Annotated in this window: 43 protein-coding genes and 4 pseudogenes; 29 read left to right on the forward strand and 18 right to left on the reverse strand. The window is 59.8% G+C overall.

Annotated features, from left to right (window positions below):
- Positions 1–318, forward strand: a 318-nt coding sequence (locus NKI08_RS30625; RefSeq protein ID WP_352774741.1) for a hypothetical protein, incomplete at its 5' end; no start/stop codon positions are given.
- A 1-nt stretch (position 319) separates the two neighbouring features.
- On the opposite strand, the gene NKI08_RS30630 is transcribed toward NKI08_RS30625, so the two are convergent.
- Genes NKI08_RS30630 through NKI08_RS30640 form a run of 3 tightly spaced genes read right to left on the reverse strand, consistent with a single transcriptional unit; the run spans position 320 to position 3216 of the window.
- Positions 320–1063, reverse strand: coding sequence for a 2OG-Fe dioxygenase family protein (locus tag NKI08_RS30630; RefSeq protein WP_352509679.1), 744 nt, complete (start codon positions 1061–1063; stop codon positions 320–322).
- On the reverse strand, positions 1060–2301 hold the full coding sequence (locus NKI08_RS30635) for an argininosuccinate synthase-related protein (RefSeq protein ID WP_352774743.1): 1242 nt from the start codon (positions 2299–2301) through the stop codon (positions 1060–1062). The genes NKI08_RS30630 and NKI08_RS30635 overlap by 4 nt, the downstream gene beginning before the upstream one ends.
- 3 nt (positions 2302–2304) lie before the next feature.
- On the reverse strand, positions 2305–3216 hold the full coding sequence (locus NKI08_RS30640; protein WP_352509681.1) for a DMT family transporter: 912 nt from the start codon (positions 3214–3216) through the stop codon (positions 2305–2307).
- A 914-nt stretch (positions 3217–4130) separates the two neighbouring features.
- Between NKI08_RS30640 and NKI08_RS30650 the strand changes: the two are divergent.
- The 5 genes and pseudogenes from NKI08_RS30650 to NKI08_RS30670 form a co-directional block, all read left to right on the forward strand.
- Positions 4131–4283: pseudogene (locus NKI08_RS30650) on the forward strand (IS110 family transposase); the annotation flags it as partial.
- Between the two features lie 687 nt (positions 4284–4970).
- Positions 4971–5273: a DUF982 domain-containing protein gene (locus tag NKI08_RS30655; RefSeq protein WP_352509682.1), complete on the forward strand. Its 303-nt coding sequence runs from the start codon at positions 4971–4973 to the stop codon at positions 5271–5273.
- Between the two features lie 286 nt (positions 5274–5559).
- Complete coding sequence (locus tag NKI08_RS30660) at positions 5560–5778, forward strand: DUF982 domain-containing protein (RefSeq protein ID WP_352774784.1); 219 nt, start codon at positions 5560–5562, stop codon at positions 5776–5778.
- 401 nt (positions 5779–6179) lie between these two features.
- Positions 6180–6416 carry a DUF2442 domain-containing protein gene (locus NKI08_RS30665; protein ID WP_352774745.1) on the forward strand — a complete coding sequence of 79 codons (237 nt, stop codon included), beginning with the start codon at positions 6180–6182 and terminating at the stop codon, positions 6414–6416.
- Positions 6417–6520: 104 nt separating this feature from the next.
- Positions 6521–7162, forward strand: a complete 642-nt coding sequence (locus NKI08_RS30670) for a hypothetical protein (protein ID WP_352509686.1) — start codon at positions 6521–6523, stop codon at positions 7160–7162.
- Positions 7163–8174: 1012 nt separating this feature from the next.
- Here the strand turns inward: NKI08_RS30670 and NKI08_RS30675 are convergent.
- Positions 8175–8465 carry a hypothetical protein gene (locus NKI08_RS30675; protein WP_352707951.1) on the reverse strand — a complete coding sequence of 97 codons (291 nt, stop codon included), beginning with the start codon at positions 8463–8465 and terminating at the stop codon, positions 8175–8177.
- A 243-nt stretch (positions 8466–8708) separates the two neighbouring features.
- Here NKI08_RS30675 and NKI08_RS30680 point away from each other — a divergent pair, with 243 nt between their 5' ends.
- From NKI08_RS30680 to NKI08_RS30690, 3 genes are all read left to right on the forward strand, one after another.
- Complete coding sequence (locus NKI08_RS30680) at positions 8709–9062, forward strand: hypothetical protein (RefSeq protein WP_352707952.1); 354 nt, start codon at positions 8709–8711, stop codon at positions 9060–9062.
- Positions 9063–9546: 484 nt separating this feature from the next.
- Positions 9547–10098, forward strand: coding sequence for a hypothetical protein (locus tag NKI08_RS30685; protein ID WP_352774748.1), 552 nt, complete (start codon positions 9547–9549; stop codon positions 10096–10098).
- Positions 10095–10379 (forward strand): SGNH/GDSL hydrolase family protein, encoded by a 285-nt coding sequence (locus NKI08_RS30690; RefSeq protein ID WP_352774750.1) that lies wholly within the window; start codon positions 10095–10097, stop codon positions 10377–10379. Before NKI08_RS30685 ends, NKI08_RS30690 begins: the two co-directional genes overlap by 4 nt.
- 7 nt (positions 10380–10386) lie before the next feature.
- Here NKI08_RS30690 and NKI08_RS30695 read toward each other — a convergent pair whose 3' ends face one another.
- Positions 10387–10575: a hypothetical protein gene (locus NKI08_RS30695; protein WP_023722438.1), complete on the reverse strand. Its 189-nt coding sequence runs from the start codon at positions 10573–10575 to the stop codon at positions 10387–10389.
- Between the two features lie 179 nt (positions 10576–10754).
- On the reverse strand, positions 10755–10892 hold the full coding sequence (locus NKI08_RS30700; protein ID WP_352774752.1) for a hypothetical protein: 138 nt from the start codon (positions 10890–10892) through the stop codon (positions 10755–10757).
- 457 nt (positions 10893–11349) lie between these two features.
- Here NKI08_RS30700 and NKI08_RS30705 point away from each other — a divergent pair, with 457 nt between their 5' ends.
- Entirely contained in the window at positions 11350–11628 is a 279-nt protein-coding gene (locus NKI08_RS30705; RefSeq protein WP_023722441.1) for a hypothetical protein, read from the forward strand.
- Here the strand turns inward: NKI08_RS30705 and NKI08_RS30710 are convergent.
- The 9 genes and pseudogenes from NKI08_RS30710 to NKI08_RS30750 all read right to left on the reverse strand — a co-directional run bounded on the left by NKI08_RS30710 (position 11622) and on the right by NKI08_RS30750 (position 20841).
- Positions 11622–11975: a hypothetical protein gene (locus NKI08_RS30710; RefSeq protein WP_352451783.1), complete on the reverse strand. Its 354-nt coding sequence runs from the start codon at positions 11973–11975 to the stop codon at positions 11622–11624. The genes NKI08_RS30705 and NKI08_RS30710 overlap by 7 nt on opposite strands.
- Positions 11976–13115: 1140 nt before the next feature.
- Positions 13116–13262: pseudogene (locus NKI08_RS30715) on the reverse strand (IS5/IS1182 family transposase); the annotation flags it as partial.
- A 433-nt stretch (positions 13263–13695) separates the two neighbouring features.
- Entirely contained in the window at positions 13696–14718 is a 1023-nt protein-coding gene (locus NKI08_RS30720) for a transketolase family protein (protein ID WP_502899686.1), read from the reverse strand.
- Positions 14715–15554 carry a transketolase gene (locus NKI08_RS30725; RefSeq protein ID WP_352774788.1) on the reverse strand — a complete coding sequence of 280 codons (840 nt, stop codon included), beginning with the start codon at positions 15552–15554 and terminating at the stop codon, positions 14715–14717. Before NKI08_RS30725 ends, NKI08_RS30720 begins: the two co-directional genes overlap by 4 nt.
- A 19-nt stretch (positions 15555–15573) precedes the next feature.
- On the reverse strand, positions 15574–16326 hold the full coding sequence (locus NKI08_RS30730) for an SDR family NAD(P)-dependent oxidoreductase (protein ID WP_352774754.1): 753 nt from the start codon (positions 16324–16326) through the stop codon (positions 15574–15576).
- A 35-nt stretch (positions 16327–16361) separates the two neighbouring features.
- Positions 16362–17255 carry an amidohydrolase family protein gene (locus NKI08_RS30735; protein ID WP_352691957.1) on the reverse strand — a complete coding sequence of 298 codons (894 nt, stop codon included), beginning with the start codon at positions 17253–17255 and terminating at the stop codon, positions 16362–16364.
- Positions 17256–17319: 64 nt separating this feature from the next.
- Positions 17320–18285 carry a substrate-binding domain-containing protein gene (locus NKI08_RS30740; protein ID WP_352774756.1) on the reverse strand — a complete coding sequence of 322 codons (966 nt, stop codon included), beginning with the start codon at positions 18283–18285 and terminating at the stop codon, positions 17320–17322.
- A gap of 22 nt (positions 18286–18307) precedes the next feature.
- On the reverse strand, positions 18308–19312 hold the full coding sequence (locus NKI08_RS30745) for an ABC transporter permease (RefSeq protein ID WP_352774757.1): 1005 nt from the start codon (positions 19310–19312) through the stop codon (positions 18308–18310).
- Positions 19309–20841, reverse strand: a complete 1533-nt coding sequence (locus NKI08_RS30750; protein WP_502899687.1) for an ATP-binding cassette domain-containing protein — start codon at positions 20839–20841, stop codon at positions 19309–19311. The genes NKI08_RS30745 and NKI08_RS30750 overlap by 4 nt, the downstream gene beginning before the upstream one ends.
- 103 nt (positions 20842–20944) lie before the next feature.
- Here NKI08_RS30750 and NKI08_RS30755 point away from each other — a divergent pair, with 103 nt between their 5' ends.
- The gene (locus tag NKI08_RS30755; protein ID WP_352774759.1) at positions 20945–21940 is read left to right on the forward strand and encodes a LysR substrate-binding domain-containing protein; all 996 of its coding nucleotides are present in this window, start codon (positions 20945–20947) and stop codon (positions 21938–21940) included.
- 1389 nt (positions 21941–23329) lie between these two features.
- Here NKI08_RS30755 and NKI08_RS30760 read toward each other — a convergent pair.
- Both NKI08_RS30760 and NKI08_RS30765 read right to left on the reverse strand, forming a co-directional pair.
- The gene (locus NKI08_RS30760; protein WP_352774761.1) at positions 23330–23554 is read right to left on the reverse strand and encodes a hypothetical protein; all 225 of its coding nucleotides are present in this window, start codon (positions 23552–23554) and stop codon (positions 23330–23332) included.
- A gap of 176 nt (positions 23555–23730) precedes the next feature.
- A complete protein-coding gene (locus tag NKI08_RS30765) occupies positions 23731–24450 on the reverse strand; it encodes a winged helix-turn-helix domain-containing protein (protein WP_352451776.1) in 720 nt (239 codons plus the stop codon).
- A gap of 569 nt (positions 24451–25019) precedes the next feature.
- Between NKI08_RS30765 and NKI08_RS30770 the strand changes: the two genes are divergently transcribed.
- The 16 genes from NKI08_RS30770 to NKI08_RS30850 all read left to right on the forward strand — a co-directional run bounded on the left by NKI08_RS30770 (position 25020) and on the right by NKI08_RS30850 (position 39162).
- Positions 25020–26399 carry an alpha,alpha-trehalose-phosphate synthase (UDP-forming) gene (locus tag NKI08_RS30770; RefSeq protein WP_352706706.1) on the forward strand — a complete coding sequence of 460 codons (1380 nt, stop codon included), beginning with the start codon at positions 25020–25022 and terminating at the stop codon, positions 26397–26399.
- 235 nt (positions 26400–26634) lie between these two features.
- On the forward strand, positions 26635–27594 hold the full coding sequence (locus NKI08_RS30775; protein WP_352774792.1) for a LysR family transcriptional regulator: 960 nt from the start codon (positions 26635–26637) through the stop codon (positions 27592–27594).
- A gap of 265 nt (positions 27595–27859) precedes the next feature.
- Positions 27860–28555: a helix-turn-helix domain-containing protein gene (locus tag NKI08_RS30780; protein ID WP_352451774.1), complete on the forward strand. Its 696-nt coding sequence runs from the start codon at positions 27860–27862 to the stop codon at positions 28553–28555.
- A gap of 138 nt (positions 28556–28693) precedes the next feature.
- The gene (locus tag NKI08_RS30785) at positions 28694–29569 is read left to right on the forward strand and encodes an Evf family palmitoylated virulence factor (protein WP_352496684.1); all 876 of its coding nucleotides are present in this window, start codon (positions 28694–28696) and stop codon (positions 29567–29569) included.
- A 175-nt stretch (positions 29570–29744) separates the two neighbouring features.
- Complete coding sequence (locus NKI08_RS30790) at positions 29745–30359, forward strand: glutamate acetyltransferase (protein WP_352774764.1); 615 nt, start codon at positions 29745–29747, stop codon at positions 30357–30359.
- 160 nt (positions 30360–30519) lie between these two features.
- The gene (locus NKI08_RS30795) at positions 30520–31227 is read left to right on the forward strand and encodes a DUF1906 domain-containing protein (protein WP_352774766.1); all 708 of its coding nucleotides are present in this window, start codon (positions 30520–30522) and stop codon (positions 31225–31227) included.
- A 350-nt stretch (positions 31228–31577) separates the two neighbouring features.
- A complete protein-coding gene (locus NKI08_RS34785) occupies positions 31578–31715 on the forward strand; it encodes a hypothetical protein (RefSeq protein WP_502899688.1) in 138 nt (45 codons plus the stop codon).
- Positions 31716–31948: 233 nt separating this feature from the next.
- On the forward strand, positions 31949–33112 hold the full coding sequence (locus NKI08_RS30805; RefSeq protein WP_352774767.1) for a hypothetical protein: 1164 nt from the start codon (positions 31949–31951) through the stop codon (positions 33110–33112).
- Between the two features lie 1179 nt (positions 33113–34291).
- Positions 34292–34489, forward strand: a complete 198-nt coding sequence (locus NKI08_RS30815; protein ID WP_352774769.1) for a hypothetical protein — start codon at positions 34292–34294, stop codon at positions 34487–34489.
- Complete coding sequence (locus tag NKI08_RS30820; RefSeq protein ID WP_352774770.1) at positions 34486–35409, forward strand: hypothetical protein; 924 nt, start codon at positions 34486–34488, stop codon at positions 35407–35409. Before NKI08_RS30815 ends, NKI08_RS30820 begins: the two co-directional genes overlap by 4 nt.
- Complete coding sequence (locus NKI08_RS30825; RefSeq protein ID WP_352774772.1) at positions 35409–35576, forward strand: hypothetical protein; 168 nt, start codon at positions 35409–35411, stop codon at positions 35574–35576. The genes NKI08_RS30820 and NKI08_RS30825 overlap by 1 nt, the downstream gene beginning before the upstream one ends.
- Positions 35573–36730: a hypothetical protein gene (locus tag NKI08_RS30830; protein WP_352774774.1), complete on the forward strand. Its 1158-nt coding sequence runs from the start codon at positions 35573–35575 to the stop codon at positions 36728–36730. Before NKI08_RS30825 ends, NKI08_RS30830 begins: the two co-directional genes overlap by 4 nt.
- Positions 36730–37230: a hypothetical protein gene (locus NKI08_RS30835; protein ID WP_352774776.1), complete on the forward strand. Its 501-nt coding sequence runs from the start codon at positions 36730–36732 to the stop codon at positions 37228–37230. The genes NKI08_RS30830 and NKI08_RS30835 overlap by 1 nt, the downstream gene beginning before the upstream one ends.
- On the forward strand, positions 37230–37568 hold the full coding sequence (locus NKI08_RS30840) for a hypothetical protein (RefSeq protein WP_352774778.1): 339 nt from the start codon (positions 37230–37232) through the stop codon (positions 37566–37568). Before NKI08_RS30835 ends, NKI08_RS30840 begins: the two co-directional genes overlap by 1 nt.
- The gene (locus NKI08_RS30845) at positions 37565–37939 is read left to right on the forward strand and encodes a hypothetical protein (protein WP_352509597.1); all 375 of its coding nucleotides are present in this window, start codon (positions 37565–37567) and stop codon (positions 37937–37939) included. The genes NKI08_RS30840 and NKI08_RS30845 overlap by 4 nt, the downstream gene beginning before the upstream one ends.
- A gap of 290 nt (positions 37940–38229) precedes the next feature.
- Positions 38230–39162 (forward strand): ArdC family protein, encoded by a 933-nt coding sequence (locus NKI08_RS30850; protein ID WP_352774780.1) that lies wholly within the window; start codon positions 38230–38232, stop codon positions 39160–39162.
- A gap of 465 nt (positions 39163–39627) precedes the next feature.
- On the opposite strand, the gene NKI08_RS30855 is transcribed toward NKI08_RS30850, so the two are convergent.
- Positions 39628–39975, reverse strand: coding sequence for a response regulator (locus NKI08_RS30855; protein ID WP_352774782.1), 348 nt, complete (start codon positions 39973–39975; stop codon positions 39628–39630).
- A gap of 461 nt (positions 39976–40436) precedes the next feature.
- Between NKI08_RS30855 and NKI08_RS30860 the strand changes: the two are divergent.
- Positions 40437–41059 (forward strand): annotated as a pseudogene (locus tag NKI08_RS30860) (carbonic anhydrase); the annotation flags it as partial.
- A 304-nt stretch (positions 41060–41363) separates the two neighbouring features.
- Positions 41364–42010: pseudogene (locus NKI08_RS30865) on the forward strand (DUF932 domain-containing protein); the annotation flags it as partial.

The raw sequence follows: 42010 nt of genomic DNA on the forward strand, positions 1-42010 counted from the left end.
TCCGGGCGGCTATATCGCCTAAGACAGCATGACGAAGCGTTCCAACTTCCTGTTCGGCGAGCCCGTGTGCAGTTCCTGACTCGGACAGTGGACGAGAATTCTCATGGCGGTGATGCGCCAGAAGGCATTCGCGTCCAACGGAATCAAGCCTCGACTATCAGTCCCAAACTACACATCACAAGAGCGATCTTCCACCCATTTGCAGATTATCCGACTGATCAGGCGGCGTCCGATATGTCCGACTCTGCCTCAAGAATTCCCACAGGTATGGACAGCGATCTCGCTATTGGTCGCAACGTGCTTAGGTTCAAGACTTGATTCATAGTTTCTCGAAGGCGATGACAAGGACGTCACGATATGCGAACGGCATTTTCGGATTTTCGGTCACGATCGGTGATACATCATGAAACGTCTTGCGATCGTTGCAAATCACAAAATCAGTTGGAAGGTTCATTTCGACATCGCCGAGGAACCGCTTTGAGGCATCAGTAATCGTGCTCATACCGCCGGTCACGTTAACCCGCCCGATCATGTAAGAAACGATGAAATCCACCCCGTCCTGATGAAGGCCCTCGGGTGCTGGTTTGCCGTTTACACCGTCGCGTGCAACAATCCGGTAGGGATGGAGCTTAATATCCCAACGATCATGTCCAGCGGTTTGACATAGAATTCTGCAGAAACCTGTCAGAATCTTGTTTAAGACAGGATGATCTATAAACGATTGTTCAAAGGGCTCGAAGTAGCGCTTGAAGCCGCCATTCAAGTGGTTGATGGCTTTCGATTGCTCGTAAGGGGCATGGGGCAGGAGCCGAAAAATTCCGTCAACTGCGTCATATTCAAACGCACCATAGCGCCGGTAGCGATAGGTCCCGCCGTCACGCATGTATTCATCGAGAAGCAATCGATTCCAGTGGTCAGCAAAGTTCTTCCAGCCAGCATCAATTTCGATGCCGAAGCCGGCTTCGGTGCGCTTACCTCTGGAAAACCACCATCCATTCGTGACCAGATGATCAGTGCATTCTTGACTGAGGCTGCATAGCGCCTGGGGTGCGACCTTTTTCATGGGTGTCTCCCGTCTTGGTAATTTGGCGAGGGGGAAGTTTTAAAGGACGCTTGGTGGCTCGCGGCTTGGTGTTCCCAAAGGTGGCGGTCCGTAATGTATTTCGGCGTGCTGGCTATGATGGACCGAGGTAAAAAGCGCGTATTATCGACTATGTAGCTGACGCTCCCGCTGACGCCCTCGAGCGCGGACGCTATGGCCCGTTCGCACATCTTGTGAATAGTACTGCCCCATTCACCTGAAACCGCCTCCTGGGACCAGGCTTGCTCAAGCCCTTCCTTCAACACGATTGATCCGACGCCAAGGGAAGCGGTTTCGAGGTGCCGCAGCGCGTCCATGATGATGGCCGCTGCGGGGGCCTCGCGGACTTCGAGAACCTTTTCACCGGTTGAGATGTGTTCGAGCCCGACAAAGCGGCCGTGTCCGAATTTGCCAACTGTTTTATTCAGGAGCGGGATTGTGTCGATCAGTGCAACATCACGGTCATCAATTGACACGAGATTTCCGTCGATAAACCCGAGTTTGATCTCTACCGGCTGCTCTGCGGCAGTGTTGCGCGTCCAATCAAATGCCTCTTCCGGGATAGAAAAGTTCTCGGGATCATCCAAAGGTCCAGACTCGAATTCCCGGCACCAGAGGTTTTCGTCTCCGCTCCAGGTGCGGTCCGTCACAAAAGTCAGTCCGAACTTAGAGAGGGCGGCGGCCTTCTGCTGCCGGGAAATCACCGAGCATTCATACGGACTGCCGAAGTTGCCGGAAAATCCCGAGCGCTTGATGCTATTGTTAAGGCGCGGAAGACTATTCTGCGAAAGACTTGCTGTATGAAGAAGCAGCCGTGAGCCGATTGATGTTGCATGATCAACAATCAACGAGGCGATTACGGGACGGCTCAAGGAACTGCTTAACGGATAGTTACCAAGGTACTTGGCGTGGGCCCGAATGGCGGGTTTCACGCCTTGTTCGACAAAAGCTTCCCGCCCTTCGAGACAGACAAAGCGCGCGCCGAACCTGGCTGCCGTCTGTTCCAGCAAAGGCTTATCGATGGAAGTTCCGACATCCACCGCGACAGCTTCAATATTCGAAAAGCCAAGGCTTTGCAGCTTGTAGAGAAGGTAGGTGCTGTCGAGACCGCCGCTGAACATGGTTGCAACTGGTGCGTTTCGGTCCGGAAAAGCCTCCAGATCTTCGAAACTCAAAATGCCGCCGGTAGATGGTTTGATCGAAGTTGAGACGGGGTTCATTTGTCAGGTCCTGCTCTCAAAAAAGATGCCGGAAAAGGTTCCGGCGAGGATGAGGCCGGCACCTATCAAGCCCGTTGCGGTCAAAGATTCTGTCAGGAGAAGGTGCGCGAGGACGAAACCAAAAAAGGGTTCTGTTCCCATCAGCAAGCCAACCCGTGTCGGCGTGGATTTTCTGACCGCGGCGTTTTGAATGTAGAATGCAGCGATCGTGCAGAAGAGTGAAAGGAAGGCGACGGCGCCCCAAAACTGAAGGGGGGCCTTCACAATAAGGCCGTAGATTCCGAATTGACCCACGGCTAAAACGAAAGTGAGTGTTGCCACCGCCGATCCCTGGATGGCCGTCAGTGCCGCAGACGAAATCTGCCGGCCGGCCAGAAGGCGTTTGGTGGAAACGACCATAATTGCTCGCAGAATCGCAGCCCCCAGCACAAGCGCGTCACCCGGACTGAACTTGCCGATCCCGCCAGTGAGAAGGCCGACACCGATGCAGGATATGGCGGCACTTGCCAATATGCCCGGAGGTGGAAGTCGCCCCGATAGCCCATAGTCAATGATCGGCGTGAAAATTACACAAAGCGAAATGATCAAGGCCGTATTCATTGCGCTTGTTGATGCAACACCGTAAGTTTCAGCAATAAAAATTGAAAAAAGTATTGTCCCCAATACGAGGCCACGGATGCAATCGCCCCAAGAGATCGACGCGATCTCATGTCTTGCCACCACTGCCATAAAGATCGTGGTAATCAGGAAACGATAAAGAATGAGGATCAAAACCGGCGCATAGAATAGTGCGCTTTTCGCGACCGGATAGCTCGCGCCCCAAACGAATGCGGCACCCAGTACGGCCAGGTCGGCCGAGAAGGATGAGGTCAGTGACCTCCTCGCAGGTATTGAAGCACGTTCGAAAACGTCCACGTTCAAGTATCCTTTGTGCTAGCCACCCATCCTACTGTGCAGAACGAGTCAAAACAGATTAGGCCGTCCCTATAACGTTGGTATCGCGGAACTGTCCGGCCTTCCGCGAGGCGCTCATCGATGTCCCACCACTGGACTTCATTAAGCGGCGGGACGATCGAGCGGCTTTTTGTCCAGTCGTGGCCCGCGTCGCGAGATTTTGGCGTCCCCACATGCAGTAGGGGGAGTGTTTGGTTACAAGCTCGGCCCATTCCGATTGCAACCGGAGGGCGGATTCGCATGCACAGATCTTGCTGTAGCGACTGCCTGAGGCTGTTCATGGAGGAACTCCTGCAGGTTCGTGCCGTAGGTATTTGTGATTCAGTAAAGCAAATGCCGTGCCAATCCAGAAAACCATTTTTAGACAACACGATCGCTTTGATAGTGCAGTGTTTCATACCCAACATTGTCAGAAGGCCGACAATGAGTCCGACTGCCGGGCATGCAACCGAACGCTGTGATCCTGTTATCCTGACAGGTTTCCCGCTGCAGCCCGGCTTGGCAATTCATCAGGGCCTGTCGCAAATGAAAAGTCGAAGGGCGAGGCGGCTTCCGGCTCGCAGAGCGGCCCGAACGACCTCGGCGCGGTCTCTAAGCCTCGCCCCGATGCAGCTTGGCCTACATACCGACGATCTCGTTGACTACGCGCGCAAGGAAACGCGGCACGAGCACCTTGCCGTAGTTGCGGACGCTGTACAGCTTCGTACTTTCTCCGGGCGGTGCGCGCGAACTGAAGGAATGGCTGTTTCGGGAAGCCGACTTGGCAGTGTCGAACGAGGATATTGCCCGTCGCTTCGTGGCCGACTGCCGTCGCACCCGCACGGGTCGGGAGTTCCCCGCCTGGCTCGGGCCGACACCTTCGCAAAACTCGAGGGGCGGCAGCGGATCCTCGGCTTGTCGCGTTGCTCGCCAGGAAACCCGTGCGCTTGGCGAGTGTGGCCATGGCGAACAAGATGGCCCGTGTGGTCTGGGCGATCATGGTACGCGCGAGACCTCAAGCTCGTCATGCCGCGAACCTTGCGGTGTAAGGTTGCGAAGAAGATAAATTTTAGGACAGAGAACAGGCGGGCCGATCGATCGGCTACCAGTAGGTTGTGAGAGCGACGCGATGTGATGGCGAGACTGGTCAGGCCGGGAACAGGGACAACCCGTCGAATGTCCGAGCACCATAGCCTGATAGGCAGATTGAGATCCAGTTCGCCGGTCCCATCAGGGCCAGCAGTCTCGGATGGCTGCATCAACAGGCCGGACAGAAGACTGCACCCGCCCAACGCGCCGTAACGTCCAATTACCTCTTGCATCGCGGGAGCCATCCACAGAGGACGTTTCTCGGAGAAGGCGACGGCGCTGCATGCGGAGTACCACCGACCGGCGGTCTGCCGACCGCCCGCGCTCGTGTCGGTAATGTCGAGGCTTCCTTCAGCGAATAGCGACCAACAGGAGAACTTTGACCGATCGCGGGTGCGAAGCCGCATTGGCATGTGAGCCCAAGCCACGCTCGAGTCAGCGTGCAGATCTTTGCCCAATGGCCCGAGGTGATGGGCTGCCAAACCGTGACTCTCAAGCTCCCCTCCGAAGACTGCACCAGAGGACTACGACCCGCTGCCTTCCTCTTAAACCGTCATCGCTCTGACAACACATTCTGCAATGCTCGGCGGATGTCGATGAGGCGGCTCATCACGCAAAGTAGGTATTCAGCAGGTCGGGAGGAACGAATGAACCCTGATGCTTTCCGCAGCCCAGTTTTCGTTAAGCGTGCAACGTACATCGTGCAAGAGATTGCCAGCCTGGCCGACGCCATCGATTTCCTCAACGAGTGGCCAGGAAACCGCAGAGACTTGATCCACGAAGCCGCCCTCAAGGCGTGCTATGATGCATACGACGAGCGAATACCTGTAAGCGCAGCGCGCAATGCCTTTTTCGGCTTTGCGAAACGGGCCGCTATATTGGAAGATGCAACCTCCGCGATGCAGTGGCTCGCTGCCTGCAAGTCGGGCAGTGGAAAAGTGAAAGTGTAGGCATACGCGAAATGTGCGAGGCTGGCGCGGGTAGCACGCCAAGGAGGGCACTGTGTCGAGATTTCACAGTTCGCCGAAAGCAAAAGCTTCTCAAAATCAACAGCAAAACGGCAGATCTCGCGCAACCCCCATCATAACCAGACCCACTGCACTCGGTCGCTAGGCTAGTGCCAAGTCCAGCGACGAAGATGCAGCGGAACCATTCGGCTGGCAAAGAAGTGCGACCGAGGCCTGTTGCCGTAGAGGAGGCGGAGAGATGATCGGCTTGAGCAGATTTGAGCGGCCAATGGTTGCTAAGGTTAGCCGTCACAGATCGGAGCGTATCGTGTTCGACGTCAATGACGCGGCCGCTATCTTGCTCCGTGATCTTAGTCGTCGGACCGAGAAACGGAAGATACCGATGGACGCCTGTCGGCAAGTATTGCGTGGCGAGGCTCATCCATCAGCTGCACGAAGAGCTTTCGTCGCAGCCGCGCTCGAAGCAAAAATCCTGCGCAGTGACTAAAAAATGAAGCCGCGCGATATCGGTTGGCTATGCCCAGGTTCGAGCACGCCGTTCGGCTTTAGCGTCGAGCAGCCGTTCGCCGCGAAGAGCGGCACGGCGATATATTGACGGAAAGGAGAAGGGAGTTCGCGCGGCTTGTGCCCCGGAGCGGGTCTCCACACAGACGGCGCAGCAACTGGCTTCGCAGGATCGGCCTCGGATGATAGGCAGGCCGCTGGTCGCTTCCAGCACGACCCGGCAAAGCCGACGGCGCCGAGGTCGAGTTCTCGATGAAGACTTCGATGAGTCGGACCGGATTGTCCTGCATCACCTAAACGTCTAGGCACTCGGGAAAGAGTGTCGCTTGCCGGCGATCCTCGCCCTCGACAAACCGATTCATCCCATGTCGGCTCTTCTGAGCCTTGTCCACCGAGAGCGGGATTAGCCCGACCGGCCTTGGCCTGCACTGGCCGCAGCTCGATGCCGATGTGGATGTGCCGGCGCTGCTGCAAGGTGTGTTCGGCTCCAAGCGTTGCCAACGTGCCAAGAGAATCGCGGGCTCCCGCTGTTGGCCGGCCTCGTGCCAAAGTTCCTCGATGACATGGGCATGGTCGCAACCAATGCCTCCGCTCGCGCGCGAACACATCCGTGAAAGTTGATGCAATCAGTCAACAAACGTGATAGCGGCGTCCCCGCCTGCACTGATGGGTGCAATAAGCCTTTCAGATTGACGGAGATCAGGGGAATGGGGTTAACCCGACGCTTGGACGAACACGGCGATCGTCCGGCGCTGATCTTTCCCGGCCGCACGCCGATCACCTACCGCGATCTTGCGCTACGTGTCACAGCGGTGGCAGCCGAGTTCGGACCGGAGAAAAAGCTGGTCGCGGTAGCAGCCGAGCCGACGGAACACGCGGTCATCTCCTATCTGGCAGCCATGCACGGCAGGCACGCCGTCGCATTGATCCCGCCCTGCAACGCATCGGCTCTGGACGACTTCGTCGCCGACTATTCGCCCGAAATCATCTGCAGACGCGTAGACGCCCGCTGGCGCTGCCGCGCGGAAGCCGGGAAGTCCTGCATCCCGATCTCGCGGTGCTGCTCGGTACCTCCGGCAGCACCGGCAAGAGCCGGTATGAACAGTTTGCGCGCGGATCTTTCGACAAGTCATTGCTCCACGAGCCGAAACGCTTGTGGAAAAGAAGCGCGGCGCTCGGGAGGACGAATGAAGCGATATTACAAGGTCGTTCGTCCTATTGGCCATCTTGGGCTGGCTGACGTGGCGGCTCTGTGGTCGCATGACAGCAGCCGGCCACTTGGGTGTGTTGGCCGCCGCGACAGCAAATATCGCAGCGGCCGGTCCACCCGCCGAGCAAGTCATATTCTTCCACCATGTAGCTCTTGATCTTCAGCCAACTGCCGTGCCGCCAACCGGCTTCCATGGATGCAGGTCAATTCACGATTTGCTGAAACGCGCTGTTTCCGCCCGGGTGGAGCTAGCCTGTCAGTTTAGTGAAGTCGTGGCGCCGCGCGCGAACATGTGCCAGCAAATTCGTTTCGTTTACGACCCCTGATTGAAAGAGATTCAGCGTGGTCGAGGCCAGAATCTGACCGTCTATCGAAGTGCTGTACCATTTAGCGTCGGCGGTTATCTGGTCGACAACCCGCTGGCAAATCGCCCGATCTTTAGGTCTAAGGAACTGACTTTTCAGCGCTCGTAGCATCTCGATGCCTTTAAAGGGGAGTCACTTGTCTCCCAAGCGACACCCATGCGTGGGTCTCCCGAGAATGGATACTAAACGCATCCAGGCCATTCGTTTGAGTGGTACGATGCGGGGCGTTGGCATCGGTGACGTGGTCGCGATCACGGCCGCGGTACGGAGGCGGTCACCGACGACCGTATCAGTGATACAACGCACTTCCTTAGCGGGCGGCCCAGCAGCTTGGGTTAGGGGGCGGCCGCTGGGCCTGACCAGCGAGCGTTCGGGAATGCTCGACTGGCTGGTTGGTATTTTAGATAAATCTAATATAATCGAACCATGCGAACGAAGTACGCGGCGGTAAGAAAGTGGCTGGCGTCCGATTCACTTAGCGGCGCTTTTGCCTTGGGTTCTGGCGAGCTTTCGGACGGGTTTGCAGCCAATTTTGCAGATCGCCGATCTGTTACCCACAGGGACTTTTTCCTCGTCAACAAATCGTCACGATCGCCCTCAGCGGTCGCTCGGCTATGCATCGCAGCTATGGCGTAGTCGGCTCTGTTGGTTCGATAGTCTTCTTTTTGGACAGTCATCGTTTGCTCCCAGTTTCATAGCCCCTCTTTTGCCCTGGCGGGGAGATTAACTGCCGGTGCATTACGCGAGTCAATCGATGAAACGACCACTCCGCAGTCGCGAGGGCGGGGAGCAACCCGACAATTTTTAACGTTGGAACGGCTTACAGACTGCAACACAGCCGCCCTTTCGTCGGGCTGCGTTGATCGCGTTCATGTTGCCCTTCAGCTCGCCGGTCTTGGCTTCACGTACCTTGATGTCGTGTTGTCGCATCATGCTGCCAACCGGCAAGCCAAGCCAAAACACGCCGTCCACGTCACGGCGGGCGGTTCTGTCTTGTACGGCCATTATCGGCGCGAGGTCGGAACTCGTTCGGTAAAGTTCGGCTTCCAACTGGCTGCAGGACTTGCCCGCGTATACGCTGGACGAAACCAGCATGGGCTTGATGTCGGCTGGGCGAGTAGCGCAGCCCGACAAAACGCTGATGGCTACAAACGCACGTAACTTGATTCATGCTTCCCCCCAAAATGCCCGCGGCGAGCAGGCGCTGAGGGCAGGACGAAGTCTATGTGCTTGACGGCATGCGGAATATATTCCTATTCTGCGGGATGCCGCACCCTCGCCGACACGAAGCCGTTTCCGAATATCACCTCGCCAAAATTGAACGACAGGCGTGGCGCCTTGTCTCTGTCGGTCGGGGCGACGCTTTTGGACCTCAAAGTGTCCGCTGCCGACCTCGGCCTGCGGGTTGGTGAACCCGTTGAAATCATCGTTGATCTGATCGCCGCACAAAGCCTTCAGATCATCGGCAGCATCACGGTGTCATCCGGGGTGGCGCACAACGAGAGCAACACGGTCAACCCGGCAGTGGCGGGCGGGCTGGGCTACATGAGCGTTGGGCTGACCGTCACGCCGACCCAGAACGATGTCACGTTTGGCACGAGCCTGCTGGTTCGGCTCAACATCGCTGCCGGCGTCGGTGCGAATGCCTGTTCGTGCTCGGCTGGGCTGTCCAGAAGGCCAAGTCACGCCTGACCTACATCGGCGGGGCTCTCCAATCTGCGGCCATGGTGGCGGAGGATGCGCACCCGAAGCTTAACATCGACCCGTTCTTCCGCATTGCGGCCAGCGGCGTCACCAACGACTATGCTGGCAACCCCCTGATCGGAGCATCGGCTGGCGGGTTTCCTCCTGTTCTGGTCAACGCGCCGGCAGGCTCGCCCTTCGGCACCAGGCCATCAAGCTGCCGGCCGGCCACGCTGCACGACATCAAGACGCCCGTAGCCGAAGCAGGGTTGACGGTGGGAGAAACTGTCTGGTGTATCTTCGCCTTCATGGCGGGGAGTGCCCAGTCCATCCAGTTCATCCACTACATTCCGGTGTCGTCCGGGGTGACCCAGACCGTTCAGATAACCAAAACGGTCAATGGCCTGACGTATATTTCGCTGCCCATGTGGTCACCCAGAACGACGTTACCTACGGCCTTAATCACCAGCTCCGCATCCTTCCGACAGGGGCCTTGGCCGCGGATGCCTACCTTCCCGGCTGGGCCATCCAGAAGGCACCGGGCCGGCTGATCGATAACCATGGCCGGTTTGACAAACTGGCCAAGGACGTTGCCTCCGTGCCGGCCTCGCAGTTCGCCGGCAAGATCGGTGCGCACTTCGGCGATAGCATCATCGAAAGTGTCATCTGGCCGGGCATCACGCCGACCGCCAAGATTGCCCAGCGCACCGGCATGACGATCACCAACTGCGGCGGCGGCGGTACCCGCATGGCCAACCATGCTGCGAACTATGACAAGTTCTCGTTTTACCGGCTGGCCGATGCCATTGCCTCCGGTGATTTTTCCCAACGGATAGCCGCAGCAACGGTCATCGGAGGCACCTTTCCAGCGATTGCAGCGCGCATGGCATCGGTGGATTACAGCCTGCTGGATTACCTGATCCCCTCGTTCGGCACCAACGACTTCACCGGCGCCGGCCCGACGTGCCCCATCGGCACCAATGCGGACATAACCGGGGCGACCTTCAAGGGAGCCATCAACTACGGCATCCAGACGATGTCATGACCGCCCGGCCGAACCTGAAGCTCATCTTCACGACGCCGATATGGCGGACGCTGGACGGCACTGCGGGAGGAGCCGGAAGCCAGCTGATCGACTACGCCAACGCCATGCTTGAGGTCTGCGCCCTAAACAGGGTGCCAGTGGTCGATCTGTACCGCCGCTTCATCATCAACCAGTTCAACTACGTTCATTGGATGGGTCCTGGAGACGGAACTCACCCCAACAATCTTGGACAGGACCTGATCGGCGGCATGATGGCGGCGGGGCTGTTCGACAACTTCTAAGTTGCGCCTAGACAATCTCGGCGCGGACGAAATGCCATGACGCCGTGTTAATGATCGTGTCCGGGGTGTAGGGATTGGTGAGTTTCACTAGCGTCCCATCAACTTCCGCGACCGTCCAGACGCCAGTTTCGTCGCTCCAGTCGCCCGGAACGGCTACAATCATGGTGATGCGGTAATCTCTTCCGATTTCGAACATTCGGCCCTCCCCAGTTTTTGGTTCGGGGCAGAATGCGCGCGTGCTTGGGCCGGCGCAAGCGTCACCGACCTCGCAGGCGCGGATGGCGTCGACCAGCGCGACAACCGCGCCACGGGCCAGGTGGATGCCATCCTCGACGTGATCTCGAGCAACCTTTTCACGGCGATGGCAAATCTACCCTAGTGGAAGTCAATCTTTTTCGACGGCTGCGCGGTGTGGCTTTTGAGACTGATGAGCGCAGGCGTGTCGATCTTCGACGCTATCCGCCGGGCCAGTTCCCGCAATTCGAAAAAGCCGTCAATACTCATCAGGCTCAACGGTGTGCCTGACGAAGTATCCCACCGCAAAGGTACTTTGTCTTGCCTGTACGAAGATCCGTTCATCTAGCAAATGGCGTCGTAAATCGCCTGTGCGATCGACATTTCGGCCCGGATACGCTCTGCGTCTTTTTGGCTGTTCATAAGAATTTTTCCCCAAACCACGGTCCCCCTTAGCCGCTTTAATTAGGTGTCGCTAGATCACGCGGATGTGACACGTCGGATAAAATCGATTGATATGGCCGAGGGAGCGCACGCGGTTTTCTTTGGTCTTCGCCGTGTTGAGCGCCATGCAAGACTCGTGCCGCGTCCATCTTGATCGCAGCGTTGAATGGGCACTATTCGCAATGTATATTGCGCCCATGAGCACTGCAGCTGACAACAATTTTTTGCTGCCGCCTCCGGCTCCAGCGTATCTGCCGGCGCGCGTCATCGGCGACCCGAAGAAGGCGGCGTAGTGGTCAGCCCGCTTCCGGATCCCGAGGTCGCAGACGAAGCGCCAAGCGAGCCCTACCTCACCCCATACGACAATAAACGCGTCGCCATGTATATGTGGCTGCTGGACGCCGCCTATGACGACGAGGATTGGCGCGTGGTTGCCAGGACTGTGCTGCATATTGATCCCGAGAAGGAACCGAAGCGGGCGCACCGAGCCTGGGAAACTCATCTCGCCCGCGCTCGGTGGATTCTCAAGGAAGGGTACAAGTTCCTGTTCCCGAGCCCCACGACTCACTGACGAGTCTGTCCGTTAGGGCCGAAATTGGGGCCGCAAGAAGATACCGACAAAAGGTTTAATGAAATCAAGGGCATCTGGCGGAGGGAGTGACCGTCCGGCTGTTTTTTCGCGCCGACGTCATGCCTTTTCTTCGCACCGGTTAAAGGTTTTGGTTCCCTGGACCAGGAAACATCGATGGGGCTCGCGGTCACCCAGGTGAAGCCACCGCATCCACCATGCGCATCAAGCGCACTGGTCAGTCGACGCGACAATACACGAGACCCGCCGCGCAGTGCCTCCAGTTCTTTGAGACTGGCACTGATGAAGGCAAGTGCCTCGCCGCGGTTGGGAACCGGTCCCTTCTTCATAGCACGAACCCTGCTGCCACGAATTGACCCCAACTTAATTAAACGCGCTCTCATGGGTGAAAGTGACTGTCAGCATTGGAGGCGCGGAAATTTCTCCCAATGCAGATGCTCAGGACGTCCTTCGCACTGCCGGACGGTGCCTTTTTGAAGCGAAACAACATGGACGAAATCGTGTTTCGTTCGTCTATGACGCCGCCATGTTGCGGGTCGTGACGCCCTAACCTACCGCTGGCCCAGCCCTGACGCTGGCAGAGTATCGCGAGAATGGGGCCTGCCTTCCAACCGATTGCGGATGCACCAACAACCCGGCCACGTTCGACGTTTCACAGCCTGGGGCCTATTTTTCAGGTAACCGGCAATTCGTTGGAGTCCGTTCTCCAAAGTGACGCAAAAAGGCCCGCCCCATTGTCTGGAGCAGGCCCTTTGACTTGCGCGGTACTCAGAACCTTGCCGCTTCGCGAAAGATAATAGCGAATGGTAAACATCGACTGAACGTCCGTGCCGCTTCGGTGGCCTTGGGTTAGGTGCGGCCTGTCCTTGTTGCTGGGCGAGATCGGGGCGGCTGATGCCGGCTCAGTGCGACGCGGATTTCGTGCAAACCCCAACAATGCTGCCCCCGCATCGATCACCGCAAGCAGATTGGCCATCAACTGCAGGGCAAATTCGTTGCTCGCCGGCCGACAAATGCTGGGAGGCACTGCATGCGCGCACTCGGGGACCTGCGGTGAGAGATTGGCGCCCGGCCGCGATTGATCAAAGTTGGGCCTACGGACCGAGTGTCACCGCTTGCGATCGTAACATTGCTGCGATCCGAATTTACTCTTTGGCTCGCGCCCAAGCTGGACGCTCAAGAATGCCGCGTCTTCGCCGATATCCTGACGCTTCAGCCCGGCGACCGGTGGCGCAGGGAAATCTCACGAACGCGAGCCGGATCGCGAGCCAGACCGAAGATGAGCTTTCCACCTCTGCATGATACCGGAGTCTGGGCCCGTTGGCGCAGGATGGAAGTCGATCCTGATGTACGATGATACACTTCCCGTGCGTCGAGATGGGCGGACTCGAAATGAGGCCGCAGTTCGTCAACGACACCGTTGTCGCTCGGGATTGCCTGCTCGAACAGCAGATGTCCGTAATCGGCCGTCAGGCTTCGAGCTCCTTCGGCTGACTTTTGAGGGCGGCGATGAGTAGCCCCAAAAGAGCCTTCCGCCACCGGAGCAGGAGCGAGAAGTTGTAGCCGGCGGGGGCCAGGACGGCGTCGCCCTGCTGGCGGGCGAGGTAGTTGCGGCCAGCTTCTTTCGCTTCGCGCCACCAACCTTCGACCAAACCGGTGCCGTGACACCCGTTCCGAGAACAGGCGAGCCGCGCGCCGGTCCATATGCCGCGAAGGACAGACGAGCCAACATCCCGAAACTTGCTTACGTCGAACTCGCGGGAGACCGGCACCAGGGGGCCTGACACCAAGTCCTCGAATGCCCTCGATGTGTGTTCAAGATCCTAGGAAGTTCTCTCCTTACCACTGGAAGACAGCTCGTCCAGCCGCATCTGAACAGGAGGCCGGTGCTCAATCAGTGCCGCGCAGGATGTGCCCGATTGACAGGCATCAGGGAAGCCCAGGTCCTTAGTCCACAACGCTGTGACGAGCGCGACAACCGCGGCGGGGTTAGCCAGCTCACAGTTCAAGTCGATGGCTCAACTGTTGCATGGGGAGAGCTCTTACTTCTCATTCGCTCCAAATGCGGACGCGGCGCACGAGCTCGGAAGTTGAGATCCCGTAGCGATCGTGAAGCGTCGGCAGCGCGCCAGCGTCGAGGAACTCGTCGGGCAGGGCGATCTGGCGAAAGACTGGGGTCACTCTCTCGCGCATCAGCAGCGCGGCAACGCCTTCGCCAAGGCCACCAATGATGGTGTGGTTCTCCGCCGCCACCACCAGCCGTCCCGGACGGCGCGCCGCGGCAAGTATCGCCTCCGTATCCAGAGGTTTGATCGTCGGAACGTGCAGAACGGCGCAGCCGATCCTGTCGGCTTCAAGCGCCTTCGCCGCCTCCAGCGCGCGCATGGTCATCAGGCCGCTTGAAATGAACAGCACATCCTCACCCTCGCGCAACAGGCGTGCCTTGCCGATTTGGAATGTGTAATCGTACTCGTCGAGCACGACAGGGACCTTGCCGCGCAAAAGCCGCATGTAGACCGGCCCGTTGTAGTCCGCGATCGCCTCCGTGGCCTGTTCGATGTCGAGCGCGTCGCAAGGGTCGATGATCGTCAGGTTCGGCATCCCGCGGAAGATCGCGATGTCCTCCGTCGCCTGGTGGCTGGGGCCGTAGCCGGTCGTCAGCCCCGGTAAGGCGCAGACGATCTTCACATTGAGTTTCTCCTCGGCGATCGCCATGCAGATGAAATCGTAGGCCCGCCTCGATGCGAAGACGGCATAGGTCGTCGCGAAGGGCGTGAAGCCCTCCCGCGCCAGGCCGGCGGCGGCGCTCATCAGCACCTGCTCCGCCATGCCCATCTGATAGAAGCGGTCCGGATGCTCCTGTGCGAAGACATGGAGATCGGTGTATTTCGCGAGGTCTGCCGTCATTCCGATGATCCCGGGCCGCTGGTGCGCCAGTCTGGCCAGTGTCTGTCCAAACGGCGCATTGCGCGTAGGCACGCCATCGGGCGCGATCGATGCGATCATCGCCGAGGTGGTCTTGCGCTCACGCGCGTCGACGGCGTGGCGCGGCGCGAATTTTGACAGCCTCACTGCGGACGTCCCTTCTCCAAAGCTTCGAGCGCCAGCGCCCATTCGTGCGGTTCGACGCGGATGAAATGCGTGATGTCGCGGGTTTCCAGGAACGGCACGCCCTTGGCCATGCGGGTATCGCAAACGATCACACGCGGACGAGGCTCCTTCAGCCCGCGCGCCAGGTCGAAGGCCACGCGGACCGCTTCGATGTCGTTGCCGTCGACGCGCTGCGCGTGCCAGCCGAACGCCTCGAACTTGTCTGTCACCGGCTCGGAGGAAAGCATGGCCGTCGACGGACCATCGGCCTGCTGGTTGTTGAAGTCGACGATGGCAATGAGATTGTCGAGCTTGTGGTGGGCGGCCGACATCGCGGCTTCCCAGGTCGAGCCCTCACCGAGCTCGCCGTCGGACAAAAGATTGTAGACGAAACTGTCGCTTCGCTTGCGCGTCAGCCCCATGCACATGCCAACGGCAATGCCAAGGCCGTGACCGAGCGAGCCGCCGGTGATCTCCATGCCGGGCGTGTATGGCGCCATGCCGGACATCGGCATACGGCTTTCATCGCTGCCATAGGTTTCGAGCTCTTCCTCCGGCAGCACGCCCGCTTCGATCAGAGCCGCGTAGAGCGCGATCGCATAGTGTCCGATCGACAGCAGGAAGCGGTCGCGTCCCTCCCACAACGTGTCCTCCGGCCGGTAACGAAGCGCATGGAAATAGGCGACGGCAAGCACGTCGGCGACACCCAGCGCCTGTCCGACATAACCTTGGCCCTGGACTTGACCCATCCGCACGGCGTGCCGGCGGATACGATAGGCTCGTTCGGCCAGGCTGACATTGCTGCCAGCGCGAGGCATCTCAAGCTCCATTGTCCACTCAGCCATGGATTAGCATCCCACCGTTGACATCGATCACGGCGCCGGTGATGTAGCTGGCCAGATCGGAAGCCAGGAAGAGATAGGCGCCGGCTACGTCGCGCGCCTCGCCCAGCCGGCTGAGCGGGATTCCCTTGATGATGTCGGCGCGCATGGCGTCGGTCAGTTTGTCGCCCGTGATGTCGGTCTGGATCAGGCCCGGCGTGACACAGTTGACGCGGATGCCTTCGGGACCGAATTCGCGCGCCATGGCCTTGGCAAGCCCCAGAACACCCGCCTTGGCAGCCGAATAGTGCGGGCCACCGAAGATGCCGCCGCCGCGCTGGGCCGAAACTGACGACATGCAGATGATCGAGCCGCCGCCATTTTCGCGCATGTTCGGGATGAATGCCTGGCTGAGATAGAGCACGCCGCGTAGGTTGACATCGAGCATGCGGTCCCAGTCAGCCGGGCCGATATCCAGTGTCTTTGCGGGCTGCGTGATCCCGGCAATGTTGCACAGCACGTCGACCTTGCCGAAGGCTTCGGCCACTTCGGCAGCAGCCCTCTTGCACGCATCGAGGTCGGCGACGTTACAGGCGAGGCCAATGTGCTCGGGCCCAAGCGACTCGGCGGCGTCACGGGCCTGTTGCTCATCGAGGTCAAGAATAGCAATGCGCGCGCCTTGCTCCGCCATCAGCGTTGCCGTGGAGCGGCCTATCCCCCGAGGGCTCGCGGCCCCTGAAATCACCACGGCCTTGCCCTTCAGCAACATGTCGAACTCTCCTGCTATTTCTGTTTGCCGGTGATCTAAAGTCGGTAGAACCGGGCAGCGTTGTCATGGAACAGCGCGAGCCGCTCCTCGTGCGGGTAGGCGATCGTAATTTCCTTGAAGGCGTTCAAAATGGCGTCGAAGCTCGAGAACAGCTTGTCGACGGGGAAGTTCGTCGCGAACATCGAGCGGCCGACGCCGAAGGCTGCGATCGCCTCCTCGACATAAGGACGAATCGAGGCCGTGGTCCAAGTCCAGTCGCCCATGCCGAGGCCCGAGATTTTGCAGGCGACGTTCGGCGCTTGCGCCAACTGGTGCATGCCTTTTTTCCAGGCGCCAAAATGCTCGGCGCCGTCGACCTGCATGCCGGTGTGATTGAGAATGATCTGGACGTCGGGAAAGTCGCGCGCGAGTTCGAGGAACTCACCCATCTGGGGATAGTAGAGCTGCAGGTCGAAGCTCAGCCGTCGCTTCGCCAGCTCCCGGAAACCACGCCGCCATTCGGGTGTCCGGCTCACCTCCGGCCGCGCCTGATATGTCTTAGCGGCGTCGGGATGGTAGTTCATCGACTGCCGAATGCCGCGGAAGTTCTGATGTTCCATGTGGCGGTCGAGGAGCTCGCCAACATCGGGTCTAGACAGGTCGGCATAGCCGACGATGCCGTGGGGAAACCCCCGCTTGTCGGCGATCTCCTGCAGCCAGCGCGTCTCCCCAACCGGATCGCTGGGATCGAACCCCACATCCAGGTGCACCGATTTTACGAGGTTCTGGTTCTTGCCGTCCTCAAGATAGTCCTCGAGAAGGTAACTTTTTCGGATCGCCTCGTAGTCACCGAAGGCTGACGGCTTAACCCCGTCGGTCAGCCACGGATAATAATTGGCCTCCAGATCCCACAAATGATGGTGCGGATCGATGAACGGCAGCTCGGCCACGGTCGGGATTCCTTGCTTGAGGTCTGGACCCGCCGGCCAAGCCGGCGGATCCATTGGGTGGCGGTCAGTTGCTCGGGGGAAAGACGCGGGCGATGACCTTCTTGGCCTCGGGACTGTCAACCTTGTCGGCCGTAACAAGAGGCATGACCAAGGCCAGATCCTGGGTCACCGGCGCGCCCGTCAGTGCGTTGTAGACCTGTTGGGTTCCGTCGATGCCTTGGCCCACTGCCTCCTGGAAGAAGATGCCCTGGAGCGCTCCTTTCTTGAGCAGCGCGATCGTGGTCGGCGAGCCGTCGGCTACGGTGATGCCGATCTTGCCGGTGAGGCCCCGGGTCTCGACCACCTTGGCGGCGCCGGTGCCGGCTTCGTCATACATGCCGTAGATGGCCTTGATGTCGGGATTGGCGGTCAAAAGGTCGTTTGCCTGGGTGACGGCCTCGTTGATTGTCAGGCCACGCGTTTCCAGCATCTGGACGAGGTCGCAGCCGTTGGCGGCAAACGCCTCCTTGGCGCCCTTTAGGTATTTCTGTGCATTCTCCCGGTCCTGCGGCAGCGACAGCATGCCAACCTTGTTGCCGCCACGCTCCTTGGCGAGCTCGCAGGTGAATTTCCCCTGCGCCTTGCCGGTCTCATAGTTGTTCGCGGTGACCGAGGACGTATAGTTGGTGAGGCCCGGCTGCGGCCCGATGCCGGCGAAGGCGATCGGCACGTTCTGCTTCGCCAGATAGTCGAGCAGCGGCGGTGTCGAGGTCGAGCTGACGGGGCCGATCACGATGGCCGCGACGCCTTTGGTCACGGCGATCCGAGCATTGTCCATCTGCTTGGCGGGTGAGTTTTCTGAGGTGTACTCGACATAATCCATGCCGAGTTCGTTGGCCTTCTCCTTGACGCCGTAGCCGACCCATTGCCAGTAGGAGATGTCCAGCGATGGGGCGATATAAGCAACGGCCTTCTTGTCTTCCGCGTATGATGCGCTGGACAAGGCGGCCGCCGCCGCCAATGCTGCAAGCAGGATTGTCTTTATTTTCATCTTGGTTCCTCACGTTGATGATCTAGATGCGATTCTTGTTGCTGAAGCGGTCGATCAGAACCGCGAGCAGGATTGCGGCGCCGGTGACGGAGCCTTGCCAGAAGCTGTTCACGCCAATGAGGTTCACGCCGTTCTGGATGCAGGTGATCATCAGAGCGCCCAGCATGGCGCCGATCGCGCTCCCAGTTCCGCCAAATAGGCTGGCCCCTCCAATGACGACGGCGGCGATTGCCTGCAGCATCAGGCTCGCCCCTGCCGTAGCTTCGGCGTTGAGGATGTAGCTGACGGTCAGCAGTCCCGCGAAAGAGGCAAGCAGCCCTGAAGCGACATAGGCAGCAAACTTGATGCGCAGAACCGGAATGCCGAGCAGCCGGGCAGCAATTGCCGACGAGCCGACGGCAAAGAACCAGCGTCCGAGCACGACCTTGCGCAGGACGTATTCCAGCGCGATCATCAATATGATGCAGAACAGAAGATGGTTGGGGACGCCCGGGATAATCTCGCCCGAATTCAGGAGCCAGAAATCCGGCGCGCCGATCGGCATCGAACGACCATTCGTGACGATGAAGGCCAGACTGCCCGCCACCGCGTAGGTGATGAGCGTGACGACGAAAGGCGCGAGCCCAACGACCGTGACCAGAAGACCATTGATCGAGCCGAAGACAAGGCCGACGGCCAGGCCGGCAGCACTGGCGGTCAGTCCGTCGGCGCCACTGGCCATCGCCAGCGCGGTCACCATACCGGTCAGGGAAAAGACTGAACCGACCGAAAGATCGATTCCGCCGGTAATGACGACCAGCAAAACACCGAGCGACATGATTATGAGAGGCGCGGCGGCCTGGATGATGTTTTGCACATTGCCCATGCTGAGTGCTGCGGGCACCAACATGCCGACGGCCAGCAGCAGGACGACGATCGCAGCGGCAATCGCGGCTTCCGTGCGGTAGGACAAAAGAACTACTGGGACGCGCGACGTGGTGGTCCGGAATTTTTTCGTTGTGGTGGTGCCGTCGGTTGCGTCGGTCATGCCGCCATCCCCGTCAGTTCGGCGAGCCCCTCCTCGGTGAAGTGCTCTTCAGGCAGAAAGCCCTTTGGCCGCCCATCGGTGTCAAAGGCGAAAATGGCGTCGCAAAGCTCGAGCAGTTCGACGTTCTCGGTCGACCACCAGATGATGATCGCGCCAGCGTCGGCCATCTCCCGGATCAAACCGTAAATGTCATGCTTGGTGCCGATGTCGACGCCACGCGTCGGCTCTTCCAGCACCACCATCCGGAGCGGCAGTCCAAGCCACCGTGCGACGAGAAGCTTCTGCTGGTTGCCGCCGGACAACGAGGCCGGCAGATCCCAGATCGAGCTGGCTTTCAACTTCAGCGCCGAAATGAGATCGTGACATTCCTGCCGCTCGGCTGCGGCCACGATCCGCCGCCTTTCGCGAACCCTGCGTGCTGCAAGCACGTTATCGACGATGGGCAGCTGCGAAAGGATCCCCTTGGTTGCGCGGTCGCCCGAAACAAAGCCGATACCGGCCCGCGCCGCTGCCGCTGGGGACGAGAAACGGTCCCCAAAACCCCCGCCCGAAAGGCGCCAGCCAGCTCCGGGTCCGGCACCCACAAGGGGAGCAATGAGGCCGGTCGGGCCCGCCGGTGCGCCGGCCAGTCCCAAAATGGTCCCGGACAAAATTGCGATCCTGACGTTGTCTGGGCCCAGCAGCTCGATCGGTGGGCTCTGGGGGAGGCCCCTTTGCGGTTTGCGGTGGGTTGCTGGACGCTGCGCGTGTTGGCCCATCTGCTGGATGATGTCCGCGTCGCTGAGCGAGGTCAGGGGCGTGGCATTCGCGATCGTGACGCCATCGCGCAAGATCGTGCAGACATCGCAGAGCGCGCGGATTTCGCGCATACGGTGAGAAACAAAGACGATACCAATGCCTTCTTCTCGCACAAGCCGCTTTAGCACCGAGAAGAGTTTGACCGTCTCGGCGGCTGTCAGGTTCGCGGTAGGCTCATCGAGAAGCAGCACTTCCGCTCCAGTCGAAAGTGCGCGGGCAATCTCCACGATCTGGCCTTCGTGGAGGGACAATTTGCGTGCCGGCAGATCGATGATCTCTTCGCCGATCGCTGGGTCGATCAGCCGGAGCGCTCCGAGCGCGATTTCCCGCATGCAGCGACGGCTGATCTGGAACCAGCCCGCCTTTGCATGCACGATGCCGATATTTTCCGCGACCGACAGCTCGGGCAATAGCGCCAGCTCCTGATGCACCACCGCGATGATCGGGCTGGTGTGGCAGGCCTTCGACGAGGCGAAGCCAATATCGCCGGCATCCCGTGAGATCAGCCCGGTGATGATGCGGATCAGAGTGCTTTTGCCGGCGCCGTTGCCGCCCAGGAGCGCGTGGATTTCGCCAGGCCGGACCTGAAAACTCACGCCCCGAAGGACCCGTGTTGCGCCGTAGTTCTTCTTGACGTTGGAAGCCTCGATCAGGGGCTTCCTGGTCGATGCCTGTCCAACTGCCGGCACATTGCCGGCACTACCCAAGCTTTGGGGTGAACCCGGTTCCATCCTGCATCTCCTCCCGAGACCACAGGATGATGCGACCGATTGACATTAGGCTCAATTCTCGTTTCTTAATATTCTGTGTAGCTGAGCTTAACTGACGAGGACGATGTCAGACATCAAGTTCAATTCGATGACGCATTTCGAGGCGGTCGCGCGGCTCGGCGGCGTGGCAAAGGCCGCGCAGGAATTGCAGGTGACACCTTCGGCGGTTAGCCAGCAGCTGCGGCTGCTCGAACACCAACTCGGGGTCCGGCTTTTTCAGCGCGAAAAGCGCCATCTCTCGCTCACGATCGACGGTGAGCGGCTCTTCCAGACCACCACCCAGGCTTTCGAATCCATACGCGAGGTGCGTAATGCCATTGTGCGGCAGCGCGAAAGCTTCCAGCTTAGCCTGCGCGTCAGTCCTTCCTTCGGCGAGAAATGGCTGGCGCCGCGGTTGGCCGAGTTCAGCAAGGGCTATCCGAGCTGGAATTTGCGCGTCGACGCCACGCCCAATTTCTCGGATTTCGAAACGGAGGTCATCGATCTCGATCTTCGTTATGGCGACGGCGGCTGGGCCGGCCTTTATTCGGATTGCGTCGTCAACGATCTGATCCTGCCGATGTGCTCGCCTTCCTATCTTGCCGGACTGCGCGCGATCTCACCGGATCCGCGCGAGCAGCTTCGCCATGCGCGGTTGATCGACAGTGTGAAGGCCTATTTCCGGTGGGATTATTGGCTGCCGCGCAACGGTATCCAGGGCGCCCGCATGGCCTATCCTTACCGTTTCGACCGTTCGTCAATGTCGATTCAACTGGCGAAGGACGGTGCAGGTGTGGTCCTGGAAAGCACATCCATCGCATTCGAGGACCTGGTGTCGGGTTCTCTGGTTCCGGTCTCGATAGAGTTCGAGGTCATCGAGTTTCCGGGATACTGGCTGGTCTGTCCTTCGCGGCATATGAACCGGCGCGCGGTTCGCCTGTTTTCGGACTGGGTGTCACGCGTGGGTAAGCGCGACACCGATCTGGCTCGCCGGTTTCTGGCGGAAAAGCAACTGCGCATATCGTTCGAACGACGGCCTCATTTCGGGGCACGGGATGACAAAGCGGCGCCAATGGCGTGAACAGTTCGGCGTTCAAGACATGGCAAGACGAAGATTGACAGCACGTTGCGGTTGAAGCTGGCAAAACGCAGGCTGTGTGCAAGCGAATGGGTTGGCCCCGCTTTTCCAGCGACCTTCCTCTTTTCCAACCCGACAACGACTGACTTACCTGTTTTCTGACGCAGCCGGAGACGGAGGCACTCAGTTCATACAGCCGTAAATTACCGGCGTCATCGTCCGTGCAACTCTACAGGGAATGCTCGACAGCATTGTAATGCCATTCCGCCGACGCGGCCATGGCTTCAATGAACGCGAGTTTGACGGTAGCGACTAAGCAACCGAACCGTGGCGCCAATGACCTTCTGAGCTTCCTCCCATTTCGGAAGATCTCGTTCCCCAACACGCGTGGCGATCGCGGCCAGTATCCAACCTACGCAGCTGATGTCTTCGGCAGCCTTCAGTTTCTCATGCTGCAGGATGCAAGCTTCAATGCCCGGTCGGGGCGGAGACCCGGGCGTAGTACGCTCAGCGATTAGCTGCAGACCGGCGTCGTAGGCGGCGCAAATTTTAATTCTATCGCCCCTTTCCGATTTCATCACCACATTCGCCCAAAGGGCCAACTCAGTTAAAAGATCGGTTACTTCATCTCTCATTAAAAACTGCCGCTGTTTTCTTCATGAAACGAAATTCCACGATCCAGATAGCGCGTGGCCCGGACAATGAGCGAGGTATTTTCGGGGTTTGTTGTTATCGAGCGAACCACTCCTTCTAAGCTTGCCGAGAATGTTAGTCAAAACGCTCAGTTTGCTCGGCAGGATCGCCGTCTAGACACAGCGGGCAAACATACGCATGCGGTTTCGTCACCACCAAGACCACCGATGGCTTGTGGCAGCGATCACAGGCAAAATCCCGGTGTGCAGTAGGCCAAACGTCATTTTCTATCTTTAGAGCACGGAGCCCCATCGTTTGGCAGCCGTCATCTTGCTGCCAGCCGGCGGAGGGCGCTGGGCTGGCACAGTGGTCTCGGGTTTAATGCGGAGGTATGGGAAAGAGAGGCTCTCCCGGCTCACTGCGCCAGCAATGGTATCGGCACTCACAGGGGCGTCCCAGGTTGATTGGTGGCCCGTAGCGAGAAGACTCGATCGGGCGAGTTTGGCTGATTACTCGCATTCTGACCGCCGAATTCAAGAATAGTGTTGCCCTTGAGATAACTCTTCGCGCTTGAGTTGCACGTATGCAACAGCCACTACCGACCTGCGAGGAGCGGAAAATTCCGAAACCTTGTCGGCGCCGCGAGAGGCCCCTTATTTGAAATCGCGTCTTGGCTTGCGACCTGGATGCCTCGCGCGAATATGCCGGTCTGATGGTACAGACGAAGGCGACTGGTAAAGCGATCGGCAAGGCCGAAGGTTACATCGCCGCCACAGCCGCTGCTCGCGAGTTCTTGTTCGTGGGCACGATCGGCATCGGGCGGGCCAGACCAAGATCGGCATGGCCAATCTCGCCTACAATCTCACCCGCCCGTATGGCACCAGGGGCGAACTGCGCCCGCATGACGACGAAGGCGGCGCAAACCGCCACCGCGATGCCAAAATCGGCAATCTCAACAACCAACTCCGAAGCGATCGCCGTCATCAGTCCACGCAGAAATCAGCGCGGCCCTACCGGTCCGCGAAACGCCGATAGTACGAGGTGCCCAGGTGGCTGGAGGCCATTCCTATGAAGGCAAAGCCTGACCCTATTCGTGATATTCTGAAGCGCCTGCAGTGGTGCTGGGTCACGTTCGCTTCCCGCGCGATCTTGGCCGTCCATCAACCACGGCGCGTCCTTAGTTCCTCAATATTCACGACACTGTCGAAAATATACCCCGCGCCGCGCTCGGTGCGGATATACTGCGGGCGCGGCGCCTTATCCTGCCCCAACTTACGGCGAAGGCGGACGATAAGAACATCGATGCTGCGGTAGTAGACCTCCTGATCATAGACACGGGTCGCCATCAGAAGCTGCTCACGTGAAAGGACCCGACCTGGGTTCTTGAGAAAGGCCATCAGGAGGTTGAACTCGCCGGCGGTGAGCTTGACGTCAGGATCCGTTCCCCGGCGCAAGCTCCGACGCTTGGTGCTAACTCGCCAGTCATCGAAACGGTAGATGGTGTTTCGGTCACGCTCCGGCCGCTGGCGCATAGCGGCGCGCACGCGGGCGCGGAACTCCGTAAGCCCGAAGGGCATAGTAATGTAGTCGCGAGCGCCGGTTTCGAGGCCAATCACCTTGTCGGCCTCATCTACGAAGTCACCGCTGATGATGATGATCGGAAGATCCCTCTTGGCACCAAAATCTCGAACGAACTGCAAACCGTCCTCTCGGCCGTAGCTCAGGTCGACAATTGCTAGATCAATCGCTTCAGAAGCCATATTGCTGGCGGCCTGCTGGCGGTTTTCGACCGCTCTGATGTTAAACTCATGCTTAGACAAGAAGCCCATAAGCGGTTCTCTCGTCAACGCGTCCTGACCGACGATGAGAATGTTCTTCATGGTCACTTCCTATTGACTGCAGCTTGGGCTGCCGGGGACGGTAGTCAAATTAGTGACGCTCAGCAGGTGGGACAATCTTCATCAGGCGTATTGCGGAATAGCGCAGACAAATAGGTCCTATGCGGAGTTCCTGCTGCGCAACAGTGCCCCCAAAGCCTGCTAGTTTTTGATGGATTGTCCGTCCTCTGCGACCACTCGTTCGGCAGACCGGGTTTATCCCCGCTGAGATTCGTATCGCTCCGGTCCTCTGGCACCATCACTGGAGCGCTTTTGCACCCAACTTCCTCTCCCGGCGGCTCCAATTCAGTTCAGCTTTGTTTCAATTTAAATCGCTGAAAAGTTGACATTCGTATGGATTCGTCGAGATTTATTGATCAGACGCAGAACTCGCCTTGATGTTAATTCCACTGTCTACAGGAAACTCCTGATGCCAAACCTTTTATCTAATTCCAATCTCCTTTCTAGACCCATGCTATCCTTTCTTTTGAACTTGCATGTCTTATTGTGCAGATCGCTCAGGGGGCGGAGCTTTCATGAACGGCGGGATGTCCGAGAGCAGGAGAGTGGAGATGAGTAGACTGGTCGTAGTCTCAAACAGGGTTTCGCTGCCCGACGAGCATGGTTCCCCGCCGCCAGGCGGGATGGCGATTGCGCTGAGCGCTGCGCTCCGGCGAAGGCACGGCCTATGGATGGGCTGGTCGGGGAAGGTGAAAGCCGGGGAGGACCCGTCAGGGCCGATCTCACGCCGGGAGGCCGGCGGGATCAATTATGCGCTTACCGATCTCTCGCAGACAGATTTGGACGACTATTACTACGGCTTTGCCAACCGGGTTCTTTGGCCGGTTTTCCACTGCCGAGTCGACCTCGCCGAGTATTCCGAAGCACGAATGTCCGGATATCAGCGCGTCAACCGACTGTTTGCAAAGCTGTTGCAGCCGCTCATCAGCGACGACGACGTCATATGGGTGCACGACTATCACCTGATCCCGCTTGCGAAAGAACTGCGGAACCTCGGCTGCGGCAATAAGATCGGCTTCTTCCTGCACATTCCGTGGCCGGCGGCGGACATCCTCTTCACCGTACCGCACTATGATGATTTGCTACGCGGGCTTTCGTGCTATGACCTCGTCGGCTTTCATACCGATGACGATCTTAGTAACTTCGCCGAATGCTTGCGCCGTCAGGGGTTACCGGACCCCATCACAAACGGTGTGTGCCAAGCCTATGGACGTGTGTTTCGCTGCGGCGTTTTTCCGATCGGCATCGACACGGCCGAGTTCGAACGACTGGCCGAGCAGGCGGCGCGCAGCGAGACTCTGCAGGAGCCCTCTCAGAGGATTCCCGGTTGTAAAGTCGCGATCGGCGTCGACCGCCTCGACTATTCGAAGGGCATCGAGAAGCGCATCGTCGCGTTTGACCGCTTCCTGCGGAGCAACGACCACCGCATCGGCAAGACGCAACTGCTGCAGATCACACCGAAATCCCGCACGGAAATACCGGCATATCTGGCGATGCAAAAGGACGTCGCCGAGCGGGTGGGGCGCGTTGATGGCGAACTCGGAACGATCCATTGGATGCCCGTTCACTACATCAACCGGTCCGTTGGACCCAGCGAGCTCGCCGGTCTATACCGCATGGCACGCGTCGGCCTGGTCACGCCGCTCCGCGACGGCATGAACCTTGTAGCTAAGGAATATGTCGCCGCACAGGACCCACAGAATCCAGGTGTTCTCGTGCTTTCGCGTTTTGCCGGCGCAGCCAGAGAGCTAGGCGGAGCGATCCTCGTCAATCCCTACGATCCGGAAGCGACGGCGAGGGCCATCGAAGAAGCCCTGGACATGCAGTTAGATGAGCGGATCGATCGTTGGCGTGCGATGATCGGCCGGCTCCGCGAATACAACGTCTATCGCTGGTGCGACGACTTTCTGTTAGGCCTGGATCAGCGCTGAGCTTTGCCGCGTTCCTTGGCCTAGCTTCGCCAGCATGAGGCTGACCGCGACCAAGTGAATCAGGCAGCATTTCGGCCTCGCTGAGCGATGCCGAATGTGCTGACGCTTAGCGCGAGCACACCGCTTACTAAGACAAGAGGAGAAGGCCGTGGATGAGCTCGCTTGCAGTCGCGAAACTTCAAAAAAGCGGGCGCAGCCGTTTGTCGCGGAACCTCGCGCCACACGGCAGCGGCAAATGCTGGCGTCGATTGACCTGAACTTGCTGTTTGCTCTCGAAGCGCTGCTGGAACACCGCAACGTCACGCATGCGGCTCGACACGTGGGCTTGAGCCAGCCCTCGATGAGCCGAGCGTTGAGGAGGCTGCGTGGCATTTTCAACGACGATCTTTTGGTTCGCGGCTCCATGGGCCTGGTTCCGACCCCGCAGGCCCAACGCTTGAGCCGAATGCTGCCGCCGGTGCTGGATGCGATCCGCGGGATAGTGAACGGCAGTCTTGCCCAAGCCAATTGGCGATCGAAGGCGATAATGGCGATGCCCGATCATCAAGGACTGGTCCTGCTGCCGCGGCTCCTGCCCCGGCTGCGCCAGCACGCGCCTCATCTGGACGTCGTCATCGATCCGCTTCTCTCCGGCGCGATGCGGCGGCTTGAGCTAGGCGAGATCGATTTGGCTATAGGGCAGATTAGCGCCTCGCCGCCCGGATACTTGAGGCGCAGCCTCTACTCCGACCGGTTTGCCTGCCTGCTGCGCCACGACCATCCAGCCCTGGCGCGGGAATGGACAATCGAGAGCTTCGCGGCCTTGCGCCACGCAGCCATTGCATTGGACTCCAAAGACGGCTTCGGCCGGGTGCATGACGAACTGGTCAAGTTAGATCTCCAGGGTCGCGATCCGGTGTTGGTTTCCAACATCTTGACGGCCGCGTTGGCGATCGCGGCGACCGATCTGCTGTTGATTGTACCACGCGGCGTCGCGACCAGGATCGCCGCCTTGCTGCCGCTAGCGATTATGGATCCGCCTGTGCAATTGACACCCTATGAAGTCGCGCTGATTTGGCACGAGCGTTCCCATCGCGACCCGGAGCATCGTTGTCTGCGCCACGAGATCGCCGTCGCCGCGGCGGCGGGAACTGAGAGCAAAATATCCCAACTGGGAAGGCAAGTGACTGATGAGTCGCCTAGGCAAGAAACGTGATCCGAATCCGGGGCTATCGTCAGGATATGACGGAAAAAGTTTATTGCCCTGCTCGCCCGTTGGGAGGGGAAGCTGGCTCTGCTGTGCCAGCGCATTGAAACCGTGCCGGTTTCGACAATTTGAAGCGAGGCAACAGGGCCAGACGAGAAGGTATCATACGCCCAGCCATCTATATACAGGCCAAAAACCGCCTCTCTTCGACCGCCATTCGGCCGCGCCAAGCCTTCCACAGGCCAGCTTCCCATGGTGTCTGTGAGGTGCCTGCATGCTGGCAGCATATCTTGGCTCGGACCCCGAAGCATGCAAGTCCTTGGCACTAATCGCGAGTTCTCTGAGGCAGATCGATATCCTTGATCACCGTTTATTGCGGGCAGGGCGCTCCGCGCAGATCGTCATCGTCGATTGTCGCGAACCGATTCACGACAAGCACGGGCGTGCGAAGCTCTCGCCCGAACCTGTCAAACTGGCTCTGGTTCTGGAAGAGAGCCTGGATCGACAAGCGGTCTTCTCCAACGGGTATTCCGATTACCTGTTGTGGCCGCTCACCGAGCAGGAAGTTCTGCGCAGACTTACCGCCTGCATCGTTCAGTTCGCGCAGCGTTCTACCCCGCCTTTCTTCTCAGCCGATCCGATCGTTCAGAATTCATGCAGTCTGCTGGCGCAGCGGGTCGATCAGCAGATCACCCGCGTCGAATTGGCGCGAATGGTAGGGACCAACAGGACAACGCTCACCACCCGTTTCGAGACATCGTTTGGCTGCGGGCCAATGACTTGGCTACGGCGCTACCGGATGACGGAGGCTGCTGACCGGTTGCGTAACGGGCATGAAAGCATCGCCAAGGTCGCCGAATCCTTCAGCTACGAGAACAGCAACAACTTCTCCACAGCCTTCAAGGCGTTTCATGGCCTCTCGCCACTGCGCTATCGCAAAATGATACGGCGCAGAGAAAAGCCTGTCTAACGCAAAGGTGGGGGCCGGAGCGAATTGGTATAAGGCGACGCGGGCACGCAAAGATCATCTCATCTCCGAGGCGTTTCCGCGCTTTGGGCACCTTAAGCTCTCGACCAACGCTCATGTCTCACAGCAGGAGGATAAAGCATGTCGAACGCATTTTCAGTGAATGTTCAAGAGCATGAACAGCGCTATTCCAAAGAACACTATGAGGCGGCGTCCGCATTTTTCTACGCCAAGCCCCTTGTTTTGGCCCAGTTAGATGCTGCGCCCCCCAGTGACGACACGATCGCCAACGCTCAAGGGACAGTGCAGTTTCACCTCATCGGCCAAAAAACCGAAGATCCGACGTACAGCGGCACCCTCAATGAGAATCAGGACAATCTACTGGCAATAGGAGGAATTATTAACGACTACATGCATACCCATTATGCGAACATCGATGCACAGAAGCTTGATATCAACACATGGACCGATGTTGTTGGCAACATTCCAGATCTCTCTATGGGCAGGCAAAAACTGAAGAGTTTTTCAAAAAAGGTGGCCGGGACGTCGGTCTCAGCTACTTTCCTCTCGCTGATTGCCAAGGCGATCATTACCGACGGGGCATCGTTGCTGCTGGATTTCCAGTCCTTTCTTACAGAAATGGGGAATCTCACCTTCAGTGCAAACGGCAAGGCGCAGCGATACAAGGCGCTGACATGCACCTACCAGAGCTACCTTCTCGATAATGGGGCAGGCGGATATTACGACTACGGAGCAATCGTTCTGCGGCAGATCGAGTTCAAAGAGCACTTCCTCGAGCTGAAATCCTCTTGTTCGTCGACCCACTACGTCCGCGTCGACATGGACTATGCCGAGGTCACCAATCTTGTTCAGACCCGTCGGATCCGCAAAGGCGGCCCCGATCACGAAAACTTCCAGGAGCTTGTGAATAAGAACTCCACCGACCAGTTCAAGAAGGCCAAGAACTTTTTCAACGGTGGCTCGACGCCGCAACAAGACATCAAGCCGCAGGTCTGATCGTCAGGCCTTTGATCGCGAAAGCAGCGCACCCAACCAATAGCGTGGATTTGGACGAACGTCGCCCGCATCATGGATGCGATAGAGCGGTCCGGTAAGCCCTTGCGAACTACCGATGCTCTGTCGCGCCCCCGGTGCCGGCGAACTCCGGTCCCGCTTCCATAGGGAAGCAGACATGAACCCATTCGCAAAAACAGCTGCGGGCCTTTTCCTGGTGATCGGCCCGCAGAGCAGCCAACCGCTCGAGGCGGAGAGGATTTGCTCTGCCATGGTCCAGAAACTATTCGAAGACCAAACCCGGACTCTGGATTCTCGAGCATGGCAGAATGCCGCGCAAATGGTGCCGAACCAGGTGGAAACCGCCACGACTTCAAGAACGCTAAACCGCACGATGGACGTGGCGGAATTGCCCAGTGCCTTTGCGTCAATTTGCGCGAATGCCGCCGACGGCAATGAAGCTGGCGCCGGTCTGGCAAAGGCAATCCGTAGCTATCTGAGCAAACACGGCGAACCGACGGCGTTCAATTGCCTCGTCCTAGATCAATCCGACTCCGCGGAAGTCCGTCTATCTTTAACCTGCCTTGCCGTGGTCGAAGTTGGAAGCGCTGACAGTCTCGCCATCACCTCGATATTGCTCTCCGCATCGCTGAACCTGTCAAACGAGCAAACGCAATCCACTATCGCGCAGGTTTTCGGCCGTTTCAGCTCGCCGAGCGACTCACCGTACTACCTGCGCTTGTTCTCCAGCCGGCGGTCCCACAGTCAGAGACGTAGCGACATTCTGCAATAGACCCAAGGGCAAACAGAGGAATAGCTGATTGCGTCTGCGCCGCGTTGGTGGCTGCGGGAAATGACATCAAAAGGCTGCGCGAAGAAATAGCGTGGGAGGGCGAGGTGACCGTATAAACTGCGCATTTTCCATACAATTTCGGCCTTCGGGGAGACGGACTATGCACGATATTATCGACGTCCCGCAGAACGTCGGCGATTTTGCTGTGTGCTTGGCAGAATCTGGCGTCAATACAGTAATCCGGTACTACAACCATCGGAATATTACACCCTTTCCCTCAAAATGTCTGACAGGGGAGGAACTCGCCGCCCTTCATGGTGCTGGAATATCGGTAGCTGTGGCCTTCGAGCAGCGGGGTGGCGCGGGCGGCAATATCAGAGACTTGCATGGTGCGGCTGGAGAGCGAGACTCCGGTCGTGCGCTTGATCTGGCCGCCGCGTTGGGACAGCCCGAAGGCTCCGGAATCTATTTTGCAGTCGATTGGGACTACCACACACCACAGCATCTTGCACGAATAGCACCCTACTTCAGGAGTGTGCGGAATGCGTTGGCTGGCCGTTATCTCGTTGGCGTTTACGGATCGGGCACGGTCGGACACCACATGAAGCGCCAGGGGCTGGTGGACCATATATGGCTCTCTGGCTCGTTGGGATGGTCCGGAACGAGACAAGCGCTCAAGCAGGGGGATTGGTCGCTTTTCCAAAAGTTTATGGAAAAGCGTTCCGAGATCGGGGGCTTCGGATACGATGGAAATGTCGTCAATCCGGCCCTTGAAAACTTTGGTCAATTTGGGCCGGCAGGTACTCTCCCCTCTCGCGACGCGAAGGAACGTCTGCGTTGTTCAAAGTTGCTGCGCGAGGAGCGCTAAATCTTCGCTCCCGGCCGGGCAAGAGCTTTCGCATGGTCGATTCCTCCCGAACGGTACAAGGCACGCCCACGCCTTGTCAGGCTGCACCGGAAGCTTCTCCCGCTGCATCTTCGTCATCGATATCCCGGCATCGTTCATCCCTTCACAAACCGCTTGCCTTACGGCGCCATAATGAAAGAGGATTATGAAAGGCTCCGAACCTGTATTCTCGTGGACACCCTCGGCCTTCCATAAACGACCGTTTGCGAAAGGAAGCTCCATGCTGATCGGCTATGCCCGGGTGAGCAAAGGCGACGAGCAGTCCAACAAAGGCGCAGATCAAGGCGCTCACCGATGCCGGTAGCGAACGGATCTTTGAAGAGGAAGCTTCCGGCGGTCGATGGGAGCGCCCCGAACTGCACCGGATGCTTGATCAATTGAGGGAAGTCGATGTCGCGTGGCACTTATACGCGAGAATGCGGCAGTTCACCTGTGTTCAGCGGGCTTAGACGAGCTCAAGAGCAGAAACGATAGGAGGCCAAAGGCAGTCGGCGTCCAGTTCGTGTTCCGCGCGACCGCCTGATGTTCGAAGGGCTGAGAGACAAAATATCGGCTCATCCTCGATGTCTCGACTTGGACCGAGTACTCGAGACGACGCCCCATAGAGCCTTGGCATTGATATTCCGCCAGTTGAACTCTTGTTTGCCGACTTTTGTCGGTTTGGATCATCGAGGAGCTCCGCATGGGTAAGATGGTCGTGTTGAAGCCAGTCGTTTGGAACAGCAATGGCTATCTCGGCCCCATCGGCGGAACCACGTCGAGCGGTTATGCCGGAGTTCATGGCTATGGCCACGAGGAATGGAATGGTCGGTCCGATTGGGTCTGGAAGGGCTGGAAAGTTTTTCACACCCAAGGGAAAGGCCGAATGTTCAGTTATGCCGACGAGGGCAACCTCGGCATCATCATGACGACGATGAGGGACGGTCAGTTCTATGCTGTAGGTGCCGCATGCGCCATTTATCAGAATGATGAGAACGATCGAGCGGCAATTGCCAAAGAGCTGGATCTGCGTAGGAACGGCAATGCACTCTGGAAGTTACCAGGGATCAAAAGCCTCAAGAAGAACAAGGCAGCTTTCGACGCCCATTGGGAGGATGCGTACGAATGGGTCCAATGGCGTTGTCCACAATCGCACTTCGTCTGGTTCAGCCCGTCGATTTTAATCATCCCTGACGACATCATACCCTCGAAACCTCCGTCGCCGCCTCGGCAGGCAATTATCAAGATGCATGGGAGCTACCAAGCGGTGAGGCCTGATCAAGCCTTGGCCATTATCGCCGAAAGGCTGCCATCTTCGCATCCAATCTTAGCGTGGCTATCGACGGATGATTTCGACGACGTGCGGGACCGGAGCGTCCGCAATGCGCCTCCACCTAGGGGCAAAGGGAGGAAAAGCGCTGGAACGGCCACCGATCCATACACCCGCTACCTCCAGGAAAATGAATTCCAAATTACGCCCAAGCATCATCACCTGCAGTCGGCTTTCGAGGCGTTTCTCAAAGCGTCCAACGCCACGCAAGTTGTACCCAACATGGAATGGGTCGATGTCCGCTATCACGACGCGCAATTCGGACCGGTGCTGGCAGAGATCAAGCCGACCGACCCGCTGACGATCCGTTTCGCGATACGGGCCGCAATTGGCCAACTGCTCGACTACCATCAGAAGCAAGAGGGCAATCCGCGACTCCTCGTTGTGACCGACTGCAGGCCATCGAATCCGGACGATCTCGCCTTAGCAACGGACAACGGCTTCGGCCTGGCATGGCGAGACGGGAAGAAATTCGAATTCCGATGGCCATCGCACCAAAATAGGCGCGACAAAAGGGGGTCATTGATCAATCGGTAACCGATCTTAGTAAAACTTAACTCCCAAGGTCTGGGCGACCTGCCCGTAATCTAGCCGGCGGAGGCCATACTGACGAGGAGACGACAGCCGATCGCAAGGAGCGTCGGGACAAGGCGAAGCCCGGCGGCGCCAAGCCGGGACATAAGGGTCACAGCCGCCCTGAGCGAGGATTTCGATCGCCCTGGCTGCCGGGCCAGTCTGTCGAGCGATCTTGCTGCCGAATCCGTCAGCGAACACTATAAGATCGAGCTTCCCGCGATCAGGCCTTCGATTGAACGCCATCGGCGTCTGGCAGTCCGTTGCCTGTCCTGCGACACGCTGGTCGTCGCTTTCGCCAGCTTCGACTGGTTGCCTTTGACGGCGATCACGTACTGGCCGCCGCCCTCCCGCGCATCAGAATGCCTCGCGACCATGCTGACCTACCTCCACTGCTCGATCCGGCGGATACGCCTGTCATTGGCTGCCGCACGAAGGCGCGGCTTCACGAACCGCTCCTGCGGGGGCGATCGGAGATCTGCCATCGCCGTTCCCCGTGAAAAAAAATCGGAGCAAAATGCGTGCCGAATTGGCGTATCGTCTGCGCTGCACCGATTCTCGGTACCGGTGACCCGCCCTCTCTCCCTTTTGGTAGGGCTTCCGACATTCTTGCCCAGCTCGGCTGACGGAGGCCGGCAGCCTGCTGCTGACCGATCTTCCGCGGGCGAGAGAGCTCGAATCGCGCTCCGTTCCATTCGATCTTCCGGGTCCGATCGCCAAGGGCGGACGGCTGCGGCGCATTCGCATTCCCCGCCGCGTGCTGGCCTTGATCGGCGACTATGTCGATCTCGAGCGCACGATCTTGGCCGAGCGGTCGGAACCTTCAGTGTCCGATCCGCTCTGGTTGATGCCTGAGGACAGGAAGGCCGTCGATACGACCGGAAGACGCGTTCGGCTCGACCGCCTGACGCCTGGCGAACGCCGCAAGGTGCTCATCGGCGGGCCCGGCAGGGCGCAGCATGCCTTGCTCTGGCTGACCGAAGGCGGCCAGCCCGTGCCCTCGGCAACTTGGGAAGCCGCCTTTCGCCGGGCCTGCGCCCGCTGCCGCCGCTTCGGCATTGATCTCGACGTGACGCCGCACACGCTGCGGCACGTCTTCGCCGTCAACATGCTTTCCATGTTGACGGCGAGCAGATCGGGACCGTGTTCGATCCGCAGGATCGGCATGGCGCGGCCTATCGGCGGATTCTCGGCGATCCTCTGCAGAAGCTCCAGCACCTCCTGGGGCACGCGAGTGTCACCAGCACCTACATTTATCTCGACAGCCTCGCCGAGGCGCAGGAACTGGTCGAGGCGGCCGCAGATCGCTGGGCCGAAGATACGGCCGGTGATGTGGAATGACCACTGCGGTAGCTATGTCGGTGCGGCGGCCGGGCCGCCGTGCGCTCTTCCCCGAGGCGTTAGCTGATCCTGAGGGCGAGGCCGCCGCTGCGATCGCGTCGCTGCGCTTCACGGTTATCCTCGCGGACCGCAGCATGACGATCGACCTGACGATGCTCGCCGGCCGCAAGGCATTGGCCCGGACGCTGGCGGGGGCGCTCTGGCGCGCCTGCCAGGTCGAAGGTCCGGCCGGCTCGGTTTCGACGGCCTACGCCTATTCCAATGCGCTCAAGATGTTCTGGCGCTATCTCGATTCCGACAGTCCGCGCGTTGCACGCCTTGCGGACGTGAGTGCTGCCTGCATGGATCGCTTCGCCGTCGGCCATAGCGTCGTGGTCGCGGCCAATCATTATGCCGACATCCCCGCACTTCGCCATCTGCACGAAGCGACCATCGCCGACGCCATGAGCGATGCACTCGACGCCGCCCTGCGCCCGTGCGTCCTGTCGTCGGACGAGGAAGCTGCCGTCCGCGCCGATCCGGCGGCCATCGGTCTGCCAGTCTCGGGAGCGGCTGCCGTTCAGGCCCTGTTGAGCGGCGAGCAGGACGTCTGGCTCGCCAGTTGCGGTGGCTTCTACAGGAGTCCGTTCGGCGCCGAGGGAGGGGCCTGTCCATCGCCGTTCTGGGGCTGTCTCGCATGCAACAACGCGGTGATCACCGCCCGCAAGCTGCCTGCGCTTTTGGCCTTCCTCACCTTCATCCGGGCGCAGAGACAGACACTCAGCGAAGCCGACTGGGCGACCAAGTTCGGCCGCGTTCATGGCCGGATCGCCGGTCAGATCCTGCCCCGGTTCAGTGATGCCGAGATCGAGCGGGCTCGTCAGGTCGCCGCTTCGGGCGCTGCGCTCATCTACCTGCCGCCCGAAGCGGGAGCCCCGTGATGCCAGGGTTCGCGAAGCGCTCGCCGCAGCCGTCGCTGCCGTCGGCCATCTATGGAGACGACGAGCCTGTGCTCGCCGGCATCGCGATCAGAGACGAGGCCGACCGCACGCCGCTTCCCCGCTTCGGCGACGATCACTGGGATTTGGGCGCCGCCATTTCCGGGTGAACGCGCGCTATTCCAATTACCGGCTCAACTTCACCCGCATCACCGATCCGGTGACGCGGCGGCTGGCGAAGGAGTATGTGATCGCCCGGCTGCGCATCCATGTGCCGGGATATCGGGCGCCCTGCGGCGCGACCTCGGCGATCCGTTTGCTGCACTATGTCCAGCATTTTGCGGCGTTTCTCATTGCACGGATCGGCGCGGTCGATCTGAGCCGGATAGATCAGGCGTTGCTCAACGCCTATCTCATCCATGCCCGTGACGGCGGGCGACGAACGCCCCATGAGACGGTGAAGTATGTCGAGGTGCCGATTGACCTGCATCACCTGTCGCCATGGCTGACCGGCGGCGGGATCGGTTTTCTTCCCTGGCGTGGGCGCGCGGCTCACCGCGTTGCCGGCCGTCCGCCGGCGCCCGCCGAGAACGCCACGCCGCGCATTCCCGAGCCGATCATCGGCGCCATGCTGCGTTGGGCGCACAAGTATGTCGAGGTCTATGCACCCGATATCCTCGTCGCGCGGACGGAGTTGGATGCTCTCGAAGCCCGCTGCGCCCGGTTGATCGCGCGGGACACACGGACCGGACGGGCCGTCGCCAAGACCTATCGCGCCCGCGTGGCGAAGTGGCTCGACGCGCGCCGGGCCGCCGGCAGGGGCGTGCCGATCTGGGAGCGCGCGCCCAACGCCGCCCGCCGGATTGATCCGCTGACCGGCCAGGTGATCCCGCCCTACAATCTCCACCTGATGCGCCTGCATGCTGGCGCGCCAGAGAGCGGTCGCGTCAGCCAGTCCGATCGGACTGCACAGCTGATCGATGAAGCGGCTGCCGAACTCGGGATCGAGGTTGGCGGCCTCGACACGCCAATCTCGAGCGATCCCGACACCGGCTTGCTATGGCGCGAGCGCTTCGACGGGCTGAGCCTCGCCCGCGAGGAGCGCATGCTGCAAGGTGCTTGCTATGTGGTCTGTGCCTATCTCACCGGCATGCGCGACAGCGAGGTGCAGGCCATGCAGCCGGTTGCGTGTCGGCGGTGCGCAGCGCTGACGGCCTGGTCGAGCGCTACCGGGTGCGCAGCACCGTCTACAAACGTCATGGCGCGCGCGGCGTCACGGCCGACTGGATCACGATCGAACCCGTCGCCCGGGCCGTCGCGGTAATGGAGGTTCTCTCGGCACGCAATCGCAAGGAGAAGGGGCTCTCATCCCTATGGGTGACCCTGAAGGACTGGCCCTGGAGCGCCGATCATCTCGGCATAGGTGCGGCACCGACGCTCAACCTGTTCCGCGACAGCCTGGATGCGCGCTCCGGAGACACACCGGCAATCCCGCGCATCGCAGACGAGCCCTGGAAGTTCACGACGCGGCAATTGCGCCGAACCGTCGCTTGGTACATCGCCAACCGGCCGTTCGGCACCGTCGCGGACAAGATCCAGTACAAGCACGCCTCGATCGCCATCTTCGAGGGCTATGCGGCTCAAGGCAGGCCGACTTCCGCCTCGCCGTCGAGCGTGAGCGCGCACTCGGCCAGCTCGACGATATCGTCGTCCATTACGAGGCGTTTCTTCGCGATGAGGGTCCGGCTGGACCGGGTGCCGCGCGGTTGCGGCGCGAGTTCGCCTATGTGCAGGACGAGCTTGGCGATCTTCCCGGCCGGATAATGGACCGCAAGCGACTGCGCACGATGCTGGCCCATCTCGGCCGGACCTTGCACGTGGGTTTCCTCAACGACTGCCTGTTCGAAGCCGCGACCGCGCTTTGCCTTACGGAAGCGCCGGAGACCGAGCGACCGGCGCCGGCCTTGTCCCGATGCAGCCCTGATCGATGCCCGAACGCCTGCTTGACCGTCCGGCATCGTGAGCCCTGGCAGGCCTCGATCGCAGAAGGCGAAGCGCTGCTTGCCGACCGGCGCCTCTCACCGCTCCAGCACACAGCGATCCTGCGGGACCACGAGCGCAAGCGCCGGCTGATTGCACCTCTCCTGGATGGTGAGGCATGACTGCGCTCGGGCCAAAGAGCGAAGCGGCGCTAAGGGCGGCCATGGAGCGGCTGCTCGACGGCCGGCCCGATCGCACCGACGGCGCGCTTACCGTCTCCAACCTGGCGCGCGAGGCCAGCGTCAGCCGAGCAACAGCGAACCGTGCGGTAGATCTTCTCGCCGAGTTTCGTGCTGCCGAAGCGCGCCACCGGCGATCATCTCCTCAAGCACTGAAGGACCGCGTCCGCTCCCTCGAAGCCGAGCTCCGGGCCGTGCGCGGTGCCGAGATGGCCGAACTGCGCGCGCTCACCCGCACGCTCGCGCAGCACATCCAGGTGCTGACGTTACAGGTTGCCGAGCGTGACGCTGTGATTGCCGGCCTGCAAGGATGAACTGGCGCTGTCGAATGAGGCCAAGGTTGTTCCGCTGCAGCGCCCGCCGCGAGGCGGCGCTGGCTGAGAGCCACGCAACATCCTCACCGCCGGCCGGTCCTGCGGCCATCGGTCATGCCCGACGTCTCCTGTGCTCGCCCGTCGAGGCAGGGGCTCGGTTGTGGCAGACGCTGCCGGGCCGTCAACCCTGTTCCGCACCAGTAACCGAGAACAGGGTGTGACGGCCCGGCTCGCCGCGTCTGCCCCTGCCGCTTCGCCCTCGACGGAGAGGGCGAGCACAGGAGGCACCCATGACCACCGATCGCAACAGCCAGACCCGGACCGTCAACGATATCTATGAGCGCGTCACCAACCAGATCATTGCCGCCATCGAGACCGGCGCCGGCGAGTACCGGATGCCCTGGCATCACGACGGGTCGGCCATCACCACGCCCGTCAACGTCGCCTCACGCAAGACCTATCGCGGCGTCAACGTCATCACCCTTTGGGTTGCGGCGCATGCGGCCGATTATCCCGCCGGCATCTGGGGCACCTATCGCCAATGGCATGAACTCGGCGCTCAGGTTCGCAAGGGCGAGCGCGGCCACCTCGTCGTGTTCTGGAAGACGAGCGATCGCAGCGGCGGCACAGATCGTCAGGACGACGGGGAGGATCACGACACGCCCGCACGGCGCCTGTTTGCCCGTGGCTACACCGTCTTCAATGCCGCCCAGGTCGACGGATATACACCGCCCGAGATGCAGCTGCTGCCGATGGCCGAGCGGATCGAGCACGCCGAGCGATTCTGCGCCGCCCTTGGCATCGACATCCGCCACGGCGGATCGCAGGCCTGTTACATCCCATCCAGGGATCATGTGCAGATGCCCGAGTTCGCCTGCTTCCGGGATGCCGTCGCCTACTACGCCGTGCTGCTCCACGAATGCGGACACGCTTCCGGCGCCAGGCATCGCCTCGACCGCGATCTCTCCGGACGGTTTGGCTCGGCCGCCTACGCCATGGAGGAATGCACGGTCGAACTTCTCAGCGCCATGATCTGCGCCGACCTCAGCCTCAGCGTCGAACCGAGGCCCGATCATGCCCGCTACATCGCCTCCTGGCTCCAGGTGCTGCGGTCCGACAAGCGCGCCATCTTCACGGCGGCAAGCAAGGCGCAACAGATCGCCGATTGGATGCACGCCCAGCAGACCGACGCTCAGCAGGACGAGGTCCGGGGCGCCGCATAGGCGCCCCCAGACGAAGTTCTCGTCCGAATGATGATAGCGGACATGGTGGATGAACTTCGCCATCGGGTCGTCGCCGAAGCCGGCACTATTGGTGCGCTGGCCCATATGCCTTGATGGGTGAGTTTGACCTCGCCATTCTCGACATCAACATTGGCGGTTTTGGCGTCGATCCCATTGCTGAGACCATCGAAAGGCGAGGGCGCCCTTTTCTGTTCATCACGGGCTATGGGCAGCAGCATCTTCCCTCCTTGTTCCGCCGAAGACCAGTGCTGAGAAGCCAGTCTCCATCGATAAACTACGGGAAACGATCAATTCCCTCTCCTGACGACGGATGAAAGTGAGCAGTAAAACGGCGTGGCGAACTTATTCAGTCCCGCGTGGATAACGTGAGATGCACGGCCATCATTTGCCTATTCTCAAATAGACCCCCCTCAGGCTGCACGAGGATTAACACCGCGGGTGTCTCTAAGAGACGGCAGTCACCAGTTGTGCCAAGGCAAATGGCTTCTGCAGAAGGACGCTGCTCGGGACACCTTCGGAAGGCCATTCGTTACCAGTGCCTGCGGTCATGTACACGACCGCAAATCCGGGGCGATCTTCCTCGCCTTCCGAGCCGCTTCCCAGCTGTTCATGCTGCCGATCGGGTAAACCACGCGCCCGGTAGTCCGCCTGCCCACTTTGAAGTCGGTTCACCGCCTCATGGGCGGATGTCACCATTGCCGGCTGGTAACCGCGTTCCGTCAGGGCATCATGGACGAGCTCCTGGATCGTCTCGTCAACTTCCACAACGAGAATGATTGGACGTTCTTCCACTCGCCTTTCCCCCTCAGCGACACACACCGACCCAGGCCTCAATACGCGTAGCACCAGCGTCTGGTTCCCTGGCATCGTACACAGGCTGTAAGGGCCTCGCGCATCGGGGTGCGCGAGGCCGGTGAACGTCTTTGGCCGAGCCAAAGCCTCCGCCCGTTCACTCCTGACAAGTACTCTTCGATCATGATATATTTTGCGGATCGTGAACGATCTCGTAGAGTCTGTGAACCGTGGGAAGCAGCTGAAGGGTATAGGCGCTTAGCGTGATTACCTTGACCCATCCTTTCATCAACGATCCCAAGTATTGGCACGAGCGAGCTGAGGAGCTTCGCTCCATCGCGAAACTCCTGGATGACACAGAAGCCAAACGGCAAATGCGTGCCATTGCTGCGAGCTATGATCGTCTCGCCGACCATATGCAACAGCGGTCTAAAGAGACCAAAGTGGTGAAGCGAGCGCGCATCAACAGTAACCAAGGAGTCGACCATTTCATGCTCGATCAGCTGAAGCAAAACAACCGCGTTTGGGCCGAGGGCAAGCTCGCGGTCGATCCCGGCTTCTTCAAGAGACTGGTGGGGCAGCAGAGGCCCGAATATCTGTGGATCGGCTGCTCCGATAGCCGGGTACCCGCGAACGAGATCGTGGGGCTGGACCCCGGCGAGATGTTTGTTCACCGCAACGTCGCCAACCTCGCCCCGCCCCAGGATGCGAATTATCTGTCGGTGCTGCAGTTCGCCGTCGACGTGCTCAAGGTGAAGCACGTGCTGGTCGTCGGCCACTATGGCTGCGGAGGCATAGCCGCTGCAGTGGATGGCGAGCGCCGGGGCCTCGTCGACCACTGGCTCCATCCGATCCGCGAAGTCGCCCACGACCACAAGGACGAGCTGGCCGCCTACACCGACGACCGAGAACGGCTGAACCGGCTCTGCGAGCTCAACGTCATCCGCCAGGTTAGGAACGTCGCGTCCGACGTCTTCGTTCAGGATGCTTGGGCGCGCGGCCAGCCATTGGCGGTACATGGCTGGGTCTATTCGCTGTCGAGCGGGCTCATCACCGATCTGAATGTGACTGTGACCGGCGGGCCGGTATCGCCCGGATGATAAGCGATTCAGGCGTCATTCGCGTAGGAGTAGTGAACACTTGCGCACTGCCATCCGTCACCTCTTGCGTCAGCTCGGCCGATCGAGCACCACACCAGCCCGGGGCGAAACTGCTCTCTCGTTCGGCGAGGACGTCGCCGAGCTGGCCTGCTGTGCCGGTTGAACGACCGCCAACGTGCCTCAGCAATTCGCGCGTCTGTCTCACGAGCCAAGATCGCCCCGAAGCCCGCGGTTTTTCAGGAAAACGCCGCCGAAAATCCGGCTGAGACAACTTGACTGTTCAGATAACGCGCCGAGCAGGTGAAGACGCTGGAGATCGAGAACGGACGCCTCCACCTGCGAGCGGTTACAGGTCCGGACTATGGGCAGGATTTTCGATGAAGAGCTGATCGCGGCCGTGCAGAAGATCGCCGGCAACGGTACCGGCGACACCCGCTGGAAGATTCCTGGCGTGCTCGACTGGTCAACGGGAATCTACAATCCGAATGTCGACATTTCCAATGCCACGACGACGCTCTATGCGTCCGACCGTGATGTCTTTGTCTTCCTCGTCGACGACCTGAATCCGATCGAAGCCGGCAAGCTGCCCGATGGCTCGCCCGACGTCTTTTTCAGGGGGTTTTATTGCTGGAACTCGGAGGTCGGCGCCCGCACGCTTGGAATCGCCAGCTTCTATCTACGTGCAGTGTGCCAGAATCGTTGCCTCTGGGGCGTGCAGGATTTCCAGGAAATCATTATCCGGCATTCCAAATATGCCGCCTCGCGTTTTGCCCTGGAAGCCGAGACAGCGCTGATCCAGTTCGCGGAGTCTTCGCCCATGCCGTTCGTCAATGGCATCAAGGCTTCGCGGGAGCGTGTCGTCGCTCGGGACGACGAAGATCGCCAAAGCTTCCTGCGCAAGCGCGGCTTCTCCAAGGCGGAGACGACGAAGATCA

The sequence above is a fragment of the Mesorhizobium sp. M0768 genome (genome assembly GCF_040320195.1).
GTDB lineage: Bacteria > Pseudomonadota > Alphaproteobacteria > Rhizobiales > Rhizobiaceae > Mesorhizobium.

What these genes read in the sequence shown, in the direction of transcription:
- NKI08_RS30630 (WP_352509679.1), bottom strand. Translation starts at nt 1,063, where the DNA reads ATGAAAAAGGTCGCACCCCAGGCGCTATGCAGCCTCAGTCAAGAATGC.
- NKI08_RS30635 (WP_352774743.1), bottom strand. Translation starts at nt 2,301, where the DNA reads ATGAACCCCGTCTCAACTTCGATCAAACCATCTACCGGCGGCATTTTG.
- NKI08_RS30655 (WP_352509682.1), top strand. Translation starts at nt 4,971, where the DNA reads ATGAACCCTGATGCTTTCCGCAGCCCAGTTTTCGTTAAGCGTGCAACG.
- NKI08_RS30660 (WP_352774784.1), top strand. Translation starts at nt 5,560, where the DNA reads ATGGTTGCTAAGGTTAGCCGTCACAGATCGGAGCGTATCGTGTTCGAC.
- NKI08_RS30675 (WP_352707951.1), bottom strand. Translation starts at nt 8,465, where the DNA reads ATGCTGGTTTCGTCCAGCGTATACGCGGGCAAGTCCTGCAGCCAGTTG.
- NKI08_RS30690 (WP_352774750.1), top strand. Translation starts at nt 10,095, where the DNA reads ATGACCGCCCGGCCGAACCTGAAGCTCATCTTCACGACGCCGATATGG.
- NKI08_RS30695 (WP_023722438.1), bottom strand. Translation starts at nt 10,575, where the DNA reads ATGTTCGAAATCGGAAGAGATTACCGCATCACCATGATTGTAGCCGTT.
- NKI08_RS30710 (WP_352451783.1), bottom strand. Translation starts at nt 11,975, where the DNA reads ATGAAGAAGGGACCGGTTCCCAACCGCGGCGAGGCACTTGCCTTCATC.
- NKI08_RS30725 (WP_352774788.1), bottom strand. Translation starts at nt 15,554, where the DNA reads ATGCCTCGCGCTGGCAGCAATGTCAGCCTGGCCGAACGAGCCTATCGT.
- NKI08_RS30730 (WP_352774754.1), bottom strand. Translation starts at nt 16,326, where the DNA reads ATGTTGCTGAAGGGCAAGGCCGTGGTGATTTCAGGGGCCGCGAGCCCT.
- NKI08_RS30740 (WP_352774756.1), bottom strand. Translation starts at nt 18,285, where the DNA reads ATGAAAATAAAGACAATCCTGCTTGCAGCATTGGCGGCGGCGGCCGCC.
- NKI08_RS30745 (WP_352774757.1), bottom strand. Translation starts at nt 19,312, where the DNA reads ATGACCGACGCAACCGACGGCACCACCACAACGAAAAAATTCCGGACC.
- NKI08_RS30750 (WP_502899687.1), bottom strand. Translation starts at nt 20,841, where the DNA reads ATGGAACCGGGTTCACCCCAAAGCTTGGGTAGTGCCGGCAATGTGCCG.
- NKI08_RS30755 (WP_352774759.1), top strand. Translation starts at nt 20,945, where the DNA reads ATGTCAGACATCAAGTTCAATTCGATGACGCATTTCGAGGCGGTCGCG.
- NKI08_RS30760 (WP_352774761.1), bottom strand. Translation starts at nt 23,554, where the DNA reads ATGACGGCGATCGCTTCGGAGTTGGTTGTTGAGATTGCCGATTTTGGC.
- NKI08_RS30765 (WP_352451776.1), bottom strand. Translation starts at nt 24,450, where the DNA reads ATGAAGAACATTCTCATCGTCGGTCAGGACGCGTTGACGAGAGAACCG.
- NKI08_RS30770 (WP_352706706.1), top strand. Translation starts at nt 25,020, where the DNA reads ATGAGTAGACTGGTCGTAGTCTCAAACAGGGTTTCGCTGCCCGACGAG.
- NKI08_RS30775 (WP_352774792.1), top strand. Translation starts at nt 26,635, where the DNA reads ATGCTGGCGTCGATTGACCTGAACTTGCTGTTTGCTCTCGAAGCGCTG.
- NKI08_RS30780 (WP_352451774.1), top strand. Translation starts at nt 27,860, where the DNA reads ATGCTGGCAGCATATCTTGGCTCGGACCCCGAAGCATGCAAGTCCTTG.
- NKI08_RS30785 (WP_352496684.1), top strand. Translation starts at nt 28,694, where the DNA reads ATGTCGAACGCATTTTCAGTGAATGTTCAAGAGCATGAACAGCGCTAT.
- NKI08_RS30790 (WP_352774764.1), top strand. Translation starts at nt 29,745, where the DNA reads ATGAACCCATTCGCAAAAACAGCTGCGGGCCTTTTCCTGGTGATCGGC.
- NKI08_RS30795 (WP_352774766.1), top strand. Translation starts at nt 30,520, where the DNA reads ATGCACGATATTATCGACGTCCCGCAGAACGTCGGCGATTTTGCTGTG.
- NKI08_RS30805 (WP_352774767.1), top strand. Translation starts at nt 31,949, where the DNA reads ATGGGTAAGATGGTCGTGTTGAAGCCAGTCGTTTGGAACAGCAATGGC.
- NKI08_RS30820 (WP_352774770.1), top strand. Translation starts at nt 34,486, where the DNA reads ATGACCACTGCGGTAGCTATGTCGGTGCGGCGGCCGGGCCGCCGTGCG.
- NKI08_RS30825 (WP_352774772.1), top strand. Translation starts at nt 35,409, where the DNA reads ATGCCAGGGTTCGCGAAGCGCTCGCCGCAGCCGTCGCTGCCGTCGGCC.
- NKI08_RS30835 (WP_352774776.1), top strand. Translation starts at nt 36,730, where the DNA reads ATGGAGGTTCTCTCGGCACGCAATCGCAAGGAGAAGGGGCTCTCATCC.
- NKI08_RS30840 (WP_352774778.1), top strand. Translation starts at nt 37,230, where the DNA reads ATGGACCGCAAGCGACTGCGCACGATGCTGGCCCATCTCGGCCGGACC.
- NKI08_RS30845 (WP_352509597.1), top strand. Translation starts at nt 37,565, where the DNA reads ATGACTGCGCTCGGGCCAAAGAGCGAAGCGGCGCTAAGGGCGGCCATG.
- NKI08_RS30850 (WP_352774780.1), top strand. Translation starts at nt 38,230, where the DNA reads ATGACCACCGATCGCAACAGCCAGACCCGGACCGTCAACGATATCTAT.